The sequence below is a fragment of the Roseateles puraquae genome, from assembly GCF_002205845.1.
In the GTDB taxonomy this organism is placed as follows: domain Bacteria; phylum Pseudomonadota; class Gammaproteobacteria; order Burkholderiales; family Burkholderiaceae_C; genus Pelomonas; species Pelomonas puraquae.
This window is the reverse complement of the sequence record NZ_NISI01000020.1, coordinates 1-54,025: the sequence shown is the minus strand read 5'-3', so window position 1 is coordinate 54,025 and position 54,025 is coordinate 1. Positions and strand designations below refer to the sequence as shown.

General features: G+C 69.4%; 55 protein-coding genes (1 of these 55 cut by a window edge). 32 read left to right on the top strand and 23 right to left on the bottom strand.

Annotated elements, in window-relative coordinates:
• Both CDO81_RS26355 and CDO81_RS26350 read right to left on the bottom strand, forming a co-directional pair.
• Nucleotides 1-2,508, bottom strand: partial view of a cation-translocating P-type ATPase gene (locus CDO81_RS26355; RefSeq protein WP_088486243.1) — the 5' portion only. Its footprint begins 30 nt before the window's first position; the window shows 2,508 of its 2,538 coding nt (coding positions 1-2,508); the start codon lies at nt 2,506-2,508; the stop codon falls past the left edge of the window.
• An 86-nt stretch (nt 2,509-2,594) separates the two neighbouring features.
• Nucleotides 2,595-2,879 (bottom strand): hypothetical protein, encoded by a 285-nt coding sequence (locus CDO81_RS26350; RefSeq protein ID WP_088486242.1) that lies wholly within the window; start codon nt 2,877-2,879, stop codon nt 2,595-2,597.
• A 226-nt stretch (nt 2,880-3,105) separates the two neighbouring features.
• Between CDO81_RS26350 and CDO81_RS26345 the strand changes: the two genes are divergently transcribed.
• From CDO81_RS26345 to CDO81_RS26310, 8 genes are all read left to right on the top strand, one after another.
• Nucleotides 3,106-3,294, top strand: a complete 189-nt coding sequence (locus tag CDO81_RS26345; protein WP_088486241.1) for a hypothetical protein — start codon at nt 3,106-3,108, stop codon at nt 3,292-3,294.
• Nucleotides 3,291-3,521, top strand: a complete 231-nt coding sequence (locus tag CDO81_RS26340) for a hypothetical protein (RefSeq protein ID WP_088486240.1) — start codon at nt 3,291-3,293, stop codon at nt 3,519-3,521. The genes CDO81_RS26345 and CDO81_RS26340 overlap by 4 nt, the downstream gene beginning before the upstream one ends.
• Before the next feature lie 220 nt (nt 3,522-3,741).
• On the top strand, nt 3,742-4,227 hold the full coding sequence (locus CDO81_RS26335) for a hypothetical protein (RefSeq protein WP_088486239.1): 486 nt from the start codon (nt 3,742-3,744) through the stop codon (nt 4,225-4,227).
• 8 nt (nt 4,228-4,235) lie between these two features.
• Nucleotides 4,236-6,266, top strand: coding sequence for an alkaline phosphatase (locus CDO81_RS26330; RefSeq protein WP_088486238.1), 2,031 nt, complete (start codon nt 4,236-4,238; stop codon nt 6,264-6,266).
• Nucleotides 6,263-6,865: a TVP38/TMEM64 family protein gene (locus CDO81_RS26325; protein WP_241517176.1), complete on the top strand. Its 603-nt coding sequence runs from the start codon at nt 6,263-6,265 to the stop codon at nt 6,863-6,865. The genes CDO81_RS26330 and CDO81_RS26325 overlap by 4 nt, the downstream gene beginning before the upstream one ends.
• A gap of 58 nt (nt 6,866-6,923) precedes the next feature.
• Nucleotides 6,924-7,697, top strand: a complete 774-nt coding sequence (locus CDO81_RS26320; protein ID WP_088486237.1) for a class I SAM-dependent methyltransferase — start codon at nt 6,924-6,926, stop codon at nt 7,695-7,697.
• Nucleotides 7,698-7,728: 31 nt separating this feature from the next.
• Nucleotides 7,729-8,532 (top strand): DUF2520 domain-containing protein, encoded by an 804-nt coding sequence (locus CDO81_RS26315; RefSeq protein ID WP_088486236.1) that lies wholly within the window; start codon nt 7,729-7,731, stop codon nt 8,530-8,532.
• Between the two features lie 129 nt (nt 8,533-8,661).
• Nucleotides 8,662-9,216 (top strand): protein phosphatase CheZ, encoded by a 555-nt coding sequence (locus tag CDO81_RS26310; protein ID WP_088486235.1) that lies wholly within the window; start codon nt 8,662-8,664, stop codon nt 9,214-9,216.
• Here the strand turns inward: CDO81_RS26310 and CDO81_RS26305 are convergent, their stop codons facing one another.
• Nucleotides 9,217-10,038, bottom strand: a complete 822-nt coding sequence (locus CDO81_RS26305) for a M90 family metallopeptidase (protein ID WP_088486234.1) — start codon at nt 10,036-10,038, stop codon at nt 9,217-9,219.
• A 70-nt stretch (nt 10,039-10,108) separates the two neighbouring features.
• On the opposite strand from CDO81_RS26305, the gene CDO81_RS26300 reads away from it, so the two are divergent.
• Nucleotides 10,109-11,272, top strand: coding sequence for a YbfB/YjiJ family MFS transporter (locus CDO81_RS26300; RefSeq protein ID WP_088486233.1), 1,164 nt, complete (start codon nt 10,109-10,111; stop codon nt 11,270-11,272).
• A 13-nt stretch (nt 11,273-11,285) separates the two neighbouring features.
• Here CDO81_RS26300 and CDO81_RS26295 read toward each other — a convergent pair whose 3' ends face one another.
• Nucleotides 11,286-11,534 carry a hypothetical protein gene (locus CDO81_RS26295; protein ID WP_088486232.1) on the bottom strand — a complete coding sequence of 83 codons (249 nt, stop codon included), beginning with the start codon at nt 11,532-11,534 and terminating at the stop codon, nt 11,286-11,288.
• Nucleotides 11,535-11,735: 201 nt separating this feature from the next.
• On the opposite strand from CDO81_RS26295, the gene CDO81_RS28285 reads away from it, so the two are divergent.
• From CDO81_RS28285 to CDO81_RS26285, 3 genes are all read left to right on the top strand, one after another.
• Nucleotides 11,736-11,903 (top strand): hypothetical protein, encoded by a 168-nt coding sequence (locus tag CDO81_RS28285; RefSeq protein WP_158218440.1) that lies wholly within the window; start codon nt 11,736-11,738, stop codon nt 11,901-11,903.
• On the top strand, nt 11,903-12,232 hold the full coding sequence (locus tag CDO81_RS26290; RefSeq protein WP_088486231.1) for a YXWGXW repeat-containing protein: 330 nt from the start codon (nt 11,903-11,905) through the stop codon (nt 12,230-12,232). Before CDO81_RS28285 ends, CDO81_RS26290 begins: the two co-directional genes overlap by 1 nt.
• A 66-nt stretch (nt 12,233-12,298) precedes the next feature.
• Nucleotides 12,299-12,553, top strand: coding sequence for a hypothetical protein (locus tag CDO81_RS26285; RefSeq protein ID WP_088486230.1), 255 nt, complete (start codon nt 12,299-12,301; stop codon nt 12,551-12,553).
• A 7-nt stretch (nt 12,554-12,560) separates the two neighbouring features.
• Here the strand turns inward: CDO81_RS26285 and CDO81_RS26280 are convergent, their stop codons facing one another.
• Complete coding sequence (locus CDO81_RS26280; protein WP_088486229.1) at nt 12,561-13,958, bottom strand: wax ester/triacylglycerol synthase domain-containing protein; 1,398 nt, start codon at nt 13,956-13,958, stop codon at nt 12,561-12,563.
• 94 nt (nt 13,959-14,052) lie between these two features.
• The gene (ylqF, locus tag CDO81_RS26275; RefSeq protein WP_088486228.1) at nt 14,053-15,006 is read right to left on the bottom strand and encodes a ribosome biogenesis GTPase YlqF; all 954 of its coding nucleotides are present in this window, start codon (nt 15,004-15,006) and stop codon (nt 14,053-14,055) included.
• A 108-nt stretch (nt 15,007-15,114) separates the two neighbouring features.
• On the opposite strand from ylqF, the gene CDO81_RS26270 reads away from it, so the two are divergent.
• Nucleotides 15,115-15,516, top strand: coding sequence for a cold-shock protein (locus CDO81_RS26270; RefSeq protein ID WP_144397417.1), 402 nt, complete (start codon nt 15,115-15,117; stop codon nt 15,514-15,516).
• Nucleotides 15,517-15,543: 27 nt separating this feature from the next.
• Here the strand turns inward: CDO81_RS26270 and CDO81_RS26265 are convergent, their stop codons facing one another.
• From CDO81_RS26265 to CDO81_RS26245, 5 genes are all read right to left on the bottom strand, one after another.
• The gene (locus tag CDO81_RS26265; protein ID WP_088486226.1) at nt 15,544-15,861 is read right to left on the bottom strand and encodes a TonB family protein; all 318 of its coding nucleotides are present in this window, start codon (nt 15,859-15,861) and stop codon (nt 15,544-15,546) included.
• 30 nt (nt 15,862-15,891) lie between these two features.
• Nucleotides 15,892-17,439, bottom strand: a complete 1,548-nt coding sequence (locus tag CDO81_RS26260) for a methyl-accepting chemotaxis protein (RefSeq protein ID WP_158218439.1) — start codon at nt 17,437-17,439, stop codon at nt 15,892-15,894.
• Nucleotides 17,440-17,647: 208 nt separating this feature from the next.
• Complete coding sequence (locus tag CDO81_RS26255) at nt 17,648-18,928, bottom strand: c-type cytochrome (protein WP_088486224.1); 1,281 nt, start codon at nt 18,926-18,928, stop codon at nt 17,648-17,650.
• The gene (locus CDO81_RS26250; protein ID WP_088486223.1) at nt 18,925-19,611 is read right to left on the bottom strand and encodes a c-type cytochrome; all 687 of its coding nucleotides are present in this window, start codon (nt 19,609-19,611) and stop codon (nt 18,925-18,927) included. Before CDO81_RS26250 ends, CDO81_RS26255 begins: the two co-directional genes overlap by 4 nt.
• Nucleotides 19,608-20,288 carry a YggS family pyridoxal phosphate-dependent enzyme gene (locus CDO81_RS26245; protein WP_420893078.1) on the bottom strand — a complete coding sequence of 227 codons (681 nt, stop codon included), beginning with the start codon at nt 20,286-20,288 and terminating at the stop codon, nt 19,608-19,610. Before CDO81_RS26245 ends, CDO81_RS26250 begins: the two co-directional genes overlap by 4 nt.
• Nucleotides 20,289-20,314: 26 nt before the next feature.
• Here CDO81_RS26245 and CDO81_RS26240 point away from each other — a divergent pair, with 26 nt between their 5' ends.
• The 3 genes from CDO81_RS26240 (at nt 20,315) to CDO81_RS26230 (ending at nt 23,633) form a co-directional block, all read left to right on the top strand.
• Nucleotides 20,315-21,358 (top strand): type IV pilus twitching motility protein PilT, encoded by a 1,044-nt coding sequence (locus CDO81_RS26240; RefSeq protein WP_088486221.1) that lies wholly within the window; start codon nt 20,315-20,317, stop codon nt 21,356-21,358.
• A 158-nt stretch (nt 21,359-21,516) separates the two neighbouring features.
• The gene (locus CDO81_RS26235) at nt 21,517-22,653 is read left to right on the top strand and encodes a PilT/PilU family type 4a pilus ATPase (protein WP_088486220.1); all 1,137 of its coding nucleotides are present in this window, start codon (nt 21,517-21,519) and stop codon (nt 22,651-22,653) included.
• An 89-nt stretch (nt 22,654-22,742) separates the two neighbouring features.
• The gene (locus CDO81_RS26230) at nt 22,743-23,633 is read left to right on the top strand and encodes an NAD(P)-dependent oxidoreductase (RefSeq protein ID WP_088486219.1); all 891 of its coding nucleotides are present in this window, start codon (nt 22,743-22,745) and stop codon (nt 23,631-23,633) included.
• 126 nt (nt 23,634-23,759) lie between these two features.
• On the opposite strand, the gene CDO81_RS26225 is transcribed toward CDO81_RS26230, so the two are convergent.
• Genes CDO81_RS26225 through CDO81_RS26215 form a run of 3 tightly spaced genes read right to left on the bottom strand, consistent with a single transcriptional unit; the run spans nt 23,760 to nt 25,369 of the window.
• Nucleotides 23,760-24,371: a BON domain-containing protein gene (locus CDO81_RS26225; protein WP_088486218.1), complete on the bottom strand. Its 612-nt coding sequence runs from the start codon at nt 24,369-24,371 to the stop codon at nt 23,760-23,762.
• A 19-nt stretch (nt 24,372-24,390) separates the two neighbouring features.
• The gene (locus tag CDO81_RS26220) at nt 24,391-24,960 is read right to left on the bottom strand and encodes an SIS domain-containing protein (protein WP_088486217.1); all 570 of its coding nucleotides are present in this window, start codon (nt 24,958-24,960) and stop codon (nt 24,391-24,393) included.
• A 16-nt stretch (nt 24,961-24,976) separates the two neighbouring features.
• On the bottom strand, nt 24,977-25,369 hold the full coding sequence (locus tag CDO81_RS26215; protein ID WP_241517174.1) for a YraN family protein: 393 nt from the start codon (nt 25,367-25,369) through the stop codon (nt 24,977-24,979).
• Here CDO81_RS26215 and rsmI point away from each other — a divergent pair.
• A complete protein-coding gene (gene rsmI / locus CDO81_RS26210; protein WP_241517173.1) occupies nt 25,362-26,297 on the top strand; it encodes a 16S rRNA (cytidine(1402)-2'-O)-methyltransferase in 936 nt (311 codons plus the stop codon). The genes CDO81_RS26215 and rsmI overlap by 8 nt on opposite strands.
• On the opposite strand, the gene CDO81_RS26205 is transcribed toward rsmI, so the two are convergent.
• Together CDO81_RS26205 and CDO81_RS26200 are read right to left on the bottom strand one after the other, a co-directional pair.
• The gene (locus CDO81_RS26205) at nt 26,269-27,450 is read right to left on the bottom strand and encodes a PQQ-dependent sugar dehydrogenase (RefSeq protein WP_158218438.1); all 1,182 of its coding nucleotides are present in this window, start codon (nt 27,448-27,450) and stop codon (nt 26,269-26,271) included. The genes rsmI and CDO81_RS26205 overlap by 29 nt on opposite strands.
• Nucleotides 27,451-27,576: 126 nt before the next feature.
• Nucleotides 27,577-27,927: a hypothetical protein gene (locus tag CDO81_RS26200; RefSeq protein ID WP_168928278.1), complete on the bottom strand. Its 351-nt coding sequence runs from the start codon at nt 27,925-27,927 to the stop codon at nt 27,577-27,579.
• Nucleotides 27,928-28,062: 135 nt separating this feature from the next.
• Between CDO81_RS26200 and tldD the strand changes: the two genes are divergently transcribed.
• The 6 genes from tldD to CDO81_RS26170 all read left to right on the top strand — a co-directional run bounded on the left by tldD (nt 28,063) and on the right by CDO81_RS26170 (nt 33,639).
• On the top strand, nt 28,063-29,526 hold the full coding sequence (tldD, locus tag CDO81_RS26195) for a metalloprotease TldD (RefSeq protein WP_088486214.1): 1,464 nt from the start codon (nt 28,063-28,065) through the stop codon (nt 29,524-29,526).
• 135 nt (nt 29,527-29,661) lie between these two features.
• Nucleotides 29,662-29,970, top strand: coding sequence for a hypothetical protein (locus tag CDO81_RS26190; RefSeq protein ID WP_088486213.1), 309 nt, complete (start codon nt 29,662-29,664; stop codon nt 29,968-29,970).
• 186 nt (nt 29,971-30,156) lie between these two features.
• Nucleotides 30,157-31,098, top strand: a complete 942-nt coding sequence (locus CDO81_RS26185) for an esterase/lipase family protein (RefSeq protein WP_088486212.1) — start codon at nt 30,157-30,159, stop codon at nt 31,096-31,098.
• Nucleotides 31,095-31,973, top strand: a complete 879-nt coding sequence (locus CDO81_RS26180) for a lipase chaperone (protein WP_088486211.1) — start codon at nt 31,095-31,097, stop codon at nt 31,971-31,973. Before CDO81_RS26185 ends, CDO81_RS26180 begins: the two co-directional genes overlap by 4 nt.
• A 216-nt stretch (nt 31,974-32,189) precedes the next feature.
• Nucleotides 32,190-33,314: a 3-deoxy-7-phosphoheptulonate synthase gene (locus tag CDO81_RS26175; protein ID WP_088486210.1), complete on the top strand. Its 1,125-nt coding sequence runs from the start codon at nt 32,190-32,192 to the stop codon at nt 33,312-33,314.
• A gap of 13 nt (nt 33,315-33,327) precedes the next feature.
• Nucleotides 33,328-33,639, top strand: a complete 312-nt coding sequence (locus CDO81_RS26170; RefSeq protein ID WP_088486209.1) for a hypothetical protein — start codon at nt 33,328-33,330, stop codon at nt 33,637-33,639.
• Here the strand turns inward: CDO81_RS26170 and CDO81_RS26165 are convergent.
• A complete protein-coding gene (locus tag CDO81_RS26165; protein ID WP_158218437.1) occupies nt 33,633-34,250 on the bottom strand; it encodes a 2OG-Fe(II) oxygenase in 618 nt (205 codons plus the stop codon). The two genes, CDO81_RS26170 and CDO81_RS26165, sit on opposite strands and share 7 nt — an antisense overlap.
• A 101-nt stretch (nt 34,251-34,351) precedes the next feature.
• On the opposite strand from CDO81_RS26165, the gene htpG reads away from it, so the two are divergent.
• Entirely contained in the window at nt 34,352-36,232 is a 1,881-nt protein-coding gene (gene htpG, locus CDO81_RS26160; protein WP_088486207.1) for a molecular chaperone HtpG, read from the top strand.
• A 20-nt stretch (nt 36,233-36,252) separates the two neighbouring features.
• Here htpG and CDO81_RS26155 read toward each other — a convergent pair whose 3' ends face one another.
• A complete protein-coding gene (locus tag CDO81_RS26155) occupies nt 36,253-36,660 on the bottom strand; it encodes a DUF3224 domain-containing protein (protein WP_088486261.1) in 408 nt (135 codons plus the stop codon).
• A gap of 295 nt (nt 36,661-36,955) precedes the next feature.
• Between CDO81_RS26155 and CDO81_RS26150 the strand changes: the two genes are divergently transcribed.
• Nucleotides 36,956-37,564, top strand: a complete 609-nt coding sequence (locus CDO81_RS26150; protein WP_088486206.1) for a GNAT family N-acetyltransferase — start codon at nt 36,956-36,958, stop codon at nt 37,562-37,564.
• 19 nt (nt 37,565-37,583) lie between these two features.
• Here the strand turns inward: CDO81_RS26150 and CDO81_RS26145 are convergent, their stop codons facing one another.
• From CDO81_RS26145 to CDO81_RS26135, 3 genes are read right to left on the bottom strand one after another with little or no spacing between them, the layout of a single operon-like run.
• The gene (locus CDO81_RS26145) at nt 37,584-39,077 is read right to left on the bottom strand and encodes a M81 family metallopeptidase (protein ID WP_241517172.1); all 1,494 of its coding nucleotides are present in this window, start codon (nt 39,075-39,077) and stop codon (nt 37,584-37,586) included.
• 7 nt (nt 39,078-39,084) lie between these two features.
• The gene (locus CDO81_RS26140) at nt 39,085-41,019 is read right to left on the bottom strand and encodes a serine hydrolase domain-containing protein (protein WP_088486204.1); all 1,935 of its coding nucleotides are present in this window, start codon (nt 41,017-41,019) and stop codon (nt 39,085-39,087) included.
• A gap of 14 nt (nt 41,020-41,033) precedes the next feature.
• Entirely contained in the window at nt 41,034-43,280 is a 2,247-nt protein-coding gene (locus CDO81_RS26135) for a TonB-dependent receptor (protein ID WP_088486203.1), read from the bottom strand.
• A gap of 174 nt (nt 43,281-43,454) precedes the next feature.
• On the opposite strand from CDO81_RS26135, the gene CDO81_RS26130 reads away from it, so the two are divergent.
• Entirely contained in the window at nt 43,455-44,141 is a 687-nt protein-coding gene (locus CDO81_RS26130) for a helix-turn-helix domain-containing protein (RefSeq protein WP_088486202.1), read from the top strand.
• A gap of 5 nt (nt 44,142-44,146) precedes the next feature.
• On the opposite strand, the gene CDO81_RS26125 is transcribed toward CDO81_RS26130, so the two are convergent.
• Nucleotides 44,147-45,418, bottom strand: a complete 1,272-nt coding sequence (locus tag CDO81_RS26125) for a peptide MFS transporter (RefSeq protein WP_206602182.1) — start codon at nt 45,416-45,418, stop codon at nt 44,147-44,149.
• 134 nt (nt 45,419-45,552) lie between these two features.
• On the opposite strand from CDO81_RS26125, the gene CDO81_RS26120 reads away from it, so the two are divergent.
• Nucleotides 45,553-46,671, top strand: a complete 1,119-nt coding sequence (locus CDO81_RS26120) for an NAD(P)/FAD-dependent oxidoreductase (protein WP_206602181.1) — start codon at nt 45,553-45,555, stop codon at nt 46,669-46,671.
• Between the two features lie 7 nt (nt 46,672-46,678).
• Here the strand turns inward: CDO81_RS26120 and CDO81_RS26115 are convergent, their stop codons facing one another.
• The gene (locus CDO81_RS26115; RefSeq protein ID WP_088486200.1) at nt 46,679-47,389 is read right to left on the bottom strand and encodes a Crp/Fnr family transcriptional regulator; all 711 of its coding nucleotides are present in this window, start codon (nt 47,387-47,389) and stop codon (nt 46,679-46,681) included.
• A gap of 133 nt (nt 47,390-47,522) precedes the next feature.
• Between CDO81_RS26115 and CDO81_RS26110 the strand changes: the two genes are divergently transcribed.
• The 5 genes from CDO81_RS26110 (at nt 47,523) to CDO81_RS26090 (ending at nt 53,908) form a co-directional block, all read left to right on the top strand.
• Nucleotides 47,523-49,469 (top strand): AMP-binding protein, encoded by a 1,947-nt coding sequence (locus tag CDO81_RS26110; RefSeq protein ID WP_088486199.1) that lies wholly within the window; start codon nt 47,523-47,525, stop codon nt 49,467-49,469.
• A gap of 162 nt (nt 49,470-49,631) precedes the next feature.
• Nucleotides 49,632-50,417 carry an ABC transporter ATP-binding protein gene (locus CDO81_RS26105; protein ID WP_088486259.1) on the top strand — a complete coding sequence of 262 codons (786 nt, stop codon included), beginning with the start codon at nt 49,632-49,634 and terminating at the stop codon, nt 50,415-50,417.
• A 126-nt stretch (nt 50,418-50,543) separates the two neighbouring features.
• Nucleotides 50,544-51,473 (top strand): branched-chain amino acid ABC transporter permease, encoded by a 930-nt coding sequence (locus tag CDO81_RS26100; protein WP_088486258.1) that lies wholly within the window; start codon nt 50,544-50,546, stop codon nt 51,471-51,473.
• A gap of 15 nt (nt 51,474-51,488) precedes the next feature.
• Complete coding sequence (locus tag CDO81_RS26095; RefSeq protein ID WP_088486198.1) at nt 51,489-52,553, top strand: branched-chain amino acid ABC transporter permease; 1,065 nt, start codon at nt 51,489-51,491, stop codon at nt 52,551-52,553.
• Nucleotides 52,554-52,591: 38 nt separating this feature from the next.
• Nucleotides 52,592-53,908: an ABC transporter substrate-binding protein gene (locus tag CDO81_RS26090; protein WP_088486197.1), complete on the top strand. Its 1,317-nt coding sequence runs from the start codon at nt 52,592-52,594 to the stop codon at nt 53,906-53,908.
• Nucleotides 53,909-54,025 lie beyond the last annotated feature (117 nt).

The following is a 54,025-nucleotide window of genomic DNA, read 5'->3' as shown; positions in this document are numbered from 1 at the left end:
CCGACACCAGGCCCAGCTCAGCACAGCCAGCAGTGCGGCCAGGCCCAGGCCGGCCGGCGTCAGCGGCGTGAACTTGAAGAGCCCGGCCACGGCCGGCACGCCGACGGCCAGTGCCAGCAGGGCCGCCGCGCCGAGTGAGATCCAGCGGAAAGCCTGGTTCACCGTGCGCTTTGCTTCACCCCGGCGAGCCCATGACCGGTTGGCCTGGATCAGGCCCAGGTTCCCCAACACCAGCACGGCAAAGGCGAGCGTGCGACCGGCGTCAGCGCCCCCGGCCTGCAGGTAGCCCGCCAGCACCGCCGCGAGCAGCCCTGCGCCCTGCAGCAAGCCCAGGCGCAGCAAGGCGGTGTCGAACAGCCGCGCATCCGGCCGGCGGGGAGGCGCGCGCATGGCACCCGCCTCCAGCGGCTCGGCCTCGAAGACGATGGAGCAGGCGGGGTCGATGACCAGTTGCAGGAACAGGATATGAGCCGGCATCAGGATCAGCGGCCAGCCCAGCAGCAGCGGCGCCAGCGCAAGGCCGATGATGGGCAGGTGGGCCGCCAGCACGAAGGCCATGGCCTTGCGCAGGTTGGCGAACACCCGCCGGCCGTAGCGGATGGTGGTGACCAGCGCACTGAACTCGTCGTTCAGCAGTACCAGGTCGGCGGCCTCTCGGGCGACATCGGTGCCGCGGCCGCCCATGGCCACGCCGATGTGGGCGGCCTTGAGGGCCGGGGCGTCGTTCACGCCGTCGCCGGTCATCGCCACCACGTCGCCACGGGCGCGCAGGGCCTGCACCAGCCGCAGCTTCTGCTCGGGTCGTACCCGGCAGAACACCTGCGTTCGGCTCAACCGTGCGGCGAGGGCATCGTCGTCCAGCTCATCGAGCTCAGCGCCAGTCAGCGGGCCGCCCGCAACGTCCAGCCCCGCCTGGCGAGCAATCGCCAGTGCCGTGGCCGGATGGTCTCCCGTGATCATCGCCACGCGGATGCCCGCCGCGCGGCATTCCGCGATTGCGGCGGGGACGTCGTCGCGCACCGGGTCTTCGAGAGCCACCAGGCCGACGAACTCGAACTCGAAGTCGTGCTGGAGCGGCGGCAGCTCACCCGCTGCGAACGCGGCGCGTGCCACGCCCAGCACGCGCAGCCCCCTTGCGGCCAGCGCAGCCACCTCCTGGGCCACGCGCGCGCGCTCGGCGGGTGGCAGATGGCACAGGTCAACGACGGCCTCGGGGGCGCCTTTGGCTGCCACCACCCAGGCGCGCTGGTCGGGTGACTGCCAGACTCGCGACATGGCCAGCAGCTCCCGGGACAGCGGGTAGTCCGACACCAGCCGCCAGTCAGCGTGCAGATGCTCGGAGCCCTTCAGCCAGTGCTCGCCTGCGCTGGCAATCGCCGCCTCCATCGGGTCGAAGGCACGGCGGTGGCTGGACAGCACCGCGTACTCCAGCACCGGGTGGAACTCGTGCCCCATGGTCGCGACGTCCTGGCCGGTCAGCTCGAAGCGCTGGCCGTCGACCCAGAGCCAGCGCACGACCATCTGGTTGCGCGTGAGTGTGCCGGTCTTGTCCACGCACAGCACCGTGGTGGCGCCCAGCAGCTCGACGGCGGGGATGCGGCGCGTCAGCACCTGCTGCTGCGACAGCCGCCAGGCGCCCAGGCCCAGGAAGATCGTCAGCACGACTGGCAACTCTTCCGGCAGGATGGCCATGGCCAGCGTCAACCCGGCCAGCAAGCCGCTGAGCCAGTCACCTCGGCTCACGGCCCAGCCCACGGCCAGGATCAATGCGATCGACGCGCCCGCCAGTGCCACCCGGCGCACAACCCGGGCCGTCTCGCGTTGCAGAGGCGTGTCGTCGAGCGCGATGGCGCCCAGCGAGGCACCGATGCGCCCCAGCGCGCTGCGCGTCCCGGTGGCGACCACCCGGCCCTGGGCGGTGCCCTGGGTCACCAGCGAGCCCGAGAAGCACAGTTGTTGCGCCAAGGCCGGCGTGCGATCGGCCGGGTCGCGCGCCTGCTTCAGCACGGGGAGGGATTCGCCGGTCAGCAGCGACTCATCGACGGTCAGGTAGCTGGCTTGCAGCAGCTCGATGTCGGCTGGCACCCGGTCGCCCTCGGCCAGCAGCACCATGTCGCCCACCACCAACTGCGTGCCGGGCACGCGCCGTGGTGTGCCGTCGCGCAACACCAGGGCGCGCGGGCTGGAGAGGTCGCGCAAGGCCTCCAATGCCGCCTCGCTGCGCCGTTTCTGCACGAAGGTCATCGCGATGACGACCCCCACGAAGCCCAGCAGCATCAGGGCTTCCTGGCGGTCGCCCAGCGCCAGGTAGAGCGCGCCGCAGGCCACCAGCAGCAGGAACATGGGCTCGCGCACCACCTCCCACAGCAACTGCAGGGCCCCGGAGCGGCCGGCGGCCGGCAGCTCGTTGGGGCCGTCCCGGCGCAGCCGGTCGTCGGCTTCGCGCGCGGTGAGGCCTTGCACGGGCGGCGGGGTCTGCTGCGCGTCGTTCGGAGGACGTGGTGTCAAGGGGTGGGTTCGTCAGGCGCTGCCCATGCGGCTCGCAACCCAGGATAGCCGGCGCGGCTGAACCGTCGATGAACAGCCGTCGCGTGTCAGCCCAGCCAGACCGGCCGGAAGTTCTCGTTCACGTGGGCCCAGTCGTCCATGCTGATCTCGCTGACCTCCACGCCCGACAGGAAGCGCACCCGCTGCTGGTGAGACTGCGCGCCGCTCATCTGGCGGCTGCAGCGCAGGATGCTGTCGCGCACCTGGTTGGCATAGGTCGGGGCCACGTTGCGCTGGATGGGCTGCAGCTTGTCTGCCGGGCGGGCCGTGCGGCCGAACAGGCCGGGGAACTGCAGGGCGCGGTGGGCGGCAACGGTCGTGGTGGCTTGCATGGCGGGCTCCGGGGTGGGGGGCTGTCGATGGAGGTCAGTGTCGGGAGTCAGCGGCACGCGGGCCATCGCCCTGAACGGGGAACCTGGGGGAGGGCATCCCACTTTTGGGGGGTGGTGAGGGGGAGGTTGACTCGGCATCCCCTGCCGTCACCCCCCTCCGGGCGATGCCCGGCGGGGCCGGCGCGGCCGAGACTGAGGCCACTGTCGTCATTGCCCAGGAGCCGCCATGGACACGCCCACCTTTCCGCCGCCCGCCGAGGGCCCGCCCTACGCCAGCGCTGCGGTGCTGAGCCTGAGCCTGCGCCAGTTGCGCGAATGGGAGGCCCAGGCCACCCGGCAGTTGGTGGTCTGCCCCAAGCCCGAGGCCGAGTCCTGGGAGGACACCGAGATCGACATCCGCCGGACGGTGCTGTGAAGCCCCCCGCTTCCGGTTTCGACGCGCTGCTGCAGCGCATGCCGCGCTGGTTCGTCGAGCATGCGCTCAAGACCCAGGCGCGCAGCCGTCGCCGCCGGGCTGCCCAGGCGGTGCGCTTCGAGCTGGCCTTCGCGCCTGAAGCCCCCCGACCGGCGCCGCCCCCGGCTGCCGCGCCGGCAGGCGACGCCGCCTGGCCGGACACGGTCGCGATGTGGGAGCGGCGCTGACGGGGTCGGCGCTGCCATCGGTCAGCAAGTTGATCGGTCGCGCGGCCTGCCTCGGGATAAGGTGGCGGCTTGTCTCCTCCTCCCGTTGCTCGGGCGGAATTCACCCTTCGGGCGCTCGCCGGCCGAAGGGTTTTTCTTTTCCGGCACAGGGTTGGCGCCGTCACAGGTTTTTCATGCAGGCCGGGCAGCATGGTCGGTTGTCCTGACTCTCGCCCCCGGCATGAAGCTCACTCTCGCCCTGCTTGCCCTGCTCAGCGGCCTGGCCGCGCTGCCTGCGCAGGCGGATGAAGCGCCCCTGACGCTGTCGTTCGGCGACTTTTTCGCTCGCCCCATCGGGCCCCTGGGCCTGCAGCCCACGCCCCAACTGCTGGCGGCTCAGGGCAAGCCGGTGCGGCTGGTGGGCTACATGGTCCAGCGTGAGCAGCCACAGGCCGGTCAGTTCCTTTTCACGCCCCGCCCGGTGACCATGGCGGAGCACGCCGACGGCGAGGCCGACGACCTGCCCGCCACCACCGTCACCGTGCTGCTGCCGGAAGGCCAGCGGGAGCGCCTGGTCGCCTTCCGCCCCGGCGCGCTGGTGCTGCAGGGGCGGCTGGATTACGGGCCGGCCGAGGTCGAGCCCGGGCGTGTGTCCTGGCTGCGCCTGCAGCTCACGGCCAACGCGCTCGAATCTGCTGCTTCGCCGGCGGTCTCGCACTCTCACTGAAAGCTCGCATGAAGCTCCACCTCCACACGCTCCTGCTGGTCGCCACCCTGGCCGCCAGTGCCCACGCCGCGCCCACCGTCAGCCGCCTGACACCGCCCAGCGAGCTCTTCAGCAGCGGCCGCGCCGACCCCGTCGTCGCGCGCTTCCTGCCGGGCCAGCGCTTCGATCTGCAGGCTACCGTCAAGCCTGACGCCGGCCAGAAGATCACCGCCGCGCGCTTCTTCATCGACGGCAAGCCGGTGGCGGCCACGGTGGCGCTGCGCGACTGCGCCAGCGGCTGCGTGAAGGGCCTGGCGCCCGAGACCGCCATCGCCACGGTGCGCGCGGTGTCCAGCGAAGCCGCGGGCCGGCATGAGTTCCGCGTCGAGGCCACGCAGGCCGATGGGCAGCAAGTGGTGGCCAAGGGCAACTTCGAGATCGTGCCCTTCGCGGCCGCGCTCGGCCCCAAGGTCAAGAACGTGATCATCCTGCTGGGCGATGGCATGGGCGCCTCGCAGCGCACCGCGGCCCGCATCGTGCACGGCTACGCCCAGGGCAAGGCTGTCGAGCCGCTGGCCATGGACAGCTTCACCGCGACCGCGCTGGTCAAGACGGCGTCGCTCAACAGCATCGTCACCGACTCCGCGCCCGGCATGACCGCCTACGTGAGCGGCAACAAGAACAACAACAACGAGGAAGGCGTCTTCCCGGACGATACGGTGGATGCCTTCGACAACCCGCGCATCGAGTACCTCAGCGAATACTTGCACCGCACCCAGGGCAAGCAGCTGGGCATCGTCACCACGGCCGACGTGTTCGACGCCACGCCCGCCGGCAATGCGGTGCACACCAGCAACCGCGGCGCGGGCACCGGCATCGTCGACCAGTTCTTCGACGACCGCAGCCGCACGGGCCTGACCGTGCTGATGGGCGGCGGCCGCAAGTGGTTCCTGCCCGCTGGCACGCCCGGCTCGGCGCGCACCGACAGCAACGACTACGCCTTCTCGGCCACCGAGGCGCACACGGCCGAGATCGTCAAGCGCTGGGGGGCCGCACCCGGCGCGATGGACAAGGGCCGCGACTTGATCCGCGAGTTCCAGTCGGCCGGCTTCAGCTACGCCGCCACCAAGACCGACCTGGATCGCGCCGACACCGCCAAGCCGCTGCTCGGCCTGTTCGCCTTCTCCAACATGAACGTGGCCCTGGACAAGATCAACGGCCGCCGCGGCAGCGACCGCAATGGCCTGGGCGGCGCCAGCGTGGTGGACGACTTCGGCCTGCCCGACCAGCCCATGCTCGACGAGATGGCTGCCAAGGCGCTGGCCGTGCTCAAGCGCGCGCCCAAGGGCTTTGTGCTGATGGTGGAGGGCGCGTCCATCGACAAGCAGGCCCACGCGATGGACACCGAGCGCTGGATGCTCGACACGCTGGAGTTCGACCGCGCCGTGCGCGTGGCGCAGGACTTCGCGGCCGAGCAGGGCGACACCCTGGTCATCGTGACGGCCGACCATGAATGCTCCGGCGCCGCACTCATCGGCGGCTCCATGGTCACCGACAAGGCGCTGGTCGACCTGGCCGCCAAGAAGGGCGTGGCCAACCTGCGCAATGCGGTGGTGGGCGCCTACGAGAAGGCGGGCTTCCCGCGCTACCGCCTGGCCGCCGACGGCTACCCCGAGACGACCGACATCGACTACCGCCTGCTGGTGGGCTACGGCGCCAACGCCGACCGTCATGAAGACTGGCGCACCAAGAAGACGCCCCAGCGCGATGGCCAGCAGCCCTTCGCGACCGAGGCGCCGCTGAAGTGGTACCCCGCCAACGCGATGGAGCGCGACGATGCGCTGGGCGAGTACCTCGTCACCGGCCAGGTGCCTGGCGAGCAGGCGGTGCACACCGCCACCGATGTGCCGCTGTCGGCCTATGGCCCCGGCGCGCTGGCCTTCACCGGCGTGATCGACAACACGGATGTGTTCTTCAAGCTCGCCCAGGCGGCCGTCAAGGGCGTGGTGGCGCCCGCGGATACTTCGGGGGCCCGCAAGCCTCCCAAGCCCCGCCGTTGACATCGCCCGACCCCGAGCCTGAGCACCCTGCGCCGCACCGGCGCTGGCTGCGCCTGGGGCGCTGGCTGGCGGTGGTCGGTTTCGTGGGGCTGATGTGGGCGCTGCTGGAGATCAGCGGCCTGCGCGAGCAACTCAGCCTGGAGGCCGCGCGGCGGGCGTTCGCGGAGCACCGGCTCTGGGGCTTTGCGACCTTCACGGGGCTTTTCGTGCTGGCGAATCTGGTGCATGTGCCGGGGGGCTTCTTCCTGCTGGCGGCCGTGCTCACGCTGGGGCCGGTCTGGGGGGCGCTGAGCACCTATGTGGCCGCCTGCATTGCCTGCACCGTGACCTTCGTCGTGGTGCGCCTGCTCGGCGCAGATGCGCTGCGCGGCCTGGACAACCGCCTCGCGCGCCGCCTGTTGGCGCAGCTGGACCGGCATCCGCTGCGCAGCGTGGTGCTGCTGCGGCTGGTGTTCCATTCCGTGCCGGCGCTGAACTACGCGCTGGCGCTGTCAGGCGTGCGGCTGCGGCACTACGTGGCCGGCACGCTGCTCGGGCTGCCGCTGCCCATCGCCGTGGTCACGACCTTGCTGCACACCTTGGCCTCGGGCTTGGCCTGACCTTCGACAGGGTTTGCGGGCCGGCTGATACTCGCGGGCCCCACAAGGAGACACACCCATGAAGACTTGGCTCATCGCCACGCTGACCCTCGCCGCCACGCTTGGCGCCACCGCCCAGACGGCTGACCCGCTGAAGGCCGCCGTCGCCGCCGACAACCGCCTGGTGGGCAACGTCGCCCGCGACGCTGCGCGCCACCCCTACGAGACGCTGAGCTTCTTCGGCGTCAAGCCCACCGACACCGTGGTGGAGCTGGCACCGGGCGGCGGCTGGTACACCGAGATCCTGGCGCCCTACCTGCGCGAGTCGGGCCAGTTGTATGCGGCCGAAGGTGGCAGCGCGCGCTTCAAGGCCAAGATGGACTCCATGGGCGTGTACAGCAAGGTCAAGCTCACGACCTTCGACGCCAACAAGGGCCTGTTCGAGATCGCCCCGGCCGGCACGGCCGACGTGGTGCTGACCTTCCGCAACGTGCACAACTGGATGAGCATGGGCGAGGGCAAGGCGCAGGCCGTGTTCGATGCCGCGTTCAAGGCCCTGAAGCCGGGCGGTGTGCTGGGCGTGGAAGAGCACCGCCTGCCGGCCTCGCGCCCGCAGGACCCGAAGGCCGCCAGCGGCTATGTGCACGAGGCGGTGGTCATCCAGTTCGCCGAGAAGGCCGGCTTCAAGCTGGCGGGCCGCAGCGAGGTGAACGCCAACCCCAAGGACACCGCCGATCACCCCGAGGGCGTCTGGACGCTGCCGCCCACCTATGCGCTGAAGGACAAGGACCGCGCCAAGTACCAGGCCATCGGCGAGAGCGACCGCATGACGCTCAAGTTCGTCAAGCCTTGAGCGGCACGGCGGCGCGCGGGCTGTGCCGGGCATGACGCACGCGGTGATCGGCTTCGGCCGGCTGGCGCGTGCCCTGGTGCCGGCCCTGCAGGCGGCCGGCCACGCGGTGCGGGTGGGTCGCCGGCAGCCGGGGCCGGGCGAGCTCACCGCCGTCGAGGCCGCCACGGCGGCCGACTGGGTCTGGCTCACCGTGCCGGATGACCAGATTGCCGCGACCGCGGCCGGTTTGCCGTGGCGCGCCGGTCAGCTCGCGCTGCATTGCAGCGGTGCCACGCCGCTCACGGCACTCGCCGCTGCGCCGGCCGCGGCCGGTTTTCACCCGCTGAAGTTGCTCGCCGGTGAGGCGGGGCTGGCGGGCGCGCATGTCGGGATCGAGGCGCCGCCCGAGTGGCTGCCCGCGCTGCAGGCGCTGGCCGTCGACCTGGGCCTGCAGCCGCTGCAACTGCCCACGCCGATGGGCGCCAGCGCGCGGGCGGCGTACCACGCGGCGGCCAACCTGGCCGCCAGCGGCGTGCTGGCGGTGCTGTCCGAGGCGCAGGCGCTGTGGACGGCGGCTGGCCTGGCGCCCGCCGATGCCTTGCCGGCGCTCGCGCCGCTGACCCAGGGGGCTCTCGCCACGGCGTTGGCGCGCGGCCTGCCGGGGGCGGTGTCCGGGCCGGTGGCCCGGGGTGATGTGGGCGTGATTGCCCGCCACCGGGCCGCGGTGGACGCCGCCGGGCTGGCGGATGACCTGCTGCAGGCCCTGGCGCAGCGGCAGCTGGCCCTGGCCCAGGCGGCCGGTCGGCTGAGTGAGCAACAAGTCACGCTCGTGCAGCAGGCCCTGGGCAAGGCCTGAATTCGTTTGCAGCGCTTGGCGTGATAAAGGCCGCGTTCAGCCCCGTCTCAGGTGCTTGCTTGGCCGGGCAAGCCTCCTAAACTGCTTCGAGCCCGTCGATGGTGTCGGGTTGCACCGAGGGAGTTCTCCATGTCCGACGCATCCATCCAGGCCATGATCCGGGCCGACGCGGCTCAGATCCTGCACAACGTCGTGGACGAACTGCCCGACGCGCGCGAGCGTCTGGCCTATGTGCGCAGCATGACCGAGCAGGCCGCGACCAAGGTGCTCAACCTCGTCGAAGCCGCCCAGGAAGACGCCGAAGCCGTGCGCAAGAAGGGCCGCGAGCTGTCCGATGCGCTCAACCGCCTCGCGCTGTCGACCAACATCAGCCAGGACCGCGCCCGCGCCCTGATGAAGCTGTGCGCCGCCTATGCGGCCGATGCCGCGAGCTTTGCCGCCCGCGAGAAGTCGCTGCACACCGAGATCATGATGTCGCAGGACTTCCAGGATCTCTCCGGCCAGGTCATCAACAAGGTCAGCAAGATGATGGAGCGCGCGGAGCCGCCGCTGCGTGACCTGATGAACTCGCTGCCCGCCCCGGTCGAGCCGCTGGCGCCGCAGGAGCTGGGTGGCGTGCAGACCCCCGACAAGGCCCTCAAGCAGGACGACGTCGACGACCTGCTCGCGTCGCTCGGCTTCTGATCAGACCCAGCTTGCCGGGTCCAGGCGGTAGTAGCCGCTGAGCTCGGCATACAGCGCCGGATGCCCGGCGGCCAGCTCGATCGGCCGCTCGAAGAACAGCTCGCTGATCACCGCGAAGAACTCCGCGGGATCGGTGGCCGCGTAGGCATCGATCAGGCCAGGCTCGCCCCGCGCCAGCCGCCAGCGCAGCGCATCGAACTCGTTTTGCATGATGGTGGACCAGCGCCGGTAGGCCTCGGCCGTGGGCAGCGCAGGGGCGCCGTTGGCCGGGCCGCCGGCCTGGTCGAGCTGGTGGGCGAACTCGTGGATGACCACGTTGCGCCCGTCGCCCGGCGTGGCCGCGCCGCGCTTCACTTCATCCCAAGCCAGCAGCACCTGGCCCTGGCTCCAGCTCTCGCCCGCCAGCACGCGGCGCTGGTCTGACAGCACGCCGCCCGATTCCGTCACCGGCCGGTCCACGACAAAGGCGCTCGGGTAGACCAGCACCTGACGCAATTCAGGGTAGAGCCCCCGCGCGGCGCCCAGCAGCGGCAGGCAGGCCAGGGCCGCGATCGTCACGCGCACTTCGTCGGTCACGCGCAGGCCGCGGCAGCCGATGATGGGTTTCTCGGCCAGAAAGACCTGCATCAGCGCCTTGAGCCGGAGCTGCTGACGGGCCGGCAGGCGCGACACCAGCGGCACATGCCGCCGCAGCAGCCGCCGCCACGCCGCCGGGAAGGGCCGGGCCGCGATGCGCTCGCGCCGGCGCCTCACCCACAGCGGCCACAGGGCGATGCCGGCCGCTGCCAGCAGCACGAGAACGAAGCAGATCAAGAGCGCCATGCCCGCTCAACTGGGTGCGCCACGCCGGTTTGCAAGCCAGGGTCATCCCCGCAACTGGTACAACCGTGCCATGCCCCAGCGCACCGCTCCGCCGCTGCAGGCCTGGCAGGTGCTGCTGGGCGGCATCTGCGCGCTGGTGCTCACCATCGGCCTGGCCCGCTTCGCGTACACGCCGCTGCTGCCGCAGATGCATGCCCAGGCCGGCCTGGGCGTGGCCGATGGCGGGCTGCTGGCGGCCATCAACTACGCGGGCTACATGAGCGGCGCGCTGCTGGCGTCGTGGATCGAGAGCCCGGCCTGGCGGCATCGGCTCTACACGGTGGGCCTGCCGCTGGCGCTGCTGATCACGGCGTTGATGGGCTGGAGCACATCCTTCGGGGTGTGGGCGGTGTCGCGCTACCTGGGTGGCCTGTGCGGCGCGGCCGGCATGCTTCTGGGCTCGGGCCTGGTCCAGGGCTGGCTGATCCGCGCCGGGCGCCGGCCGGAGCTGGGGCTGTATTTCATCGGGCTGGGCTTTGGCATCGTCGTGTCGGCCGTGGGAGCCATGGGCATGACGCGGCTCGACCTGGGCTGGGCGGCGCAATGGGAGGGCTTCGCGCTGCTGGGGCTGGCCTTCCTGCTGCCGGCCTGGCGCTGGCGCCCGCCGGTGCCGCCCGCGGTGGCGCGGGCAGCGGGCGGCGAGGCGCCGAGCCGGCGCTGGATGGCGCTGATGGTGGCGGCCTATTTCTGCGCCGGCTGGGGTTTCGTCATCAACGCCACTTTCACGGTGGCCATCGTCGAGAAGCAGCCGCTGCTGGCCGGCCAGGGCCCGTGGGCCTGGCTGCTGGTGGGGCTGGCGGCCACGCCGGCGGTCTTCGTCTGGGACCGCATCGCGCGGCGCACGGGCGACGTGCAGGCCCTGCTGATCGCCTACGGCGTGCAGATCGTGGGTGTGCTGTTGCCGGTGCTGGCGCAGGGGCTGGTGCCGGCGCTGGCGGGCGCGCTGCTGTACGGCGCCACCTTCATCGGCATCGTCAGCCTGACGCTGGCCCTGGTGGGACGCCGCTCGCCGGCAAATCCGGGCAAGGCCATGGCAAGGCTCACGTTGAGCTACGGGGTGGCCCAGGTGAGCGCGCCCGCGCTGACCGGGCGCATGGTGGAGGCCAGCGGCAGCTTCGATGCCGCCCTGTGGCTGACCGCCGGGGTGCTGGCGGTCGGCATGCTGTGCCTCGTGGCGGTGATGCGGCGCGGCTGAGGCGCGCGCCGGGTCAGTTGCCGCCGTTGCCGCGGATGGCGCCCTGCGGTCGGATGGCTTCGCCGGCCTGGCGGGCTGCCTGCCGGGCGGCTTCACGGTCGGCGGCGGTGCTGCAGTGCGTCTTGGGGAGGATGGTGCCCGTGCGCACCTCGCGGTCACAGGTCAAGTCGGACGAGACCACCTCGCCAGCCTCGTTGGTGGGCTTCGGGGCGGCGCAGGCGGCAAGCACAAGGGGAAGCAGGCACAGGGCGAGGCGTTTCATGAGCGGCGGTGAAGTCAAAGGTGCCGCAGGATAGCGCGATCATGACGCCACAACCCAGCGGCATGCGGCCGGGCGGGCGGCGGTCTGCGGCCCCGCAGCAACAAAGCGCCACGAAGTAACTCTCTGTGACGCGGTCATCGGCGCGGCCACGCCAGCGGTTAGTGGGCCATGGCCGCGCCCTTGCGGCCAGGAGTCGCCCTCATGAAAAGACTGACGCTGGCCCTCACGCTCGTGACCACCGCCGCCTTGCTCTCCGGCTGCATCATCGTGCCGCCCCGCCATGGCTATTACCGCGATGGCTACGGCTACCGCTACGACGCCGGGCGCTATGACCGTGGCACCGTCTACGTCCAACCGGGGCCGCGGTGATGAAGCGCCTGGCCTTGACCCTGGCAGCCGCTGCGGCGGCCCTGCTTTCGGGCTGCGTCGTCGTGCCCGCGCATCGCGTGGGCTACGTGGCTGAACCGGGCATCGTGGTGGACGCCCCGCCGCCGGCGCCATATGCCGAGGTGGTGCCGGTGATGCCTTACCCGGGCGCGGTATGGATCAACGGCTACTGGGGCTGGAGCGGTGGCCGCCACTACTGGGTGCCGGGCTACTACGAACGCCCGCGACCGGGCTACCGCTATGAGCCGCACCGCTGGGAGAACCAGGGGGGCCGGTGGCATCTGCGTATCGGCGGCTGGATACGAATGTAGGGACGCGATCGGGCTGCGCAGCGCTTGCGGCTACATTTCGGCTCACCATTCGTCGGGGAGTTAGCCGTGAAGTCGTTTGCCGTGCTGGGTGCTGCCACCCTGTTGTCACTCTCGGGGTGCGCCGTGCCCGAGGCGGGGCCGCGACAAGTCGCCCAGGCCGACGAGCCTCAGACCGACGTCGTGTGTTTCTTCGAGGCCGTGACCGGCACCAACCGCAAGGTGCGCCGGTGCATGAGCCGCGAGGAGTACAACAAGGGCATGGAGTCGGCGCAGCGCCTGGGCAACGAGATCAAGATCCCGCCCCCGCCGCCTCAGCCCTGACCGCAGCTCATGCGCCGACGGCAGCCTCCAGCGTCGCGATCTCTTCTTCGATGTAGCTGGCCAGCCGGCCCAGATGCGGCAGCGCATCGGTCGCGATCAGGCCGAAGTACAGCGTGCCGGCGTAGCTGAACAGCGTGATGTTCAGCAGATGCGTGGCGGGCAGCGTCGATACCGGGTGCATCTCCATCAGCGGGGCGCCCTGCAGGTAGAGCCGCTCCGCCGGCCCGGGCACGTTGGACACCAGCGTGTTGCCCATGGGCGTGACCACATCCGCCAGATTCAGCATGCCGGCAATCTGCCCGAGCAGGCCGGTGAGGATGGTGTACGTTTCCACCGCTTCCGGGGCGACGGAGTCGATCATGGCGCGCAGGTTGCGCAAGGAGTAGCCCACGTTGCGCAGGCGCACGTAGGCGTCGTCGGTCGGCGGTGACAGGTCCACCAGGATGATGCCGATCTTGTTGCCTGCCCCCTTCTCGCCCTCGCGCCGCAGGTTGACCGGCATCTGGATGGTGATCGGCCGGTCCAGCACGACGCCTTCGTCGGCCAGGTAGCGGTGCATGGCGCCATCCAGGCAGGTGAGCGCGACATGGTTGAGCGTGGCGCGCGCCACCCGGCGGATGGCGTCAATGCGCGCCATCGGCACCGCCGCGGTGGCGAACTGCCGGCCGGGCGTGGCATTGCCGGTGAAGGGCGTGTCGCCGCTGGCCATGAAGGGCAGGGCGATGGCGTTCTTGGTGAGCTTGGCCGCCTCCAGCGCGAGCATGGCCGTGAGCCGGCCGACGCCGATGGCCCGCTTGCTGTTGGCCGTCAGCTGCTTCCAGACGGTGCCGGCCACGGCCTGGTCGAGCCGCTTCTTGCGGGCGGGGTCGCGCCGGCGGCTGTGGTCGAGCGTCCAGACCGGTGTGAGGAGATCGTCATCGGCACGCGTGCGCAGCGAGGCCACGCCCCAGCGGGTCATGGTGATGCCGTCGGCCACGGCGTGATGCATCTTGTAGTAGACGGCGAACTGGCGGTCCCACAGGCCGGCGATGACGTGCACCTCCCACAGCGGGCGGCTGCGGTCGAGCATGGATTCGTGCAGGCGCGCGGTGAGCGCGTACAGCGCCTCGCGGTCATTGGCACCAGGCTTGAGCTTGTGGAAGAACACGTGCTGCGACAGGTCCACCGCGTCGGCGGTCCGCCAGCTCGGCATCAGCGTGGGCGACACGAAGTTGATGACCTGGTCGAACGGCGGCTGCACCTCGGTGTGCGTGAGGAAGGCCTCGTACAGCCGCTTGGCGAAGGCCGTGCCGTTGCCCTGCACGCCGGCCGGCAGTTGGTGGATGTGCAGCCCGGCCACATGCTTGGGGCTGGCCTCGCTCTCGGCGATGAAGAAGGCGAGGTCGAGCAGAGACAGGCGTGACATGGGGGCGCGGCAAGTGGCGACCGGGCCAGCATAGGCGGCCGCCCGCGCCGGTCAAGGCCGGGGAAGCACGCCCCGCCGGGACGATGCCCCGGCCTCAGGCGTCGCCGCTGCTCTCGGCGCGGCGCCCGCTGCGGCGGGCCTTGTCGGCCGCCTTCTCGGCCTCGCGCTGCGCGGCCTTGCGGGCCTCAGCCTCGGCGGCGGCCTGGTGCCAGGCGGTCATCTCGGCGGGCGTCTCCAGCGTGATGCGACCCAGCAGCGATTGCCGGAAATCCATCAGCAGCGCCTCGGCGGCCTTGTGCATCTGCACCGCGCCGCCGCGCACCTTGGCGCCGCGCTTCACGCCGATGGCCTCCAGGATGGCGTCGTCCTCACCGAGATCGGTGAGGCCGTAGCGTTCCTTGAGGCGATCCGGGTAGCGGCGCTTGAGCACGGCGATCAACTCCAGCGCCACCTCCTCTTCATCAAAGGCATTGCGCCCGATGGCCCCGCTGGCGGCCAGGTGGTAGCCGCTTTGTTCGATGGCGATGCGGGGCCAGAGCATGCCGGGCGTGTCGAACAGGTAGAAGCCGTTCTCCAGCACGATCTTCTGCTCGGTCTTCGTGATGCCGGGCTCGTCGCCGGTCTTGGCGGCGCGTTTGCCCACCAGGGTGTTGATCAGGGTGCTCTTGCCCACGTTGGGGATGCCGCAGATCAGCACCCGCAGCGGCTTGTGCAGGTCGCCCCGGCCGGGGGCCAGTTCGCGGCAGGCGGCGATCAGCGCCCGCGCGGGCGAGCGCTCGCCTGCGTCCAGCGGAATGGCGCGGGTGTGGGGCTGGGCGTTGTAATGGGCCAACCATTCGCCCGTGATCAGGGGGTCGGCAAGATCCTGCTTGTTCAGTACCTTGAGGGACGGACGTCCTGTGGTCAGCGACGCGAGCAGCGGATTGCTGCTGGAGCCGGGCAGTCGCGCGTCCAGCAGTTCAATCACGACGTCCAGCCCGGCCTTCACGCGATCCTTGATCGCCTGGCGGGTGGCATTCATGTGACCAGGGAACCAATTGATGGGCATGCGCTGTCGGTATCAGAAATGCGGAGGCCGGATTGTCTTCGGCTTACATCCGGTTGCGACCGCGGCCCACCGGTGCCTCACCATGGCCGTGTTGTTGTCGAGGTCGAAATGAGATTCGAAGGAGTGCTGAGTGCCTGGAATCACGACACCGGCTACGGGGCGATCAGCCCGGCCGGTGGCGGTGAGGAGGTGTTCGTGGCGCTGGCGGCCTTCCCGACGGATGGGGAAGGCGCACGCCTGGACGAGCCGCTCAGCTTTGAAATTGTGACCGGCCGTGACGGCCGCAAGCAGGCCGTGAACCTGCGTCGCCTGCAGCGCACCAAGGCCAATGCCGCGCTGCGCCAGGCCGCTGGCGTTGGTGCTGCGCGTGTGCGCCAGAGCCAAAAGAAACGGCGCCTGGGCCTGATGGCCGGTGGCGCCGCGTTGGCCATGCTGCTCGTGGCAGGTGGCATGCATTGGTTCAAGCCGGCGGCTCGCGCCGCCGAAGTGCCCGCCCTCAGCCGGCGCTGATTCGCACCGCTGGAGCCGCTGGGCCGCTCAGTCTTCGTTCTTGAAGACGAGCTTCACTTCGTGCGTGCCCTTCTCGCCCGCTTCGAACTTCCACTCCATCAGCGCGGCCTTCACGGCGCGGTCGAACACGCGCTTGGGCTCGGCTTCCAGGATTTCGACGTCGCTGACCTTGCCGTCGGCGTCAATGACCAGCTTGGCCTTGACCACGCCGGTCGTGATGCCCTTCTTGGAGGCTTCGGCCGGGAACTCGGGCGGCACCTTCTTGACGATCTTGGGCGTGGCCTGGGCGGCCAGGGCCAGCATCAGGCTGGCGGCAAGGACGGTGGCAGAGCGAAGAAATGACATGACGACCCTCGGAGAGTGGGAATAGGAGGCTCAGGCGGCGCGGAAGAATCCGACCGCTTCGATCAGGCGGGTGGAGCTGTCGCGCAGCGCATCGGCCGAGCGGCTGAGTTCGCCGACCAGGCTGGTGTTCTGCTGCGTGGCCTTGTCGAGCTCGTTCATGGCGCCATTGACCACGCCCACGCCTGCGGCCTGCTCCTGCGCCGAGTGCGAGATCTCCTCGATCAGCTGGCCCATGTTGTTGACTTCGTCCACGACGCTGCGGATGGTGACGCCGGCGTTGTTGACCAGCGTGGTGCCGTTCTCGACCTTGACGGTCGATTCCTGGATGAGCACCTTGATCTCCTTGGCGGCACCGGCCGAGCGTTGGGCCAGCGCGCGCACCTCGGCGGCCACCACGGCGAAGCCGCGGCCGTGCTCGCCGGCGCGGGCGGCTTCCACCGCGGCGTTCAGGGCCAGGATGTTGGTCTGGAAGGCGATGCCGTCGATGACGCCGATGATGTCGCCGATCTTCTTGGAGCTGGCGCTGATCTCTTCCATGGTCTCGACGACCTTGGAGACCACGGCGCCGCCGTTGCTGGCCGACTGGCGGGCCGTCACGGCGATGTTGGCCGCGCGGCGGGTCAGGTCGCTGGCGCCCTTGAGCGTCGAGGCGATCTGCTCCACGGAGGCCGCGGTGTTCTGCAGGCTGGCGGCCGAGCGGGTGGTGCGGTCGGCGAGGTTGGCGTTGCTGTCGGCAATCGAGCCGGAGTTCTCGGCCACCTGACTTGCGGCGGTCGACACATCGCGCACCACGCCCGACAGCGCGATCTGCATGTCCTTCATGGCCTGCAGCATCTGGCTCAGTTCATCGCGGCCTTCGACGTGGATGTCCTGCGTCAGGTCGCCGGCGGCGATCGCCTCGGCGGCCGACTGGGCCTTGCGGGCCGGCATGACGATCGAGCGCGAGATCACGATGAAGGCGAAGATGCCCAGCGCGACGGCTGCGGCCATCGCGATCACGGTCAGCATGACCGACGACTTGGCGCGGTCATTGCCGGCGGTGGCCAGGGCCTTGCCGTTGTCGAACTGCATGTCCACCAGCTTCTTCAGCCCTTCCTGCAGCGCGGTCTGCGCGGGGCGCAGGTCGGTGATCAGGCTTTCGCGGGCTTCGTCGGGGCTGCCGTCGGTCTGGATCTTCTGGAACTTCTCGAGTGCGGTCAGGAACTTGGCCTTGCGCTCGCGCACCTCGGACACGGCGGCCTTCTCCTGGTCATCGGCCACGGCGGCTTCCAGGCCCGTCAGCTGCTTTTCGGCTTCTTCGAGCGCGCCGGTGATGGCGGCCTTCTGCTTCTTGATGGCGCCGGCGGTGTCCAGCAGCAGCAGGTCGCGCACGGCGCGCGAAATGATGTTGACCTGGCTCTCCAGAGCGTTCGCGGCCCCGATCTTCACGAGGCTGGAATTGGCCGTGCGGTCCAGATCCGTGGCGAGTTGCCGGGCGTTGGTGACGCCGTACACGCCGATCAGCACCAGCAGCACGAGCAGCAGGCCAAAGCTGACGGCAAGGCGAGGGCCAATGCGCAGTTGGGTCAGGAGGTTCATTCGGTTCAGGTCCTTGTCCGGTGATCTCGGGTATGGGCAGCGCGAAGCCGCCTTTGAATCCAACGGGAATGTATGCCTCGCGGCTATGTTTCTTGCGGCCGTACCCGGCGGCCTGCGCGCAGTGTGTCGCGACCTGTGACGATTTGATTCGGCGCTGCGAGCCCTTGCGTGAAAACGTTCACGTGGCCTTGGCGGCCGGCAGTCGCGTTCAGCGTTGCGTGGCCGCCGCACGCAGCCGCAGAACCTCGACGGCATCGACTTCGCCCGCGTGGTGGCCGAAGGATTCGCGCAGATGGCTGGCGAGTGCGGCAAGGTCTTCCGGCCCGAGCAGGCCGGCAAAAGGCGGCATGCCGTAGGGCCGCGGATGCCCCGGTGTGGCGGGACCGAAGCCGCCACGCTCGATGAGGCGCACCAGGTTGGCGGCGCTGGCCTGCGTCACCAGTCGGCTGCCGGCGAGTGCGGGGTAGGCGATCGCGCCGCTGTCGTCGCGGCGGCCTTCGCCTTGGGCGCCGTGGCATGCCGCGCAATGGTCGCGGTAGAGCGATGCACCACGTTCGCGCCGGCTCGCGTCGGCGCGCACGGGTTTGGCGCGCTCTGCCGCTTGTTGGGGCAGGCTGCGCAGGTAGCGGCTCATGGCGGCCAGGTCGGTGTCGTCGAGTGCCGTGGTGCTACCCAACACCACCTCGGCCATCGGGCCTTGCGCCGTGTGGCCTTCGGCGTGGCCATCGCGCAGCCAGCGCCGAAGCGTCTCGTCGGTCCAGTGCTGCACGCCGGCTTCGAGTGGGTCATGCAGCGACGGCGCCACCCAGCCCAGGCCCGCCAGCAGGCCGCCGCGGAAATCCGCCGGGCCCCGGTCGCCGCCCAGGGCGTCGCGGGCCGCATGGCAGGCGCTGCAGTGGGCCAGGCCCTGGGTCAGGTAGGCGCCGCGGTTCCAGGTGCTGTCCTGCGCCGCATCGGGCCGATACACCCCCGGCCTGAAATTGAGTGCCCGCCAGCCGGCCAGCGCGAGCTGGCTGCCGTAGGGCCAGCGCAGCTCGTGCGCGCGACGCGGCGCGTCCACCGGCGGCTGCGCCTGGAGCCAGGCGTGCAGGGCGTCGGCGTCCTCACGCGTGACCAGGGTCGTGTTGGTGACCGGATGGGCCGGCACCAGCAGTCGCCCGTCGCGGCTGCGCCCGAAGTGCAGGGCGCCCCAGAAGTCATCGGCCGTCCAGCCGGCCAGGCCCGACGCATGCGGCGTCAGGTTGGAGGAGAACACCGTGCCGAAGGGTGTCGGGATCGCGCGGCCACCGGCCAGCAGCTGGCCGCCCCGGGCGGTGTGGCAGCCGGCGCAATTGCCCACGGCCGCCAAGTAGGCGCCGCGCTTCAAGTCGGGCGTCGTGCGGGACGGTGGCGTGTCGTCAGACAGGTGGCGCTGCCAGCTCAGCAAGGCAAAAGCCGCGGCTACCGCGCCCGCGACCAGCAGCGCCAGGCCAACCAGCATGCGCTTCATGGCGCCACGCCTCCGCAGGCGAGCGGCGCGGGCGCCGGCAGGGCCGCCGCGGGGTGCGGGTCCGCAGGCATGGGCCGGCTGGCCAGGAACTGGGTGATGGTGTTGATCTCGGCGTCGGTCAGCAAGCGAGCGATCTGCGCCATGCAGTCGGGCGACTGGGCGCGGCGCTGGCCGCTGCGCCATGCACCCAGCTGGCCGTTGAGGTAGTCCCGCGACAGGCCGAGCAGCCCGGGCACGGCGGGCTGGGTGCCGGTCAGCCGATCGCCGTGGCAGGCCACGCAGGCCGGCAGCTTGCGGGTCGTGTCGCCCTGGCGCACGAGCTGCTCGGCCTGCGCCAGCGCTGCAGCTGGCAGCGTGGCGCGCTGGGGCGGCGGGTAGGGCAGGTCGAGCGCGGCGAAGTGGCCAGCCAGCTCCTTCAGGTAGGCATCGGACAGCGGCGAGATGAGTTCACTCATCAGGCCGTAGTCGCGCCGGCCATCGCGGAAATTGAGCAGCTGGTTGTACAGATAGCCGGCGGGCTTGCCGGCCAGGCGCGGGTAATAGCCATCGGGGGCGGCGCGACCCTGCTTGCCGTGGCAGCCGGTGCAGGCCATCGCGCGCTGGGCGAGGGTGTCGGGCACGGGCTGGGCCGTGGCGCTGCCGAGGGCGAGCGACAGGGCGAGGAGCCGGAGGCGGGCCTTCATGCGCGGGCGCCGAAGATGGCGCTGCCCACCCTCACCATCGTGGAGCCGGCGGCGATGGCGGCTTCCAGGTCGGCGCTCATGCCCAGGGACAGCGTGTCCAGCGGCAGGCCGCTCGCCTGGAGCTGCGCGAACAACGCGCCCATGGCCTGGTGCTGGGCCAGCGCGCCGGGGCCCGGCTCGGGAATGGCCATCAGCCCGCGCAGCCGCAGCCGGGGCAGGGCGGCGACCTGGGCCGCGAGTGCCGGCACCTCGGCCGGCAGCAGGCCGCTCTTGCTGGCCTCGCCGCTGATGTTGATTTGCAAGCAGATGTTCAACGGCGGCAGGTCCGCGGGCCGCTGCTCGGACAGGCGCTGGGCCACCTTGAGGCGGTCCACGGTGTGCACCCAGTCGAACTGCTCGGCCACCGGGCGGGTCTTGTTGCTTTGCAGCGGCCCGATCAGGTGCCACTCGAGCTGGGGGCGCAGATCGATCAGTTCGCCGATCTTGGCCAGGCCTTCCTGCACGTAGTTCTCGCCGAAGGCCCGGGCCCCGGCGGCATGGGCTTCCCGCACCGCCGCGGCGGGGAAGGTCTTGCTGACGGTCAGCAGCTGTACCGCATCGGCGGGACGGCCAGCTGAGACGCATGCCGCAGTGATGCGGTTTTTGGTGGCTTGCAGAGCTTCGTAGATCGCCATAATCAGCCGAGCTCTCTTATACGTACACCATGGACATCACTCAGCTGCTGGCATTCTCGGTCAAGAACAAGGCCTCCGACCTGCACCTCTCGGCCGGGCTGCCGCCGATGATCCGGGTGCACGGCGATGTGCGCCGCATCAATGTCGAGGCCCTGGACCACCGTGCGGTGCACGACATGGTCTACGACATCATGAACGACTCCCAGCGCAAGGTGTACGAGGAGACACTGGAAGTCGACTTCTCCTTCGAGATCCAGGGCCTGGCGCGCTTCCGGGTCAATGCCTTCAACCAGAACCGCGGCGCGGGCGCCGTGTTCCGGACGATTCCGAGCAAGATCCTCAGCCTGGAGCAGCTCAGCGCGCCCAAGGTCTTTGCCGACCTGGCGCTCAAGCCGCGCGGCATGGTGCTGGTGACGGGCCCGACGGGCTCGGGCAAGAGCACGACGCTGGCGGCCATGATCAACCACCTCAACGAGAACGAATACGGCCACATCCTCACCATCGAGGACCCGATCGAATTCGTTCACGAGAGCAAGAAGAGCCTGATCAACCAGCGGGAAGTCGGCCCGCATACCCATTCGTTCAGCAACGCGCTGCGCTCCGCGCTGCGGGAAGACCCGGACGCGGTGCTGGTCGGTGAAATGCGTGACCTGGAAACCATCCGCCTGGCGCTGACCGCCGCCGAGACGGGTCACCTGGTGTTCGGCACGCTGCACACCTCGTCGGCCGCCAAGACGGTGGACCGGATCGTCGACGTGTTCCCCGCGGCCGAAAAGGAAATGGTGCGGGCGATGGTGTCGGAGTCGCTCGTGGCCGTGATTTCGCAGAGCCTGTGCAAGCTCAAGGACGGCAGCGGTCGCGTGGCCGCGCACGAGATCATGCTGGGCACCTCGGCCATCCGCAACCTGATCCGCGAGAACAAGGTGGCGCAGATGTACTCGGCCATCCAGACCGGCAACAGCCAGGGCATGCAGACGCTGGACCAGAACCTCACCGACCTCGTGCGGCGCAACATCATCTCGCCGGCCGAGGCGCGCTCCAAGGCGAAGTTCCCCGAGAACTTCCCCGGCTAGCACGGTGCCCCCGGTCCGGCGCGTACGCCGGACCACCCCCCGTGGGGGTGCAAATCACTGCCGGCCGTGGCCTGCAGCGATTTGCAAGGCGGGCCGGCTTGGGAGCGGCCCGGCGCTCGGCCCGAACAGCCCGCCTGCGGGACGAAAGGATCCAGGGTATGGAAAGAGATCAAGCCTCGAAGTTCATCAACGACCTGCTGCGGCTGATGCTGTCGCGCAAGGGGTCGGACCTGTTCCTGACCGCGGAGTTTCCGCCCGCGATCAAGGTGGACGGCAAGATGACCAAGGTGTCGCCGCAGCCGCTCACCGGCCAGCACACGCTGCAGTTGGCGCGGGCCATCATGAACGACAAGCAGGCCGCGGAGTTCGAGCGCACCAAGGAGTGCAACTTCGCGATCTCGCCGCATGGCATCGGGCGCTTCCGGGTGAATGCCTTCATCCAGCAGGGCCAGGTCGGCATGGTGCTGCGGACCATCCCGTCCACACTGCCCACGATTGCCTCGCTGGACCTGCCGCCGGTGCTGCGCGAGGTGGTGCAGAACAAGCGCGGCCTCGTGATCGTGGTCGGCGCGACCGGCTCGGGCAAGAGCACGTCGCTTGCCGCGATGATCGACGAGCGCAACGAGACGACCTACGGCCACATCGTGACCATCGAGGACCCGATCGAGTTCGTGCACCCGCACAAGAACTGCATCGTCACCCAGCGTGAACTGGGCCTGGACACCGACAGCTGGGAAGCCGCGCTGAAGAACTCCCTGCGCCAGGCGCCCGACGTCATCCTGATGGGCGAACTGCGTGACCGCGAGACCATGGAGCACGCCGTGGCCTTCGCCGAGACCGGCCACCTGTGCATGGCCACGCTGCACGCCAACAGCGCCAACCAGGCGCTGGACCGCATCATCAACTTCTTCCCCGAAGACCGTCGCCAGCAGCTGCTGATGGACCTGTCGCTGAACCTGCGCGCCCTCATCAGCCAGCGCCTGCTGCCACGCCGCGAGGGCAAGGGTCGTGTGGCCGCGGTCGAGATCATGCTGAACACGCCGCTGGTGTCGGACCTGATCTTCAAGGGCGAGATCAGCGAGATCAAGGAGCTGATGAAGCGCTCCCGCGAGCAGGGCATGCAGACCTTCGACCAGGCCCTGTTCGATCTCTACGAGGCCGGCAAGGTGACCTACGAAGACGCACTGCGCAACGCCGACTCCGTGAACGACCTGCGCCTGCAGATCAAGCTCAACAGCGAGCGCGCCCGCAGCGGCGACCTCGCGACGGGCACCGAACACCTTACGATTCTTTGACCACCCCGTACCGGCTGCGCCGTGCCACAGCCGGTTCCGCGGCGGCTGCGGGGCAGCTGGCAACGCGGGCAACCACGACATAGCAGCACATGAGCCATCGCACGTACGAATCCGTTCCGCCTCGCCGCGTCGCCTTCCTGGGCCTGGGCGTCATGGGCCATCCCATGGCCGGGCACCTGGCCCGCGCCGGCCATCAGGTCACCGTCTACAACCGCACCACCGCCAAAGCCGAGGCCTGGGCGAAGGAATACGGCGGCGCCTTCGCGGCTACACCGGCCGAGGCGGTGAAGGGCGCGGACTTCGTGTTCTGCTGCGTGGGCAATGATGACGACCTGCGTTCGGTCGTGCTGGGTGAGCAGGGCGCCTTCGCCGGCATGGCGCGCGGCGCGGTGTTCGTCGATCACACCACGGCCTCTGCGGCGGTGGCCCGTGAGCTGCATGCGGTCGGCGCAGAGCGCGGCATCGCGTTTGTCGATGCGCCCGTCTCGGGCGGGCAAGCCGGTGCCGTCAATGGTGCGCTGACCGTGATGTGCGGCGGCGAGGCTGCGCCGTTTGACGCGATGAAGCCGCTGGCCCTGGCCTTCGCCAAGGCGGTGACGCTGCTGGGTGGGCCCGGCTCGGGTCAGCTGGCCAAGATGGTCAACCAGATCTGCATCGCGGGCGTCGTGCAGGGGCTGTCCGAGGCGGTGCGCTTCGGCCAGAACGCGGGTCTGGACATGCACCAGGTGCTGGACGTCATCGGCAAGGGCGCGGCCCAGAGCTGGCAGATGGACAACCGCGGCAAGACCATGGTCGACGATAAGTTCGACTTCGGCTTCGCGGTCGACTGGATGCGCAAGGACCTCGGCCTCGTGCTGGACGAGGCCCGGCGCAATGGCTCACGCCTGCCGCTGACGGCGCTCGTCGACCAGTTCTATGCCGATGTGCAGGCCTTGGGCGGCAACCGCTGGGACACCTCGTCGCTGATCAAGCGGCTTTGAGTTAGAAACCAGCCGGCCGCCGGGCCGCCCCAAGGCCGGATGGTGCCGATGTGCGAGCGGGCGATCGCCCGCGAGCATCGGCGTCCCCTCGGGGGACCGACCAGACCGCAGGGCTGGGCGAGGGGCTTATTGCTTCTTCGGCGTGATCCGGGCGAGTTCTTCTTCGGAAATGATCTCGAAGGCGCGCACCACCTTCTTCACGCCGCCCACCTGGCGCGCAATGTCGGTCGCGCGGTTGGCTTCGCGCTCGGTCACGCGGCCCATGATGAAGACCTCGCCGCGCTCCACCACCACGTAGAAGGCATTGCTCAGCAGGTCGCGCGCGTCGATCAGCTGGGCCTTGACCTTGCCCTGGATGACCACGTCGTTGGAGCGGCTGCTCAGCGAGCTCAGCATCGTCACGCCAACCTCGTTCATCACGTTGGTGACGTTCTCCACGCCGGCCACCAGGCGCTCGACGGTGGCCTTGTCTTCCTCGTTGCGGGCCTCGCCGGTGATCAGCACGACGCGGTTGTAGCTGTTCACGTTGATGTGCACGCGGTCGCCCAACTGCTCGCGGATGCGGGCGCCGGCCTTGATCTCGATCGTCTCGTCCTCGAGCTGTGTGCCGGAGGTGCGGCGGTCGGTGGCCACGGTCACGCCGCCCACCATGGCGCCGCCGATCAGCAGCGGCGCGCAGCCGGTGGCCAACGTGCTGGCGAGGACGGCCGCGGCCAGGGTCAGGGAGAACTTCTTCATCGTGAGGGTTCCAATCAGGTCATTCGTCGCTGCCGAGCAGCTGGACGTCGACGGCGTCGACAAGGGCGTGCAGCAGCACCCGCTGCGCTTCGATAACGCGCGGCTCGCGGGCGTGGCTGACGCGGATCTGGATGTCGGTGTCCTGCAGCAGGCCGCGCCATTCGTCGGTGCTGCCGCCGGTGAGCGCAATGACACTCATCTCTTGCGAATGCGCCACGGCCAGCGCACCGGACCAGGCATCGCGCTGCTCGCGCAGGGGTTCGATCATGATGAGCACGTCGCCCGGGTGGCCGTGGGCCTGCAGCAGCCGGGCCAGGTCCAGCCCGGCGGCATCGCGCGCCTGCGCGGCCAGGCTCCAGGCAGCCAGGCCCGGGCGCTCCTGCTCGAAGCGGCCGGCCAGGCGGGCGGCCAGGTAGTCGGCTTCCATGCTGGCCAGGCCCTGGCCGGCACACAGGATGCGGTTGCCGCCGGTGATGGCTTCCACCACCATCTGCCCGGCCATGGCCAGGGGGCGGGCCAGTTGCTCAGCCGCCTGGTAGAGCAGGTCGGCGCTTTCGAAGAACTGCTGCTGGATTCGTTGTTCGGTCATGCGGCACGAATCATAGTCAGCTCAGGTCGAAGGCTCCTTGCAGCCAGGTGAGCGCCCCGCCGTCGATGGCCACGACGTCGAAGCGGCAGGGCGGCGGGCTGGCGTGGCGCATCAGGTAATGCTGCGCCGCATACGCGAGGCGCTGCTGCTTGTGAGGTGTCACGCTGGCCGCTGCGCCGCCGTGAGAGCGGTCGGCCCGGGCGCGCACTTCCACGAACACCAGCGTGCCGTCGCGGTCGCGCAGGATCAGGTCGACCTCGCCGGCGCGCCGGCTCGGGCCGGCGGCGACTCGATAATTCCGCTCCAGCAGGCGCAGGCCGGCGCGCTGCAGGTGCGCCAGGGCGGCGTCCTCTGCCGTGTCGCCAAGTGTCTTGGTGTCCGGCCTTGACCGAGAGCCTCCGTTGAACATCGCCATCTCCGACCAATCCCTGCTGCGCCAGGCCGCGGCCGCTGCCGCAGGCGGCCAGCAGTATCCGGCGGCCACGCTGTATCTCGTGGCCACCCCCATCGGCAATCTGGCTGACCTGAGCCTGCGCGCCATCCACTGCCTGGGGCTGGTCGATGCCCTTGCCTGCGAAGACACCCGCCAGGGCGGCGCGCTGCTGCGCCACCTTGGCCTGCACAAACCGCTCTTGGCCCTGCACCAGCACAACGAGCGCGAGGCCAGCGCCGCCGTGCTGGCGCGCCTGGCGGCCGGGGAGCGGGTGGCGTATGCGTCCGATGCCGGCACGCCCGCGATCTCCGACCCCGGCGCGGTGCTGGTGCGCGAAGCCGTGGCCGCGGGCTACCGCGTGCTGCCGCTGCCCGGCCCCAGCAGCGCGGCGGCCGCACTCAGCGTGGCGGGCGATACCCAGGCGCAGGGTTTTGCCTTCGTCGGCTTCCTGCCGACCAAGGCGGGCGAGCGCCGCACGGCGCTGCAGGCGGTGCTGGCGGTGCAAGGGCAGAGCCAGCTGCTGTTCGAGGCGCCGCATCGCATCGTCGAGCTGTTCGGCCTGCTGGCCGAGCTGGCGCCCGAGCGGCGCGTCACCGTCTGCCGTGAGCTGACCAAGCAATTCGAGCAAGTGCACACCGCTGAGGCCGCTGCTCTGCCCGCGTGGCTGGCGGCCGATGCCCAGCGGCAACGCGGCGAGTTTGTGTTGGTGCTGCACGCCCAGGCGCTGCAGGCCACGGCCGAAGACGCCCTGCCGGCCGAGGCGCTGCGGGTGTTGCAGTTGCTGATGGCCGAGCTGCCGCTGAAGCAGGCCGTGGCTCTCGCGGCGCAGATCAGCGGAGCCCCGCGCAACCGGCTTTACGAGGCCGGCCTGGCGATCAAGAACGGTGCCAGCGCCGAAGACTGAGGGCGAGCAGTCCCATGCCGAGCAGCAGCGCCGGGGTGGGTTCGGGGACGGCGGCGGCCAGTTGGTAAACCCAGCCATTGCTGCTGTTGAAGCCCACGGCATACAGAGCGCCGTCTCCGCCCTCGCCGAAGCTGGTCAGCTGAAAGCCGCTGAAGGGGCTGGCCAACGCCGTCGCGGTGCCGCCTTGCAGCGCCCAGATGCGACCGGACACGAAGTCGCCGAACACGTAGCGGCCCTGCAGGCCGGCATCGGCGCCACCGCGATAGACATAGCCACCAATGATGGAGCCGCCCTGGCTGCGGTCGTAGTCGTACACCGGGTTGGTCAGGTTGGGCGGTGTGGGGTCGTTGATGCCCGGTGTGGCGATGCTGCCTTCGCGCACCCGCCATCCGTAGTTGGCGCCGCGCCCCAGGCCCGCAGCGGCCGATGCGAAGTTGACCTCTTCACGTGCACTCTGGCCCACGTCGCCGATCCACAGGTCGCCTGTCAGCCGGTCGAAGCTGTTGCGGTAGGGGTTGCGCAGGCCGTAGGCCCAGATCTCGTCGTTGCCGGGGGCGCCCACAAAGGGGTTGTTGGCCGGCACGGTGTAACCGCCACCCGCCTGCGGCGTGATGCGCAGCAGCTTGCCCAGGTTGCTGGTCAGGTTCTGCGCATTGTTCAGCGGGTCGTTGCCACTGCCCCCGTCGCCCGTGGCGATGTAGAGCTGGCCGGGGTCTGCCGCGCTGAAGCCGATCCAGCCTGCCTTGTGGTTGCTGAAGCCGGGCTGGGGCACGGTGATGATGGTGCGTGCGCTGGCGAGGTCGACCTGGCCGTCCGGCTTGACGGTGTAGCTGGCGACCACCGTGTTGAGCGTGGTCTTGTCGATGTAGTCGACGTAGAAGCGCCGGTTGCTCGCAAAGCCCGGATCGAAGGCCAGGCCAAGCAGCCCGCGCTCGCCGGCCGTGTCGACTTGGCCGGAGAGGTCCAGCCATTGGGTCTTGCTGCCGTTGGCGAGCACCTGGATGCGCCCACCCTTTTCGACGACAAAGAGTCGGGAGTCGCCCGCCGGGGCCGTCAGGAAGACGGGCTGGTTCAAGCCGTCGGCCACCAGGGTGGCGGCGACCGCAGGGCCTGCGGCCACAAGGGCCAGTGCAGCAGCGTAGAAACACTTCATGCGGTGCTCCGGTGGACTCGGATGCACCGCATCGTGGACGCGCCCTTCGGGGGGCGACATCCCTAGCAGGGGCCGGCACGCGCCCGTTTTGTAAGGGCGCGTTTCAGGCGGTCAGCGGCCCGTGCTTCAGCCCGGCGCGCTCGCGCTGCGGGCGTTGTGCTTCTTGCGGTGGATGTCGCGGCTGGCGCCATCCTGCATGGCGGTCAGGCGGCGGCGCTCCTTGGCGGTCACGGTGCCGTCGGACTTGGCCTTGGCCTCGGCCTTGTCGATGTGGGCCTGCTCCTTCTCCAGGCGCTGGGTCTCCTGCGGGGTCAGGCTGCCGCTGGCTGCGCCCTGGGCGATGCGGGCCTGCTGATTGGCCTCGCGCTTGTCGATGCGCGGCGTGTTGGTGCCGGGCGTGGGGGCAGGCGTCTGGGCGAAGGCGCTGGCGCCGGCCAGGGTCAGCAGGGCGATCAGGGTCTTGTGGCTTGTCTTCATGGGGTGCTCCTTGGTGAGTTGGGGTTGCAAGGCCCCTCCACAACGAAGCCCTGGCGGCGGGCGACGACAGGCGGGTGGTAAAGAAGCATGTCCATGTCTTGCAAGGGCTGACAGCCAGCTTCCTAGAATCGGGCCATGATCGCTGTCGAACCCACCCTGGCCCGGTTGGCCACCGCCCGCTCGCAACTGCTGGAGCCCTTCGGCCTGACTGAGGCGTCGCTCTCGCAGGCGCTGCGCGTCATCACCGAGCACCGCGTCGATGATGCCGACCTGTACTTCCAGACCACCCGCGCCGAGGGCTGGAGCCTGGAGGAGGGCATCGTGAAGAGCGGCTCCTTCAGCATCGACCAAGGGGTGGGCGTGCGCGCCGTGGCCGGCGAGAAGACGGCCTTCGCCTACTCTGACGACATCTCCCTGGCGTCGCTGCTGGATGCGGCCCGCACCGTGCGCACCATTGCCGCTGCCGGCCAGAGCCGCCGCGTGAAGGTGCCCGCCCAGGGGCGCGTGGCCGGCAGCCGCGAGCTCTATGGCGTGGCCGACCCGATCGCCAGCCTGGACAGCGCCGCCAAGGTGGCGTTGCTGGAGCGCGCCGAGAAGATGGCCCGCGCCAAGGACCCACGCATCGTGCAAGTGATGGCTGGCCTGGCTGCCGAGCACGAGGTGGTGCTGATTGCCCGCGCCGACGGCACGCTGGCGGCTGACGTTCGGCCGCTGGTGCGCCTGTCTATCACCGTGATCGCCGAGAGCAACGGCCGGCGTGAGATGGGCAACGGCGGCGGCGGCGGCCGCTTCGGCCTGGCCTATTTCACTGACGAGATGATCGCCAGCTACGTCGAGCAGGCCGTGCATGCGGCCCTCACCAACCTGGAGAGCCGCCCTGCGCCTGCCGGCGAGATGACGGTCGTCGTCGGCCCGGGCTGGCCCGGCGTGCTGCTGCACGAGGCGGTGGGCCATGGCCTGGAAGGCGACTTCAACCGCAAGGGGTCCAGCGCCTTCTCCGGCCGTATCGGCCAGCGCGTGGCTGCCAAGGGCGTGACCGTGCTCGACGACGGCACCCTGCCTGACCGCCGCGGCTCCCTCAACGTCGATGACGAGGGTGTGGCCAGCCAGCGCAATGTGCTGATCGAGGACGGCATCCTGAAGGGCTATATCCAGGACGCGATGAACGCCCGCCTGATGAAGGTCGCCCCCACCGGCAACGGCCGCCGCGAGAGCTACGCCCATGTGCCGATGCCGCGCATGACCAACACCTACATGCTCGGCGGCCAGGACGACCCGCAGGAGATCGTGGCCTCCATCAAGAAGGGCCTGTATGCCACCAACTTCGGCGGCGGCCAGGTCGACATCACCAGCGGCAAGTTCGTGTTCTCCGCGAGCGAGGCCTACTGGGTGGAAAACGGCAAGATCCAGTACCCGGTCAAGGGTGCCACCATCATCGGCAACGGCCCGGACGCGCTGACGCGCGTCAGCATGATCGGCAACGACATGGCGCTGGACACCGGCGTGGGCGTCTGCGGCAAGGAAGGCCAGAGCGTGCCCGTGGGCGTGGGCCAGCCGACGCTGCGCATCGATGGGCTGACCGTGGGTGGCACTGCCTGAGCAGGCGAGGCTGAGCGGGCGGGGTTGTCTCCTACGCCCGCATCGGCCGCGGATGACGGCGGGGCGCAGGCTCCATTTCTAGAGTGGGTTTATGGGCTGCGCGACTGGCGTGGCCCGCCCCCGCTGGAGCCTGTCATGCCCTATTTCTCCTTCTTCGCGTCGCGACTCGGCCCGGCCGCGCTGGCGCTTGCAGCGGCGGCCACGGTGCTGCCGGGCTGCCACCGCCCCGAGGCGCCGCCAACCCCCGGCCCTACCGACGTGCCCGAGCCCAAGTTGACGCCGAGCACCGACCTCAAGGGCGCGTCTGACCATCCCGACGCGCCGCCCGCCATCGGCGCCCTGACCGGCGGTGACCAGGCCTCCGGCGGCGCCAAGCCGGGCGCGATCCCGCCAACGGCCGGTGACGGCGTGGCGAGCAGCCCGGCATCCGGCGCATCGCGCTGAAACCGCGTCCTGTCTGTCCCCCGAAAAGGGGTTCGGGCTAACGCCAAGGCGCCGGCGGTGCCGGGCTCTGCACACTCGCGCTCGCTGATCCAGTGCAGTCGGCTGGGCCAGGGGACGTGAACCCCGGTCTTGCAGTGCCACCGCGGTGCGCGTCCTGTTTCCCCACAACATCAACGGAGACAGGCAATGATTTCGTTCCACAACTGGCGCGCGCTGGTGCGCCGCTGCATGGCCGTGCTGGCGCTCGGCTGCGCCAGCCTCGGCGCTTCGGCCGACACCTACACCCAGACCCGCTACCCCATCGTGCTGGTGCACGGCCTGCTGGGCTTCGACGCCCTCGGGCCGGTGCAGTACTTCTACGGCGTGCCGTCCGAGTTGCGCGCGGGCGGCGCGGTGGTCTACACCGCGAGCGTGTCGCAGAGCAACAGCACCGAGGTGCGCGGAGAGCAATTGCTCAAGGAGCTGCAAACGCTCAAGGCTCGCTATGGCCATGCCAAATTCAATCTCGTGGGCCACAGCCACGGCGGCAACACCATCCGCTACGTGGCAGCCGTGGCGCCTGAGCTGGTGGCCAGCGTGACGACCATGGGCACCCCTCACCAGGGCAGCAAGGTGGCCGATGCCGTGGCCAGCATCACCAGCACCACCGGCACGCAAGGGGCGGTGGCGGCCGTGGTCAACGGGCTGTCCAGCGTCATCGCCACGCTGTCGGGCAGCGCCGGCAATCCGCAGAACGCGCTGGCCTCCTTGAAGTCGCTGTCGACCGCGGGTGCGGCGGACTTCAACCGGCGCTTTCCGCAGGGCGCGCCCACGAGCAGTTGCGGCAGTGGCCCGGCGGTGGTGAACGGCGTGCGCTACTACTCGATGGGTGGCACGTCGGTCGCCACCAACCTGCTGGATGTGAGCGACGGCTTCCTGGTGGCCAGCAGCGTGTTCTTTGGCCTTGAGGCGAATGACGGGCTGGTGTCGCGCTGTTCCAACCATTGGGGCCAGGTGCTGCGCGACAACTATGCGTGGAACCACATCGACGAGATCAACCATGTGTTCGGCCTGCGCGGCCTGTTCTCGTCCGATCCGGTGTCGGTCTACCGCGCCCACGCCAATCGGCTCAAGGGCCAGGGGCTGTGAAGCGTGCCGCGGGGCTGGCCGTTGCGGTGGCCACGGCGCTGGGCATCGCCGCTGGCTGCGTGGGCTGGCAGCCCGCGGCGCGGTCGGGTGATGGGGCGGCTGCCGCGCCTGTTGGCCCGGCCATGGCGCCCGCCGCGTCAGGAGCTGACGTCGCTCAAGTCGACCCGACGCCTGCCGCGCGTGGAACGCCAGCGTCGGCGGCGCAGGCGCAGCCCGCGTCCCTGCGCGACACCGAGGCCGATGGCGCTTGGCGGGCCGATGCGCAGGGGCATCTCGTCGTCGACCGGGCGCTGCGGCGGCGCTTCGACTACGCGCTGAGCGCCATCGGCGAATGGTCGGCGGAGATGATCAGCACGCAGTTGCTGGACAGCGCCCGGCGCGAGTTGCCAGCTGGCGCGGCCCTGGAACTGCAGGCGCTGTGGCAGCGCTATGTCGAACTGCAGCGCTATGGCTGGCAGCGCGCGGTGCGACCCGCGGACCCGTCCAGCTGGCGGCCGGCGCTGGAGGAGCGGCAGTCGGTGCGCCGACAGCTGCTGGGCGTGGCGGCGGCCGACGCCTTCTTCGGCGACGAGGAGCAACTGCTGTGGCGGCAGGTGCTGGCGCTGGAGTCGGGCCAGACCGCCCCGCAAGAGGCGGCGCCCGCCGTGCCGGAGCACCCGCAGGCGGTGCAGCGGGTGGCCGAGGTCGAGGCGGCCTGGGCCGACTGGGAACAGCGGCTGGCGGCGGCGCGGCGCGAGCTGCAGCGCCTGCGGGCGGCACCTGAGCTGTCGGGCCCGCAGCGTGACGAGGCCATGTCGCGCTGGTTGGCGGGCCATTTCTCGCCCGGCGAGCAGCGGCGTGCCCAGGCCCTGCTCGGGCTGGCCGGGCAGCCGTGAGCCTGTGGTCGTCAAGCCGCGCTTGCCCCTTGCCGAAAGCTCGGCGCTGCGGGCGTGCTAGATTTCAGGCCATGTCCCGCGCTGTGTACTTTCGCTTTTGGTTCTTTCCCCGCCCCGGCGGTGGAGAGCTCTGAGCGCGCGCGCTGAACACAGAACTCCCCGAAAACCGCCGAGGCCGCCAAGCCCGGCGGTTTTTTCATTTCCAGAGGTGCCCCGATGAATGCCAAAGTCTCCACGGTCGAACCCGAAGCCCAGCGCTGGTACTCGCAGGACGACAAGACCAGCGCGACCGATGACGAGCGCATCCTCGACATCACGCCGCTGCCGCCGCCGGAGCACCTGATCCGCTTCTTCCCCATCCGCAACACGCCGATGGAGCAGCTGATCAGCCAGACGCGCCAGCGCATCCGCCGCATCATGAGCGGCGAGGACGACCGGCTGCTGGTGGTCATCGGCCCCTGCTCCATCCACGACCCGACCGCCGCCATCGAGTACGCCCGCCGCCTGAAGGCCGAGCGCGAGAAGTACGCCGGCACGCTGGAGATCGTCATGCGCGTGTACTTCGAGAAGCCGCGCACCACCGTCGGCTGGAAGGGCCTGATCAACGACCCTTACCTCGACGAGAGCTACCGCATCGACGAAGGCCTGCGCATCGCCCGCCAGTTGCTGCTGGAGATCAACCGCCTGGGCATGCCGGCGGGCAGCGAGTTCCTGGACGTGATCTCGCCGCAGTACATCGGCGACCTGATCGCCTGGGGCGCCATCGGCGCGCGCACGACCGAAAGCCAGGTGCACCGCGAACTGGCCTCGGGCCTGTCCGCCCCCATCGGCTTCAAGAACGGCACCGACGGCAACATCAAGATCGCGACCGACGCCATCCAGGCCGCCGCCCGCGGCCACCACTTCCTGTCGGTGCACAAGAACGGCCAGGTCGCCATCGTCGAGACCCGCGGCAACGCCGACTGCCACGTCATCCTGCGCGGCGGCAAGGCGCCGAACTACGACGCGGCCAGCGTGGCCGAGGCCTGCGCCGACCTCGCCAAGGCCAAGCTGCCGGAGCGCCTGATGGTGGACTGCTCGCATGCCAATAGCAGCAAGCAGCACCAGCGCCAGCTCGACGTGGCACGTGATATCGCAGGCCAGATGCGCGAGGGCTCCAAGCGCATCTTCGGCGTGATGGTGGAGAGCCATCTGAACGACGGCGCCCAGAAGTTCACCCCCGGCAAGGACGACCCGGCGGCGCTGCAATACGGCAAGAGCATCACCGACGCCTGCCTGGGCTGGGACGACTCGCTGGCCGTGCTGGAGGTGCTGAGCGAGGCGGTGAAGGCCCGTCGCTGACACAATCGCAGGCATGCAAGCCCGCGTCACCGTCATCTTCGAGACCGGCGCCCCCATCGAGCTGCAGCTCGATGGCGCCGAAGTGCTGAGCTTCGAAGCCGCCCGCCGCTGGCTGGACGAGCAGTTCGTGCGGCTGGAGTGCGAGCCCCTGCGCGGCAGTGGCAAGGTGCTGCTGGCCGACAAGCTCATCCAGGTGGCCGCCGGCGCCGGGTCTGCCGGTTTTGCGGACGCCGCCTGGGCGCTGGACTACGCCCGTGCCGCTGCAGGCGCGCTGTCCAAGGCCCTCATCAAGATCGACGTGCCGCGTCAGGCCGTGTCTTACTGAGCCTCGGCGCGCAGCGTATCCAGGCTCGGGAAGGTGCTGCTACCGGCGCCGACCAGCGGGAAATACATGACGTCGCTGCGCAGCATGTACTTGGTGCCCGAAGTCACCATCGAGCCACGATGCCGCAGCCGGTGCGGGAAGAACACCACGTCGCCCTGCTGGCCGCGTACGTCGATCAGCTGCCCTTCCACGTCGAAGGTGGTTTCGCCGCCGGTGTAGTCGCCGCCCAGGTAGATCAGCAGCGTGAGCAGGCTGCGCTCGCCGTTGCTGCGTTCGTAGGGGCCGTCCACATGCCAGTCGAACTTCTGCTGCTGGCTGTAGCGGTAGAAGCGAAAGCGCTCGTTCAGCCCCGCCAGGCCACGCGCCATCCAGACCGCTGGCAGTTGGAGCGCCACGCGCCGCCATACGGCCAGCGCCAGTTCGGCGCTGTCGAAGATGACGCGGTCGTTGTTGCGGACCTCGGATGCCAGGCGGACGCCTTTCACCGTGTTGATCGTGGCGGGCTCGAAGCCGAAGCTTTCGGCCTGGCGGATGAAGGCCTCGCAGTCGGCAGCGGAGAAGACCTGCGGCAGGCGATGGATGCCGTGGCCGAAGTTGTTCGGGTTTTCCATGGTTAGGGTGGGGCCGCATGGCCCTTGAAAAAGCACGGGCGGCCCCAAGCTGGCCGCCCGTCGGGCGCTAGCGCCCAAGAGATCACTCATTGTCCATTGCCATGACCAAGCAAACCCACGCCTTCCAGGCCGAAGTCAAGCAGATCCTGCACCTCGTCACCCACAGCCTGTACTCCAACAAGGAGATCTTCCTGCGCGAGCTGGTGTCCAACGCCAGCGACGCCTGCGACAAGCTGCGCTTCGAGGCGCTGGACAACGCGGCCCTGTGGGAAGACGCGCCCAACCTGGAAGTGCGGGTGAGCTTTGACGAAGCCGCCCGCACGCTGACCATCAGCGACAACGGCATCGGCATGAGCGCCGAGGAGGCCGCGGCCCACCTGGGCACCATCGCCAAGAGCGGCACGCGCGAATTCATGGCCAAGCTCGAAGGCGACCAGAAGAAGGACGCCCAGCTCATCGGCCAGTTCGGCGTGGGCTTCTACTCCGGCTTCATCGTGGCCGACAAGATCACCGTCGAGACCCGCCGCGCCGGCCTGGCCGCCGACCAGGGCGTGCGCTGGACCAGCGAAGGCACGGGCGAGTACGAGATCGAGACCATCACCAAGGCCGGCCGCGGCACCGACGTGATCCTGCACCTGCGCGAAGGCGAGGAAGAGTTCCTCAAGACCTGGCGCGTGAAGAGCACCATCAGCAAGTACAGCGACCACATCTCCCTGCCCATCCTGATGAAGAAGGAGACCTGGGACGCCGAGGCCGCCAAGCAGGTGGTGACCGACGAGTGGGAGCCGGTCAACAAGGCCTCGGCGCTGTGGAGCCGCAGCAAGAGCGAGATCACGCAGGAACAGTACGAAGAGTTCTACAAGCAGATCAGCCACGACACCGAGGCGCCGCTGGCCTACACGCACAACCGCGTGGAGGGCCGCAGCGAATACACGCAGCTGCTCTACATCCCCGCCAAGGCGCCCTTCGACCTGTGGAACCGCGACAAGCGCGGCGGCGTGAAGCTCTACGTGAAGCGCGTCTTCATCATGGATGACGCCGAGGCGCTGATGCCCGTGTACCTGCGCTTCGTGAAGGGTGTGATCGACTCGGCCGACCTGCCGCTGAACGTGTCGCGCGAGCTGCTGCAGGAAAGCCGCGACGTGCGCGCCATCCGCGAGGGCTCCACCAAGCGCGTGTTGGGCATGCTGGAGAGCCTGGCCAACAGCGAGGACGAGGCCGAGCGCGCCAAGTACGCGGCCTTCTGGAAGGACTTTGGCCAGGTGCTGAAGGAGGGCATCGGCGAGGACCACGCCAACCAGGAGCGCCTGGCCAAGCTGTTCCGCTTCGCGTCGACCCATGCCGACGAGGGCGTGAGCCTGGCCGACTATGTGAGCCGCATGAAGGAAGGCCAGGAGGCCGTCTACTACATCACCGCGGACTCACTCGCCGCCGCCAAGCACAGCCCGCAGCTCGAGATCTTCCGCAAGAAGGGCATCGAGGTGCTGCTGCTGGTGGACCGCGTGGACGAGTGGATGCTCAGCCACCTCTACGAGTTCGAGGGCAAGCCGCTGCAGTCGGTGGCCAAGGGCGCCATTGACCTGGGCAAGCTGCAGGACGAGGAAGAGAAGAAGAAGGCCGAGGAAGTGGCCGAGAGCCTCAAGCCCCTGCTCGACAAGCTCAAGGAATCGCTGAAGGACCGCGCCAAGGACGTGCGCGTGACGACCCGCCTGGTCGACTCGCCGGCCTGCATCGTGGTGGAAGAGGGCGATGTCTCCGGCCACCTCGCGCGCCTGCTCAAGCAGGCCGGCCAGCAGGCGCCCGAGAGCAAACCCACGCTGGAGATCAACGCCGAACACGCGCTGGTCAAGAAGCTCGACGGCAGCAGCCACTTCGACGACCTGGCGCAGGTGCTGTTCGACCAGGCCGTGCTGGCCGAAGGGGGCCACCTGGAAGACCCGGCGGCCTACGTGAAGCGCGTCAACGCGCTGCTGATCGGCTGAAGGGCGCCGCGCCCTGAGCCTCAGGGTGCGGGCAGCGTGTACTCGAAGCGGTAGCTGTGGGCGCCGCCGGGCGCGATTTCGATGGTCATGCGCCCGGTGAGGCCCGCCAGCGCGCCGGTGCCGGAGTCCGGTACCACGGTGATGGACTGGCTGGGCGCACCGCGCGTGAGGGTGGAGCTGTGCTGCAGCACGAAGCTGCCTGAGCGGCCGTCCAGGCTGCCGACCACGGTTTCCATGGCGACGTACCCGGCTGAGCCGGGCGTGGTGCTACGGAACGCGATCATCTCGCCGCGGCTGGTGGCCTGCAGCGGGCCGTGGAAGGTCTTGTCGAGCGACATGCGGCCGAGGCCGGCCACCTCGGCCGCAGCGCTCGCGGGTTCGGGCGCGAGGCGCACCTCGAAGGCACCGGTGACGGTCTGTGTGGGCATGGCGTTCTCCGAAGGCGTCGCCAGGCAGCTGCTGGCGGCGAGGAAGAGGGCAGCGCTGATGGCGCGCAGGGTGAGACTTGACAGCATGGCGAGTCCCCGTTGAGTGACTGTATTTAAACCCAGTTCTGTGGGCCTGCGCGGCGGGTTTTTGGGGGCAGCGAACAACCGTTCGTCGGCTGCCCTGTCGGACCCCCGTGGTTTTGTGACGGTTTTGAGACAACACCCGTGGCTCCGGGCTTTTCGGGCGGCGAGCGCGCGGCTAATCTCCTAGGGTTTCCACCGAGTTTCGTCGTTCATGGTCCCCATCGAGTTCAGCGAGCCCGTCGCCGCCATGCCGGCCGCCATGGTCACCCGCCGCCTGGTGCTGCGACCCCCGAAGGACAGCGATCTCGACACCCTGGTCAGCCTGCATGCCGACCCGGCCGTCAACCGCTTCTGCGCGGCGGCCACGCCCCACGGCCGCGGCGCCGTTCAAGCGCAGCTTCAAAGCTGGGTCGATCACTGGCAAATCCACGGCTTTGGCCACTGGGCGATTGCCGAGCGCGAGCAGCCCGATCACCTCATCGGTTTCGGCGGCCTGATGCACCGCAGCGTGGCCGGCCACGCAGGCCTGTACCTCTACTACCGCATCACCCCTCAGGCCTGGGGCCGCGGCCTGGCCTGCGAGATGTCGCAGTTCGCGATCAGCGAGGCTTTCGAGAAGCACCACCAGACGGCCGTCGTGGCAGCCGTGCTGCCCAACAACATCCCGACCCGCAAGACGCTCGAAGGCCTGGGACTGCGCCCGAAGGGCACGCTGGCTGATGGTCCCGGCAGCGCCGCGGCGCTGCTCTACGAGCTGAGCGCCGAGCGCTGGGCGGGCTTGCCACGCTGCGAGCCCGAGGCGGTCGCGTTCGCGGCTTGAGCCGGCGCGCCAGCGCGCCTCAATCCAGCGGCCAGACGGGCCGTGGCAGATGCCGGTAGGGCAGGCCACCCAGGTCGGCGGCCAAGCTGCCGGGCGTGTCGGCGTAGATCACGGCTGCGGCCATGGCGTCGAACCCTGAGCGGAAGTGCTGTGTCGACTTGACGACCACGAGGCGCTGCGCCGCCGGGTCGATGCCGAACTCGGTGAAGCACTCCGGCGAGAACACCTGCTGGCGCGTGCTGTTGAGCACCAGGCTGAGGCCTTGGGCCCGCACCGCCACCGCTGCGCCGAGCGGGTCAGTGCCGCCAGGGGTGAGGCTGCGCTGGCGGGCGTCGGTGCGGCAGGCGAGCACCTCCACGTCGAGGTCGACCGGGTCACCGGAGCGCGGCCCCACCTTGCCGCCGATGCGCAAGGGCAGCCGTGCGCCGGGGCCTGCCGCGCTGGCGATGGCCACCGCCTGCGGGTCCCAGAACATGCCCAGGGCCACGTCGCTCCAGCCGCGCGCCAGCAGTTCGCGCAGCACGAAAGTGCTGTCGCCGGCCGCACCGCCGCCGGGGTTGTCGGCCGTGTCGGCCAGCACCACCGGTCGGCCCGTTGCGGTTGACATGGCGGCTTCGGCTTCGTCCAGTGCGGCGGCCAGGGGCAGGCGGCGCGCGCTGGCGGTGTGGCGCAGGTCGTAGAAGCGCTTCGCGAGCTCCGCAGCCAGGCGCTCGGCCGCATCACCCGCGGCCGGTGACGCCTCGGCCAACACCAGCACGGCGGCACGCGTGAAGGGCGTGTCCGACCACGGGAAGCCATGCAGCACCGACACGGAGCGCACACCGGGCACGGCCCGCTCGGCCGTCTGCACCTCGCGCACGAAGTCGCGCATGGGCGGTTGCGTCGTACCGAAGATGCCGAGCAGGGGTACGGGTTGCCAGCGGGTCTGCAGGGCCAGCTCGCCACGCGCCATGGCCCCGAGCAGCGCGTGCAGTTCCTCGCCGCGGGCGGCGTAGTCGATGTGCGGATACTCCTTGCAGGCGATCAGCACCGCGCCGGAGTCGACCATGGCCGGGCTCAGGTTGCAGTGCAGGTCGAGCAAGGCGCCGACCGGCCGTTGCGGGCCGACAAGGGCGCGCACCCGCTGCAGCAGGTCGCCCTCGCAGTCGGGGTAGCCGTCGGCCAGCATCGCGCCGTGCAGCACCAGGGCCACCGCGTCCAGCGGGCCGGCATCGAGGGCAGCCTGGAGGTCGGCCAGGAGCTCGTCACGCAGCAGTTCGTAGTCGGCCCGTGATAGCGGGCCTGAGGGCTGGGCCTCGGCGTAGAGCCCGTGCAGCAGCGTGTCGCCTTGCCGGGCGGCCGCCGCGATCACACCCAACAGATTGGGCTGGGATGCAATCTGTTGCAGCGCGCTGGCATCGCGGCGGCGCACCAGCACCCCCTCGGCAAACGAGGCCACATGCGTGGGCAGCGGCGAGAAACTGCTGGTCTCGTGCACCAGCCCGGCGATGAAGAGGCGCATCGGTCGTGCCATGGTGCGCTCAGAAGTTCTGGTTGAAGCCGATCAGGTGGTGGTACACGCCCACCACAGTCAGCACCGCGAACGCCAGCAGCCAGGCCCCGGCCAGGGCCTTGGCGGCCCAGTCGGCCCGTGGCCCGCCTGCCTGCCGACCGGCTGTCGACAGGGCGCGGGCATGCAGCACCGCCAGCACCAGCCCCCCCAGGGCACCCAGGCCGAGCACGGCCTGCGCCACCGGCAGCAGCACGGTGGTGTCGCCCAAGGATTCGAGCAGCGCCACCACCCACCCCCACAAGCCCAGGCCCACGAGAGCCAGCAGGCTGGCCCCCCGCACCGCCGTCACCGTGCGGGGTGGAGGCGTGGTCACCTGGTGGCGCCGCCGCAGCACCGCGGCCACGGGCCACAGCAGCACGGTCAGCGCCAGTGTGGCGACCGCAGCCCCCAGCAGCAGCAGCACGGCGGGGCTGGCCATGAAGGGCACGGGCTCGAAGATGAAGGCGAACACGAACGGCTCCAGCCCCCAGTGCTTCACGCGGCCGTTCTCCACCACCGCCTGCAGGCGGCGCTTGCCGTGCTCTTCTTCCCAAAAGTAGGGCTTCACCTCGCGGTAGGTGCTGCGGGCGCCTGCCAGGTCGATGGAGAGCCGCCCGTCCGGCAGGGCCTGCACCTTCAGCGGGCTGAGCAAGGCCAGGACTGACAGCCAGGTCGAGTCCTCCCGGCGCGTGTTGCGGTAGGCGCCGGCCATCTGTTGCGCGTGCGCCTTGGCGGTGGCCTCGTCGACCTCGGGTCGGGTGGCGGGGCGGGTGTCGGGCAGGTAGCGGTCGGCGAAGCTCTCGAACAGGCGGTCGCGCAGCCATTTCCCCTGACCGTGTCCGGCGCCGTCGCCAGGCGCGTTCACCGACACGTACAGCCCGATGCCATCGTCGACGAACAGCAGCAGGTCGCTGTGGAACAGCACCGTGTCGCCGCCATGTGCGAGCACGCGGTGGCCGTTGATGTTTTGCTCGTAGAAGCCCAGGCCGATGCCGAGCAGGCCGGGCAGCGGGCGGGTGAGCTCGCCGTGCATGCGCTTGACCGTCTCCGGCTTGAGCAGCTGCGCCTCGCCCAACCGGCCCTGGTTCAGGAAGGCGAGCATGAAGCGGCCCATGTCGGCCCCGGAGGCCGACAGGCTGCCCGCCGGCGGCATGCTGATGATCTCGAAGCCCTTGGCCGGCTCGTCCCAGCTCAGGTAGCCCTGCGACATCTGCGGCTTGAGCGCCTCAGGCAGTGGCTGGCGGAAGGTGGCGTACTTCATGCCCAGCGGGGCGAACACCTGCTGCTCCATGTAGTCGTCGAAAGACTTGCCGCTGACCCGCTGCACGATGTAGCCCGCCAGTGCGGTGGCGTAGTTGGAATAGCCGGGCGTGGTGCCCGGGTCGTAGAGGTACGGGGGGATGTAGCGCTTGAGGACCTGGCCGAGGTCGGGCGTGGGCGTGCCGTATGTGAGGAGGTCGCGTGCGACCTCCTCGAAGCCGGTGGTGTGCGTCATCACGTGGCGAAGCGTCAGCGCCTTGCCGTTGCGCCCCGGGATGGTGAAGTCCAGGTACTGGTTGACGTCGACGTCCAGGTCGAGCTTGCCCTGCTCGACGAGCTGCATGACCGCCGTCCAGGTGAAGAGCTTGGAGACCGAGCCCGGGCGGAACAAGGTCTTGTGCGGGTCGACGGGGAGCTGCCGGTCCCAGTCTGCGAAGCCGTAGCCCTTCTGCACGAGGGGCTGGCCGTCCTTGACGATGACGACGACTGCGCCCGGCACACGCGCGTTGCGCAGCGCGGTGTGCATCAGGCCGTCGAGCCAGGCTTCGGCGTCGGTGGCGGTGAGGGGGGTGGCGGCGGGCTGCGCCAGCGCCGCCGGGGCCAGGCCCGAGCCGACGGCCAGGGCCAGCGCCACGGCGCGCAGGCGTGAGAGCAGGGGCTTCATGCGATCGTCTCAGGTCAGAAGTTGTAGGTCAGGTTCGCACCCACGGTGCGCGGCGCCACGGTCGTGACGTTGAGCGGCAGGCCGAAGGCGGTGAGCGCGGTGTCGGCACCGAGGATCGCGCGCTTGTCGGTCAGGTTGCGCACGAAGGTGGCGAGTTGCCAGGGCCCGAAGGCCTGGCCCCACTGCGCGTCGACGAGGGTGTAGGCCGGCTGGCTGAAGTTGGGGACCGAACTGCCCGTCGCATCGAAGCCAGCGTTGCGCTGGCCGACGTGGCGCAGGTTCAACCCCGCGTAGCCAGCGTGGCCAGCGATGCTGTAGGCGTAGCGGGCTCCCAGCGTGGTGGCGAGCTTGGCGGTGTTGGGCAGGCGCGAGCCGGCGGGACCGAGGGCGGGGGCGTCCTCCGTGAGCTTGGGATCGTTCCAGGCCAGGCCTGCCTCCAGCTGCCAGTGGTTGCCGACCTTGTAGCGCGCGGCCAGCTCCAGGCCGTGCACGCGGGCCTGGCCCGCATTCACGACGATGGTGCTGGCGCCGACCGCCTTGGGTTGCTGCAGGTCCTTCCAGTCGATGCGGTAGGCGGCGGCTTCGAGGTTGAGGCGCTTGTCCAGCAGGTCGGCCTTGTAGCCGAACTCGTAGCTCCACAGGGTGTCGTGCCCGAAGGTCTTGGGCGTGCCGCTGATGACCTGGCCGTTGGCGTCGATGGCCGGCGAATTCGGGCCGCCCGGGCGGTAACCGCTGGCGGCGCGAAAGTAGACGTTGCTCTGCTTGTCCAGCGCGTAGCGCAGCGTGGCGAGGTAGGTGCGGGCGGTGTCCTCGCTCGGCGCAGAAGAGTTCAGTGCCTCGTTCACATACACGGTGTAAACCTGCTCGTTCTTGGCCACGCGGGCGCCCAGCGTGAGCGACCAGATCGTGTCAAGGTTCCAGGTCAGGTCGCCGTAGAAGGCGCGCTCGCGGTACTCCGAGGGCTGGCCGGTCGTGGTCAACGTGAGAGGTGCGCCGCCGCCGGCGCCCTGGGCCCAGAGGCGCTGGCCGACGTGGCCGGTCTCGCTGGTGCGATAGAAGCCGGCGAGCCATTCCAGCGTGCCGCGGGCGGACGTCAGCCGCAGTTCCTGGGTCTGCTTGCGCAAGGAGATGGCATTGTTCAGCGAGACGAAGTCGAAGGACGGGCTGTTGCCAAGCAGGGCGGTAGCGTCCTGGCCGGTGGCGCTGTCCAGGCGCTGCGTCGAGGCGATGGCGTTGAGGCGTGCCCAGCCGAAGTCATACTCGGCGTCGGCCGACGTGAGCCGGGTGCGCAGCGTGTAGGCTTCGCCCACGTCCAGGTGGCGGGTCAGGTCCCCGTAGACCGGTTGGCCCTTGGCGGCGTCGAACTCGATGACGTTCAGCCCGTTGCGCTGGATGTCCTGCTGGGTGTGAGCCAGGCGCAGCTTCAGGCGTGCCATGGGTTCGATCAGCACCGAGATGCGGGCTCCGCGGGTGTTGCCATCGTTGATGTGCTCGCCCGCGGCCTTGCCGACGGCCCGGATGTAGCCGCCCTCGTGGTCGTTGAAGGCAGCGACGCGCATCGCCGCCACGTCGGTGCTCAGAGGCACGTTCAGCACCGCGTTCTCGGTGTGCCCCAGGGCCCCGCCGCGCACGCTGCGCAGGCCGACGCCGAGCTTGCCGGAGAACTGCGAGCTGTCGGGCTCGTGGGTGACGTACTTGAGCAGGCCGCCCATGGCGCCTGCGCCGTAGAGCGTGCCTTGCGGGCCGCGCAGCACCTCGATCTGGCGCAGATCCAGCAGCGAGAGGTCCAGCGCGGTGTTGGCGCCGCCCACGAAAGCGCTGCTCGACCCGAAGGCCACTTCGTCGACATACATGCCAACCGTGGCGATCTGCTGTTCGCCCACGCTCACGCCGCGCATCGTGACGGCGCCGAGCCCGGGGCCGCCCGAGGTCTTCACGTCCACGCCAGGCAGACCGCCCACGTAGTCGGCCAGCGAGGCCGCGCCACCGCGGTCGAGGTTCTCAGCGCTGAGCGTCTCCACGCGCAGCGGCACGTCGCGCACGGGTTCACGCCGACGGGTGGCGCTGACGGTCACCACGTCGAGCTTCTCCACGTCGCGAGCCACCTCAGGGGCAGCCGCGGCCGGCGCCGTCTGCGCCCACAGCGGCGAGGCGCACAGCGTGGCCAGCGCCGGGACGATGAGCGCCGCGAGCGGGCGCACCGGCTGGCTGCGGGGGGCGGGCAAGCGCTTGTGGCGCCGTGGAACGTCGAACCGGCTCATCGCATCTCCTGGATCGGAAGGATTGGGTTGCTTGATCCAGCAAGTTTCCAATTTGGAAAATTCTTTCCCATTGGTGTAAACCTTAGATGGAAAGCCCAAAGTTGACCAGGGCAAGCAAGGAGATCGCCCGGCGAGAGCTGTCGCCTAAGATCGCCGCCAACAACCCACCGAGACATGGCCAGCACGACACCCGCTCCCGGCGAACACATCCGCAGCCTGCGCAAGCGCCTGGGCCTGACCTTGGCCCAGGTGAGCGAGCGCACGGGGCTGGCCGTCTCCACCTTGTCCAAGCTCGAGAAGGGCAACGTGTCGCTGTCCTACGACAAGCTCATGCTGCTGAGCCGCGGGCTGGGCGTGGACATGGCCGAGTTGCTTCACGACGCGCAAACCAAGGGGCCGGCCCATACGGGCGGCGGCCGGCGCGTGGTGCACCGCGCCGGTGACGGCCAGATCGTGGACACGCAGAGCTACAAGCAGACCTACCTGGCCTCGGAGCTGCTCAACAAGCGCTTCACGCCGCTGATCGCCGAGGTGCGGGCACGCACGCTGGAGGAATTCAAGGCCGAGTTCGGCGACCTCATCCGCCACCCGGGCGAGGAGTTCGCCTTCGTCATCGAGGGCGAGGTGGCCTTCCACTCCGAGCTGTACGCGCCTGTCATCCTGAAGGCCGGTGACTCGATCTTCTTTGACAGCGAGATGGGCCATGCCTACCTGAAGGCCGCGGAAGGCCCGTGTCGCCTGGTGGCCACCTGCGCGCCGCGCAATGGCCAGAGCGACGCGATGTCACAGCATTTCGTCGAGGCCTCGCAGCGGCTGTCGGCGCCGGTGCCCGCGCGTGGCGCCAAGCCCGCCCGGCGCTAACGTTCCTAGCGCTCGGCGCGCTGCAGCAGCGGACGCAGGGCGTAGAGCGCCAGGGCGGCCGCTGCGGTGATGCCACCCAGCAATACAAAGAACCCCACCGGGCCCAGGCCCACCATCTGCCGCCCCACCACGCCGGACAGCAGGTTGCCGCCGAACGAGGCGAGGAACCACGCCGCGATCACGGTCGCGCCGAAACCCTTGGGCGCCATGCGCGCGAACAGTCCCAGCCCCACGGGCAGGATGTACAGCTCCGCCAGCGTGTAGACCACGAAGAATGCCAGCACCCAGGTCATGCTGACCCGGCCGCCGCCGTGCGATACGGCGACGGCGGCGAGCATCAGGTAGGAGAGCGCCACGCCGGCCGCCCCCATCGACATCTTGGCCAGCGCCGAAGGCTCGCGCCCCCGGGCCGCAGCCCGGCGCCAGCCGGCGACGACGAAGGGGGTGAACAGGAAGACAAACAGCGGGTTGAGCGACTGCATCCATGTCACCGGCACGGTGAGGTCACCGAGCGAGCGGTCCACCTGCGTTTCGGCCCACACGGCCAGCGTGTTGCCGCTTTGTTCGTAGCCGCTGCGAAACACCACCACGGCCAAGCCCACCAGCAGCAGAGGCAGGAAACTGCGCGCGGTGAAGCGCGTCGGCGGCTCGGCATCGGCCGGCGCCGTGGCGCGCGCCCGGTCGGGGGGCAGGTGCCTGGCACCGAGCCGGTAGATGGCCAGTCCCAGGCACATGCCGATGCCCGCGGCCCCGAACCCGACGTGCCAGCCATACACCTCGCCCAGGGTGCCGCACACCAGCGGGGCCAGCAGCGCGCCGAGGTTCACGCCCACGTAGTAGATGTTGTAGGAGCCGCCGCGCCGGGGGTCGTGCTCGTCGTAGAGGTCGCCCACCTGGCTGGGCAGGTTGGGCAGGAACAGGCCGTTGCCCAACGCGATGAGCAGCAGCGCTGGGAAGAACAGCGATTCGGACGCCAGCACGAAGTGGCCCAGGGCCATCAGCGAGCCGCCGGTCAGGATGGCGCGGCGTCGCCCGAGCCAGCGGTCGGCGATGTAGCCACCGAAGATGGGCGTGAGGTAGACGCCGCCCGTGTAGGCGCCGTAAATCAGCGAGGCATCGGCCTGGCTGAACTGCAGGTGCCGGATCATGTAATAGATCAGCAGCGCCTTCATGCCGTAGAAGGAGAACTTCTCCCACATCTCGGTCAGGAAGAGCACCACCAGGCCGCGCGGCTGGCCGAACCACTGTGCGGCGCGGGGTTGAAGGGAAGCGTTCAAAGGATCTCCTCAGAACGGCGCCGGATGCGCCGGTTTCAGTATTGCCCAAGGATTTTCTTGATGGTACATTGATTTTCCATTTTGGAAACTACCGGCCAGCTTCAGTGAGCCAAGCGACAACTTCGACAAGTCATGTGGACTGCCTCGTCATCGGTGCCGGCATCGCGGGGGCCTCGGTGGCGGCCTCGCTGGCCGGCCGCGCCAGTGTGGCGGTGCTGGAGGCCGAGGCGCATGCGGGTTACCACGCCACCGGGCGCTCGGCAGCGCTGTATTCGGCGCTCTATGGCAACGCCACCATCCGGGCGCTCACCCGGGCGAGCCTCGAGTACTTCCGCACGCCGCCCCAGGGCATGGTCAAGCAGGCGCTGCTGCGCGAGCGGTCTACGCTGTTCCTGATCGGGACAGGTCAGGAGGCACTGGTGCCGTGTTTCACGGCCGACGCCGACGTGCGCGAGCGCACCACGCGGTTGAGTGCCGAGGCGGTGAGCGCCCGCGTGCCGTTGCTGCAGCCGGACCGCGTGGCCGGGGCGTTGCTGGACGCCACCTCCGCTGACATTGACGTGGACCTGCTGCACCAGGGCTTCCTGCGCGCCGCACGCGCCGCGGGCGCGCAGCTGCGCCTGGGTGAGTCTCTGCGAGGCCTCGAGCCGGTGGGCGGGGGCTGGCGCGCGCAGACCTCGGCCGGCGTCATCGAGGCGGGCATGGTCATCAACGCGGCCGGCGCCTGGGCCGACGAGGTGGCCGCGATGGCGGGCGTGGCCCCGGTGCCGCTGCAGCCGCTTCGGCGCACGGCGGTGCTGATCGAGCTGCCCGAGGGGGTGGATGCGAGCGAATGGCCGGCGGTGGTCGCCATCGACGAAAGCCAGTACTTCAAGCCCGACGCCGGCCTGCTGCTGATCTCCGCCGCCGATGAGACCCCGAGCCCGCCCTGCGATGCCCAGCCCGAGGAGCTCGATGTGGCCATCGCCGTGGACCGCTTCGAGACGCTGACCGGCCGCCCCGTGCGCCGCGTGCGCCACCGCTGGGCAGGCCTGCGCGTGTTCAGCCCCGACCGCACGCCGGTGGTGGGCTTTGAACCGGGTGTGCCGGGCTTCTTCTGGTGCGCAGGTCAAGGGGGCTATGGCATCCAGACCTCGCCGGCGCTCGGGCGCGCCGCAGCGGCATTGGCGCTGGGCGATGCGCTGCCGCAGGAGCTGCTGGCGATGGGCATCGGGGCGAAGTCGTTGTCGCCCGCGCGTTTTCGGCCGGCCTGAGGCCGCCTCAGCTGGCGAACCGCCGCAGCGCCTGCAGGTCCAGCACGCGCAGCCCGCCGTACTCGATGCGGATGAGCTTCGCATCCGACAGCCGGTGCAGCGCCTGGTTCACACGTTGGCGCGACAGGCCCACGAGATAGCCCAGCTCCTGCTGCGTGATGCGCAGCCAGCTGCCCACGCCGGGGTAGAGCGTGGGATGGAAGAGGGCGGCCAGGTTGCGAGCCACGCGCACGTCGGGGTCGTGGATGCGGTCGGTCTCGCGGGCCGCGATGAACTGGCCTAACCGCTCGTTGAGCTGGTCCAGCACGAAGCGGTTGAAGGCGATGCTGCCGTCCAGCAGTGCATGAAAGCTGTCGATGGGCAGACCCGCCACGATGCTGGGCCGCAGGGCCTGGATGTTGTAGCGGTAGCTCTCGCGCTTGAGCAGCGTGCCCTCGCCGAACCAGCCGCCCGGCGGCACGCCGGTGAAGGTGACGGCCTGCCCCAGGGAGTCGTCGTTGTTCATCTTCAGCAGGCCGTCCACCACGCCGAACCAGAAGGTGGCTGGCCGGCCGATGCGGCACAACCGCTCGCCCGGCTGGGCGTCGCCCACCTCCAGCGTCGCCACGGCGCGCTCACGCAGCGGGCCGTCGAGCAGCTTGAGCCACGGGATGGCGTCCAGCTCGACGGGCGTGGGGCGTCGGGCGCGCTGGCGCAGGGGCAGGGCGAGATCGGCCATGGGCAAGGCAGGGATGCGGGAAAGTCTGGCCCGTGAAGACCCGTAGATTGTCGTCGTACCGACAGATGGGCGTCAAAGTCCTGCCCAGAATCGGCGCACAGATCGGGGCCCGAGCCCCGGCAACGGAGACAGCTTGGTGGACACCTTCCCTCGGCTCTTGCTCGACCACGCCCAACGCCGGCCGGATGCGCCGGCCCTGCGCGAGAAGGCCTATGGCGTCTGGCAGACGCTCACCTGGGCGCAGCTGGCGACCCTGGTGCGCGAACTGGCGCTGGGCCTCGCGGCCGCCGGGCTGCGGCGGGGTGAGCATGTGGTGGTCGTCGGCGAGAACCGGCCGCGCCTGTACGCCAGCATGCTGGCCGCTCAGGCGCTGGGCGCAGTGCCCGTGCCGCTCTACCAGGACGCGGTCGCGGCGGAGTTCGTGTTTCCGCTGAACAACGCGGAGATCGCCTTCGCGATCGTCGAGGACCAGGAGCAGGTCGACAAGCTGCTGGAACTGCGCGAGTCGTGCCCGCAGCTCAAGTGCATCTGGTTCGATGACCCGCGCGGGCTGCGCCATTACGACGAGCCGGGGCTGGCGTCGCTCGACGACCTGGTGTCCCAGGGGCGGGCGCATGCGGTCGAGCGCGGTGGCTTCTTTGATGCCGAGGTGGCCGCGGGTGCACCCGCAGACATGGCGGCGCTCTTCTTCACGTCGGGCACCACGGGCAACCCCAAGGGCGTCATCCACACGCATGCGACGCTGATCGACCGGGCCCGCGCCGGCCAGCGCTTCGACCAGCTCACCGACCGTGAGGAGGTGCTGGCCTACCTGCCGCCGGCCTGGATCGGGCAGAACATCTTCAGCTTCTCTCAGTGGCTGGTGTGCGGCTACGTCGTCAACTGCCCGGAGTCGGCCTCGACGGTCAGCATCGACCTCAAGGAGGTGGGCCCCACCTACTACTTCGCGCCGCCGCGCGTCTTCGAGGGGCTGCTGACGACGGTCATGATCCGCATGGAAGACGCCTCCGCGCCCAAGCGCTGGCTGTTCGACCGCTGCATGGCACTGGCGCGGCGCATCGGCCCGCGGCGCATGGACGGCGAGGCGCTCGGCCTGCTGGACCGCCTGGCCTACGCCCTGGGCGACCTGCTCATCTACGGCCCGCTGCGCAACACGCTGGGGTTCTCGCGGGTGCGGGTGGCGTACACCGCGGGCGAGGCCATCGGGCCTGACCTCTTCAGCTTCTACCGCGCCATCGGCATCAATCTCAAGCAGCTGTATGGCTCGACCGAGACGGCCGTGTTCGTCTGCCTGCAGCCCGATCACGAGGCGCGGGCCGACACGGTGGGGGTGCCTATCGACGGCGTGGAGATCAAGCTGAGCGCGTCAGGCGAGCTGCTGGTGCGCTCGCCCGGCCTGCTCAAGGGCTACTACAAGAACGACGCCGCCACGCGTGAGGCGCTCACCGACGACGGCTGGTACCACACAGGTGATGCCGGCTTCCTCACACCCGGCGGGCACCTCAAGATCATCGACCGCGCCAAGGATGTCGGCCGCCTGATGGGCGGGCCGTTTGACGGCGCCATGTTTGCGCCCAAGTACGTGGAGAACAAGCTCAAGTTCTTCCCGCACATCAAGGAGGCGGTCTGCTTTGGCGACAAGCGCGAGAAGGTCTGCGCCTTCATCAACATCGACTTCGAGGCCGTCGGCAACTGGGCCGAGCGGCGCAATCTCCCGTATGCCGGCTACACCGACCTGGCCCAGCGGCCGGAGGTGTATCAGCTCATGCTGGAATGCGTGGAGAAGGTCAACGCCGACCTCGCGCAGGACGAGTTGCTCGCCGGCAGCCAGATCAGCCGCTTTCTGGTGCTGCACAAGGAACTGGACGCGGACGACGGCGAGCTGACCCGCACCCGCAAGGTCCGCCGCGGGGCGATTGCCGAGAAGTACGGCGTGCTGGTCGAGGCGCTGTACGCCGGCAAGGTGTCGCAGTACATCGAGACCCAGGTCAAGTTCGAGGACGGCCGCACGTCGATGGTGGCCGCCGACCTGCGCATCGTCGAGGCTCGCACCTTCCCTGCCGTCAGGAGCGCTGCATGACTCGCCGGAGCTTGGCCACAGAGGCACAGAGACACAGAGAGGGCGCGCCCCGCGGAGCGTCGGCTCGTCTGCCCACGATGGCCATCCTGAATACGGTTCCGCAGGCGCAGTCTCTCTGTGTCTCTGTGCCTCTGTGGCTGTGTTCAACACCGGATGCACAACATGCCCAGTAAGCGCATCGGCGACGTCATCCTGGAGGTGAAGAACATTTCGCTGTCCTTCGGCGGCGTGAAGGCACTCACCGACATCAGCTTCGACGTGCGCGAGCACGAAGTGCGGGCCATCATCGGCCCGAACGGCGCGGGCAAGAGCTCGATGCTGAACTGCATCAACGGCGTCTACCAGCCGCAGCAAGGCGCCGTCACGCTGCGCGGCAAGACCTACCGCGGCATGAGCCCGCGGCAGGTGGCCGAGATGGGCGTGGCGCGCACCTTCCAGAACCTGGCCCTGTTCAAGGGCATGAGCGTGCTGGACAACATCATGACCGGCCGCAACCTGCGCATGAAGCGCGGCCTGTTCTGGCAGGCGCTGCACCTGGGCCCCGCGCGCCGCGAGGAGACCGAGCAGCGCGAGGTGGTCGAGCGGATCATCGATTTCCTGGAGATCCAGGCCTGGCGCAAGACGCCGGTCGGCCGGCTGCCCTACGGCCTGCAAAAGCGCGTGGACCTGGGCCGGGCGCTGGCGATGGAGCCGAGCCTGCTGTTGCTGGACGAGCCCATGGCCGGCATGAACGTGGAGGAGAAGCAGGACATGTGCCGCTTCATCCTCGACGTGAACGACGAGTTCGGCACCACCATCGTGCTGATCGAGCACGACATGGGCGTGGTCATGGACATCTCCGACCGGGTCGTCGTGCTGGACTACGGCAAGAAGATCGGCGACGGCGCACCGGACGAGGTGCGGCGCAATGAAGACGTGATCAGGGCCTACCTCGGGGCGGGGCACTGACATGCGAACACCCCAAACACAGCCACAGAGGCACAGAGACACAGAGGCCATGCACCGAACTCATCCCACTCTCTCTGAGCCTCTGTGGCTCTGTGGCTGTGTTCCTGGCCCTGGCGAGGCATGAGCATGGGACCTTTTCTGGAAACCCTCATCGGCGGCCTCATGTCGGGCATGCTGTATTCACTGATCGCGCTGGGCTTCGTGCTGATCTTCAAGGCCAGCGGCGTCTTCAACTTCGCACAGGGCGCGATGGTGCTGTTCGCGGCGCTGGCCATGGCGCGCTTCGCGGAGTGGATTCCGAAGTTCACGGGCCTGGATGGCAAGGTGCTGGTCAATGTGATGGCCTTCGTCGGCGCGCTCGCGGTCATGGTGGTGGTGGCCTGGCTGGTGGAGCGGCTGGCCTTGTCCAAGCTCGTCAACCAGGAGGGCATCACGCTCTTGATGGCCACGCTCGGCATTGCCTACCTGCTCGAAGGCGCGGGGCAGATGATCTTCGGCAACGACATCTACAAGATCGACATTGGCCTGCCCAAGGACCCGATGTTCCTGTTCGAGCAGACTTTCGAGGGCGGCATCCTGGTCAGCAAGGAAGACCTGTACGCCGCACTGATGGCCGCAGCCTTGGTGGCCGGCTTGAGCCTGTTCTTCCAGAAAACGGCCACCGGTCGCGCGCTGCGGGCCGTGGCGGACGACCACCAGGCCGCGCAGAGCATCGGCATCCCGCTGTCGCGCATCTGGGTCATCGTGTGGAGCGTGGCGGGCTTCGTCGCACTGGTCGCCGGGATGATCTGGGGCAGCAAGCTGGGCGTGCAGTTCTCGCTGTCGCTGGTGGCGCTGAAGGCGCTGCCCGTCGTGATCCTCGGCGGCCTGACGAGCGTGCCGGGCGCCATCGTCGGCGGGCTCTTGATCGGCGTGGGCGAGAAGCTCTCCGAGGCCTACCTGGGCAGCCTGATCGGTGGTGGCATCGAGTACTGGTTCGGCTATGTGCTGGTGCTGGTGGTGCTGCTGGTGCGACCCCAGGGCTTGTTCGGTGAAAAGATCATTGACCGCGTCTGAGGACGGCAGGACGACATGCTCTACAGAGAAAACGGCCAGTTCAAGACGACCTACGCGGCGGACAGTCAGATCCTGCCCATCCGGCAGGACCGCATCGGCATGGCGCTGTTGCTGGCGGTGGCCTTCGTGGTGGTGCCGCTGCTGTCCAGCGAGTACCTGCTGCGCGCGGTCTTCATTCCCTTCCTCATCCTGTCGCTCGCGGCGCTGGGCCTGAACGTGCTGGTGGGCTACTGCGGGCAGATCTCGCTGGGCTCCGGCGCCTTCATGGCGGTGGGCGCCTACGTGGCCTACAACTGCCAGGCGCGCATCGAGGGCGTACCGCTGATCGTCAGCCTGCTTTGCGGTGGGCTGGGCGCGACGGTGCTCGGCGTGGCTTTCGGGTTGCCGTCGCTGCGCATCAAGGGGCTGTACCTGGCGGTGGCGACGCTCGCGGCGCAGTTCTTCGTGGACTGGGCCTGCCTGCGGCTGAAGTGGGTCACCAACGATTCCTCGTCGGGTTCGGTCAGCGTGGCCGACCTGCGGGTGTTGGGTGCGAGCGTGGAGTCACCGGCGGCGCGCTACCTGCTGTGCCTGGGTTTCGTCGTGGTGTTCGCGCTGGTCACCAAGAACCTGGTGCGCGGCCACATCGGCCGCTCGTGGATGGCGATGCGCGACATGGACGTGGCGGCTGCCGTCATCGGCATCCGGCCGGTGCAAGCCAAGCTGAGCGCGTTTGCCGTCAGCAGCTTCATCATCGGCGTGGCCGGCGCGCTGTGGGGCTTCGTGCATCTGGGCTCGTGGGAGCCGGCGGCCTTCGGCATCAACCGCAGCTTCGACCTGCTCTTCATGATCATCATCGGCGGCCTGGGCTCCATCTCGGGCGCGTTCTTCGGCGCGGCCTTCATCGTGGTGCTGCCCATCCTGCTGGACAAGCTGCCCTACTGGACGGGCCTGCCGATGGACACCGCCACGGCCTCGCACCTGGCGCTGATGATCTTCGGCGCCCTGATCGTGTTCTTCCTCATCAAGGAACCGCACGGCCTGGCGCGGCTCTGGGCCACCGCCAAGGAAAAGCTCAGGCTCTGGCCTTTCCCTCACTGATCCGCTTTGAGACCCACAACGACAGGAGACAAAACGCCATGAAGACCTTCATCACCTGCGCGGCCCTGGCTGCCCTGCAACTCGTCGCGGCGCCCGCCGCGGTGGCCCAGGCCAAGGAGCAGTTCTTCCCGCTGCTCGTCTACCGCACCGGGCCCTACTCGCCCAACGGCACGCCGTGGGCCAATGGCAAGCAGGACTACATCAAGCTCATCAACGCGCGGGATGGCGGCGTCAATGGCGTGAAGCTCACGTTCGAGGAATGCGAGACCGGCTATGCCACCGACAAGGGCGTGGAGTGCTACGAGCGCCTCAAGGGCAAAGGCGCCAGCGTCTTCGACCCGCAGGCCACGGGCATCACCTTCGCGCTGACCGACAAGGTGCCCAATGACAAGATCCCGCTCATCACGCTGGGCTACGGCCTCTCCGCCTCGGCCGATGGCGGCGTGTTCGCGTGGAACTTCCCGCTGATGGGCAGCTACTGGACGGCGGCGGACGTGCTAATCCAGCACCTGGGCAAGAAGGAGGGCGGGCTGGACAAGCTCAAGGGCAAGAAGATCGCGCTGGTCTACCACGACAGCCCCTTCGGCAAGGAGCCCATCCCGGTGCTGGAGGAGCGCCAGAAGATGCACGGCTTCGAGTTCATCAAGATCCCCGTCACCGCGCCGGGCGTGGAGCAGAAGAGCGCCTGGCTGGAGGTGCGCAAGCAGCGTCCCGACTACGTGCTGCTGTGGGGCTGGGGTGTGATGAACTCCACCGCCCTGAAGGAGGCCCAGGCCACGGGCTATCCGCGCGAGAAGATGTATGGCGTGTGGTGGTCGGGCGCCGAGCCTGACGTGAAGGACGTGGGCGAGGGCGCCAAGGGCTACAACGCGTTGAACCTCAACACCTCGGGCACCTCGCCCAAGGTCATCCAGGACATCCTGAAGTTCGTACACGACAAGGGGCAGGGCACCGGCCCGAAGGAGGAGGTCGGCTCGGTGCTCTACACCCGCGGCCTCGTCATCCAGGCACTCGCCGTGGAGGCGGTGCGGCGTGCGCAGGAGCGCTTCGGCAAGGGCAAGGTCATGACGGGCGAGCAGGTGCGCTGGGGCCTGGAGAACCTCGCCCTGGACGACAAGAAGCTCGCCGCCCTCGGCCTCACCGGCGTCATCCGCCCGATCAGCACCAGCTGCTTCGACCACCAGGGCTCGACCTCGGTGCGGGTGCATACCTGGGACGGCAAGCAGTGGGCCTTCAGCTCTGACTGGTACCAGGCGGATGAGGCCTTGCTCAAGCCGATGGTGAAGGCGGCGGCGGACAAGTACGCCGGCGAGAAGAAGTTGACGCGGCGGACGTCGGCTGAGTGCCAAAGCTGAGGGTGGTTGTGAGCGGGGGTGTCTTGTTGGCAAGGCCCAGCCGGGAATTCGCCCCGGCGGGCGACCTACTTTTTGTGTCGACGAAAAGTAGGCAAAAAGCGACCCCTGCAAAACCGC

Bases quoted from the DNA above. Each gene is read 5' to 3' on its own strand.
- CDO81_RS26350 (WP_088486242.1), bottom strand. From the start codon at position 2,879: ATGCAAGCCACCACGACCGTTGCCGCCCACCGCGCCCTGCAGTTCCCC.
- CDO81_RS26345 (WP_088486241.1), top strand. From the start codon at position 3,106: ATGGACACGCCCACCTTTCCGCCGCCCGCCGAGGGCCCGCCCTACGCC.
- CDO81_RS26335 (WP_088486239.1), top strand. From the start codon at position 3,742: ATGAAGCTCACTCTCGCCCTGCTTGCCCTGCTCAGCGGCCTGGCCGCG.
- CDO81_RS26330 (WP_088486238.1), top strand. From the start codon at position 4,236: ATGAAGCTCCACCTCCACACGCTCCTGCTGGTCGCCACCCTGGCCGCC.
- CDO81_RS26320 (WP_088486237.1), top strand. From the start codon at position 6,924: ATGAAGACTTGGCTCATCGCCACGCTGACCCTCGCCGCCACGCTTGGC.
- CDO81_RS26315 (WP_088486236.1), top strand. From the start codon at position 7,729: ATGACGCACGCGGTGATCGGCTTCGGCCGGCTGGCGCGTGCCCTGGTG.
- CDO81_RS26310 (WP_088486235.1), top strand. From the start codon at position 8,662: ATGTCCGACGCATCCATCCAGGCCATGATCCGGGCCGACGCGGCTCAG.
- CDO81_RS26305 (WP_088486234.1), bottom strand. From the start codon at position 10,038: ATGGCGCTCTTGATCTGCTTCGTTCTCGTGCTGCTGGCAGCGGCCGGC.
- CDO81_RS26300 (WP_088486233.1), top strand. From the start codon at position 10,109: ATGCCCCAGCGCACCGCTCCGCCGCTGCAGGCCTGGCAGGTGCTGCTG.
- CDO81_RS26295 (WP_088486232.1), bottom strand. From the start codon at position 11,534: ATGAAACGCCTCGCCCTGTGCCTGCTTCCCCTTGTGCTTGCCGCCTGC.
- CDO81_RS28285 (WP_158218440.1), top strand. From the start codon at position 11,736: ATGAAAAGACTGACGCTGGCCCTCACGCTCGTGACCACCGCCGCCTTG.
- CDO81_RS26290 (WP_088486231.1), top strand. From the start codon at position 11,903: ATGAAGCGCCTGGCCTTGACCCTGGCAGCCGCTGCGGCGGCCCTGCTT.
- CDO81_RS26280 (WP_088486229.1), bottom strand. From the start codon at position 13,958: ATGTCACGCCTGTCTCTGCTCGACCTCGCCTTCTTCATCGCCGAGAGC.
- ylqF (WP_088486228.1), bottom strand. From the start codon at position 15,006: ATGCCCATCAATTGGTTCCCTGGTCACATGAATGCCACCCGCCAGGCG.
- CDO81_RS26270 (WP_144397417.1), top strand. From the start codon at position 15,115: ATGAGATTCGAAGGAGTGCTGAGTGCCTGGAATCACGACACCGGCTAC.
- CDO81_RS26265 (WP_088486226.1), bottom strand. From the start codon at position 15,861: ATGTCATTTCTTCGCTCTGCCACCGTCCTTGCCGCCAGCCTGATGCTG.
- CDO81_RS26260 (WP_158218439.1), bottom strand. From the start codon at position 17,439: ATGAACCTCCTGACCCAACTGCGCATTGGCCCTCGCCTTGCCGTCAGC.
- CDO81_RS26255 (WP_088486224.1), bottom strand. From the start codon at position 18,928: ATGAAGCGCATGCTGGTTGGCCTGGCGCTGCTGGTCGCGGGCGCGGTA.
- CDO81_RS26250 (WP_088486223.1), bottom strand. From the start codon at position 19,611: ATGAAGGCCCGCCTCCGGCTCCTCGCCCTGTCGCTCGCCCTCGGCAGC.
- CDO81_RS26240 (WP_088486221.1), top strand. From the start codon at position 20,315: ATGGACATCACTCAGCTGCTGGCATTCTCGGTCAAGAACAAGGCCTCC.
- CDO81_RS26235 (WP_088486220.1), top strand. From the start codon at position 21,517: ATGGAAAGAGATCAAGCCTCGAAGTTCATCAACGACCTGCTGCGGCTG.
- CDO81_RS26230 (WP_088486219.1), top strand. From the start codon at position 22,743: ATGAGCCATCGCACGTACGAATCCGTTCCGCCTCGCCGCGTCGCCTTC.
- CDO81_RS26225 (WP_088486218.1), bottom strand. From the start codon at position 24,371: ATGAAGAAGTTCTCCCTGACCCTGGCCGCGGCCGTCCTCGCCAGCACG.
- CDO81_RS26220 (WP_088486217.1), bottom strand. From the start codon at position 24,960: ATGACCGAACAACGAATCCAGCAGCAGTTCTTCGAAAGCGCCGACCTG.
- CDO81_RS26215 (WP_241517174.1), bottom strand. From the start codon at position 25,369: ATGTTCAACGGAGGCTCTCGGTCAAGGCCGGACACCAAGACACTTGGC.
- CDO81_RS26205 (WP_158218438.1), bottom strand. From the start codon at position 27,450: ATGAAGTGTTTCTACGCTGCTGCACTGGCCCTTGTGGCCGCAGGCCCT.
- CDO81_RS26200 (WP_168928278.1), bottom strand. From the start codon at position 27,927: ATGAAGACAAGCCACAAGACCCTGATCGCCCTGCTGACCCTGGCCGGC.
- tldD (WP_088486214.1), top strand. From the start codon at position 28,063: ATGATCGCTGTCGAACCCACCCTGGCCCGGTTGGCCACCGCCCGCTCG.
- CDO81_RS26190 (WP_088486213.1), top strand. From the start codon at position 29,662: ATGCCCTATTTCTCCTTCTTCGCGTCGCGACTCGGCCCGGCCGCGCTG.
- CDO81_RS26185 (WP_088486212.1), top strand. From the start codon at position 30,157: ATGATTTCGTTCCACAACTGGCGCGCGCTGGTGCGCCGCTGCATGGCC.
- CDO81_RS26175 (WP_088486210.1), top strand. From the start codon at position 32,190: ATGAATGCCAAAGTCTCCACGGTCGAACCCGAAGCCCAGCGCTGGTAC.
- CDO81_RS26170 (WP_088486209.1), top strand. From the start codon at position 33,328: ATGCAAGCCCGCGTCACCGTCATCTTCGAGACCGGCGCCCCCATCGAG.
- CDO81_RS26165 (WP_158218437.1), bottom strand. From the start codon at position 34,250: ATGGAAAACCCGAACAACTTCGGCCACGGCATCCATCGCCTGCCGCAG.
- htpG (WP_088486207.1), top strand. From the start codon at position 34,352: ATGACCAAGCAAACCCACGCCTTCCAGGCCGAAGTCAAGCAGATCCTG.
- CDO81_RS26155 (WP_088486261.1), bottom strand. From the start codon at position 36,660: ATGCCCACACAGACCGTCACCGGTGCCTTCGAGGTGCGCCTCGCGCCC.
- CDO81_RS26150 (WP_088486206.1), top strand. From the start codon at position 36,956: ATGGTCCCCATCGAGTTCAGCGAGCCCGTCGCCGCCATGCCGGCCGCC.
- CDO81_RS26145 (WP_241517172.1), bottom strand. From the start codon at position 39,077: ATGGCACGACCGATGCGCCTCTTCATCGCCGGGCTGGTGCACGAGACC.
- CDO81_RS26140 (WP_088486204.1), bottom strand. From the start codon at position 41,019: ATGAAGCCCCTGCTCTCACGCCTGCGCGCCGTGGCGCTGGCCCTGGCC.
- CDO81_RS26135 (WP_088486203.1), bottom strand. From the start codon at position 43,280: ATGAGCCGGTTCGACGTTCCACGGCGCCACAAGCGCTTGCCCGCCCCC.
- CDO81_RS26130 (WP_088486202.1), top strand. From the start codon at position 43,455: ATGGCCAGCACGACACCCGCTCCCGGCGAACACATCCGCAGCCTGCGC.
- CDO81_RS26115 (WP_088486200.1), bottom strand. From the start codon at position 47,389: ATGGCCGATCTCGCCCTGCCCCTGCGCCAGCGCGCCCGACGCCCCACG.
- CDO81_RS26105 (WP_088486259.1), top strand. From the start codon at position 49,632: ATGCCCAGTAAGCGCATCGGCGACGTCATCCTGGAGGTGAAGAACATT.
- CDO81_RS26100 (WP_088486258.1), top strand. From the start codon at position 50,544: ATGGGACCTTTTCTGGAAACCCTCATCGGCGGCCTCATGTCGGGCATG.
- CDO81_RS26095 (WP_088486198.1), top strand. From the start codon at position 51,489: ATGCTCTACAGAGAAAACGGCCAGTTCAAGACGACCTACGCGGCGGAC.
- CDO81_RS26090 (WP_088486197.1), top strand. From the start codon at position 52,592: ATGAAGACCTTCATCACCTGCGCGGCCCTGGCTGCCCTGCAACTCGTC.